Genomic DNA, 54,552 nt, shown 5'->3' with positions numbered 1-54,552 from the left:
CGAACTGAGCGACCGATGGCGATGGCGCGCATGGACGCGCCCACGGAGGCGTTCGTCACCCACCGCAATCTGCTGTTCACCCTCGCCTACGAGATCCTCGGCTCCGCCACCGACGCCGAGGACGTCCTGCAGGAGACCTGGCTGCTGTGGGTGGGCGTCGAGCACGGTACGGTGCTCGACCGGCGCGCCTACCTGATCCGGATCGCCACCAGGCAGGCCCTGAAACGCCTGCGCACACTGGACCGGCGCAAAGAGACATATGTCGGGCCGTGGCTACCTGAGCCGCTGCTGACGGCGCCGGACGTGGCCGAGGACGTCGAGCTGGCCGACAGCGTCTCGATGGCGATGCTGCTGGTGCTGGAGACGCTCCAGCCGACCGAGCGGGCGGTGTTCGTGCTGCGCGAGGTGTTCGATCTGGACTACGACGAGATCGCTCAAGCCGTCGGCAAGAGCCCGGCCGCGGTACGCCAGATCGCTCACCGGGCGCGGGCGCACGTCGCCGCGCGCCGGCCACGTGGCGCCAGCTCCCCCGCTGAGCACCGGGCCGCTCTCCAGGCCTTCCAGCGGGCGGTCGAAACCGGCGAGTTGCAGAGCCTGCTCGACATCCTCGCGCCGAACGTCGTCGCGCTGAGTGACGGCGGCGGGGTCAAGCACGCTCTGCTGCGGCCCATCGTGGGGGCCGGCAATGTCGCTCGCCTGCTGGCCGTCGGATGGTGGAAGCGCGACGCGGAAAGGTCGGTGGAGCCGGTGCAGATCAACGGTGGCCCGGGGCTGCTCGTCCGGGTCAACGGCGAAGTCGACGGCGTGCTGGCGGTGCGCGTGGAGAACGGCTACGTCACCGGCGCCTACCACGTCCGCAATCCGGAGAAGCTGTCACGCGTTGAACGGGAGACCGCGGTGAGCCGCTGAGGTCGGAACGACCTACCCCCACCGCAACCTCACCCGACTGGAGACCTACGGCGACACCGCGACCGAGTGGCTGCGGGTGACCGCCGATCCGAAGGCGCCCCAGGTCTTCTCCTGGGAGCCGCAGACGGTGACCGCCGGATAGCCGATCGGCCCGCCACCACGACACCCTGTCTTCGTTTCTAGTGCTGATGACGATCTTGAGGTCGGAGTCGCCGTCGGTCAGCACGTCGCAGTCCACCGTGACCGGTCCCACCGAGGGGTGTTCGATCGTCTTGTGGTCCTCGCGGTGCGCGGCCACCGTGCCGGTCGCCCACAGGTCGGCGAACCCCCGGTTGCCTGTGCTCAGGTCGTGGATCAGCTCCGCCAGGCGGGCGTCCTGTGGGAAGCGGCCGGTGGCGCGGCGCAGGTCGGACACGACGGCGGCGTCGACGGCCTCCCGGTCCTGTTCGATCACGGGCCAGAGGGCGAGGCGGGCGGGGTCCGTACCGAATCTGTCGCGGGCGAAATTGCGCAGCCGCGGTGGCGTCGGCGAGGGCCGTCACCGAGGGCACGGACGCCATCGTCGCCCTGGCAACCGAGCCGCCCGGCGCGGGCTCCGGCCGCTTCGTCAGCCGAACCGGCGAGATCGCCTGGTCCTGAACCGGCGTCGTGCCAGGCGACCGTTTCGCCGAGACCCACAGCCGGCTTCACCAGGTGACGGGTAGCTCGTGGACGCCGTAGATGCTGGCTCTGGTACGCATCCGCACCTGCTCTGGCGGCCCGGCCAGCTTCAGCCCCCGGCAGGCGGCGCAGCAGCGCCGGGAAGGCGACGCGCATCTCGATGCGGGCCAGTTGCTGGCCGATGCACTGGTGGATGCCGTGCCCGAAGGCCAGGTGGCTCTCGGCCGGGTGGGCGAGGTCCAGCCGGTCGGGGTCGGGGAAGCGGCCGGGGTCGCGGTTGGCGACCGGCAGTGAGACCGTCACCGTCTCGCCCGCCCGCGCCACCCAGATCGCCGTGTACGGCGTGGCCGCACTCAGCCGGCCGGGGCTTCCCAGGACGCCACCGGGAGATGACCCGCGCCGGCGCGTCCCCTGGACTTATCTTCTCCACCTGCAACCCCTGCTTCACCCGGCCGCTGACCTGCCGGAGGACGGCCTGGTCAGCGGCGAGGCCGGCTTGTACGGAGCGGACGAGGTGGAGAAGTTGTCCACCGAGCTGGTCCGGGTTCGCAAGGGCCGCTTCGTCCTCGACGTGAGCGCCAGGCACGCCGACGGCCTCGAACGGATCGTGGCCGGGGCGCTGCGGGCGCTGGGCTGACGGGTCAGCGTCCTGAAGCGAGCGGACTGGCTCGTGCATTGTGTCGGGGGCTGGCCCGCCTGCGGTGTGCTGGGACGTTCACGCGATGGCTCGTCGGCAGCCAGGCCGTAGCGTGTTGTTCGGAAAATACCAGCACTCCGTACGCGACGGAGGTAGGGTTTTTCCCGAACGCCAAGGGGCTGGAGGTTCGATGGAGGCCAGGCCACAGCCTCAGAACGAGGCTGAAGTCTTGACGGCTGGGATGGCTGTGCTGGGCGACCGGTTGCCGACGGGCTGGCGCGTCCGATCAGTGCGCCCCGGACATCGAGATGCTCACCTCGATGCACTGTGGGAGGTGACCGCACCAGATGGAACCTCGGTCGTGCTGGTAGCGGAAGCCAAGCGCGTGGTGGAAAGACGCGACACCGCTACGCTGCTTCAGCAACTGGATGCATACGTCCAACAGATTCCAGGCAGCCGTGGCGTTGTCGTCGCCAGATACCTTTCACCTCCCGTACGTAAGCGGCTCTCCGATGCCGGCCTGTCCTACATAGACGCGACGGGAAACATACACCTGAACGTGCCTCAGCCCGGTCTGTACATAGTGGACCGAGGGGCTGACCGCGACCCGTGGCGCGGTCCCGGGAGACCGCGCGGAACGTTGAAGGGCGCTCCCGCGGCCAAGGTCGTACGTGCGCTTTTGGACCACAAAAGATCGTGGGCGATCCGCGACCTGGTCAATGTCGCCGGCGTTTCTACTGGGTCGACCTATCGGGTGATCGAGTTCCTCGAAGGCGAGGATCTGGCAACGCGAAACAGTTCGGGCGCAGTCGTAGTGCCCAACTGGGTCGCGCTGCTGAGGCGTTGGAGCGAGGACTACGGGTTCGTGCGCAGCAGCCGCATCACACGCTGGATAGCACCGAGAGGTCTATCGAACCTCGTGCGGAGGGCGTCAGAAAGTCCCGCTCAATACGCCGTAACCGGGACCTTGGCCGCCGCCACGTGGGCCCCCTATGCTCCCGCTCGCTCCGCAATGATCTACACCGAGAACGCCGAGCGATCCGCGCAGCTCTGGGACCTTCGCTCTGCCGATGCCGGAGTCAATGTGATGCTGGCCGAGCCGGAAACCGACGTCGTCTTCACTCGCACTCTTGCCGATGCGTCCGGTCTCACGATCGCAGCACCATCCCAGGTCGCCGTCGACTTGATGACAGGCCCTGGGCGCAGTCCTTCCGAAGCCGAAGAACTCATCGAATGGATGACGCGACATGAATCCACCTGGCGTATCTAGTGGCGACATCCTCGTCCGATCTCGATCGGCTCTTCTTGATGCTCTGGCAGCGCTCGATGCCCATCGCGATGCTGTGATCGTCATCGGGGCACAGGCGATTTACCTGCGTACTGCAGGAAGCCCTGTCGCGCTCGCTGAGACAACGAAGGACAGCGATCTCGCACTTGACCCAAGAGTATTGGAGGACGAACCACTCCTAGAGAAGTCCATGAACAGCGCGGGCTTCTACCGCGATTCCCTCGACGGGCAGCCTGGCGCATGGCTGAACTCCGAAGGCATTCCCGTTGACCTCATGGTGCCCGAGGCCCTCGCAGGACCAGGTACGAAGAACACAAGGGGGGCTCGAATCCCACCGCATGATCGTCGTGCTACCAGGCGTGCCCGAGGTCTCGAAGCCGCTGTCGTCGACAACACGTTCATGGCTGTCACCGCCCTCGATGCTGACGACGCCCGTGAGTATCGAGTTCGAGTCGCTGGGTCCGCAGCCTTGTTGGTGGCCAAGCATCACAAGATCGCCGAACGAGTTTCTGTTCCCCATCGGCTGAACGACAAGGACGCGCATGACGCGTACCGCGTGCTGATCGACGCTGACACCGCCGAACTGGCCGCCGCCTTCCGAATTCTGCGCCGGGAACCCATCAGCAGCGAGGTCACGAGCGAAGCCGTTGAATACCTGACCACACTCTTCGCGGCGGGGCCGGACGCGCTCGGCTCGACGATGGCTGGACGCGCTGAAGAGGGAATCGGGGAACCTGAAACGGTCGCCTTGGCGACATCCCTCCTCGCCGCTGATCTCGTACAAGCCTTGGAGCACGGCTGAGCTATCCCGTCGCCAAAGAGCGCAGGCCGATCGCCACTCCGATCGAAATCCTCGGCATCGGCGACAGATCAGAGACCGCCACGGCCAAGGTCATCGTGGTCGGCTGGAAGATCACGACACCGGTTCTGATGCCGTTTGAACCGATCTGTGCGGCCACCGGTCTCGAACCAGAGCAGTTGCCCGGTACGTGGCTCGTGGCCGACGTCAACTGCTACGCCAGAAACCCCGCCGACCTGTATTTTCGGAACAGCACGCTAGCCCCCTCGCCGGACGAGGAATGGTTCCCAGAGTGATCGACGACGAGCTTGGGGTGACCATCCTGACGCGGGCCATGGCAACTCCGCCCACGCGGACCGGGATATCAGCAGGTGCTGATTGATGGTATGCCTGTGCTCTGGCTCAGTGGTGAGCCTTCCTCGAACCTGATGTCCCCTCACTGCGGCCTGGAACTCACCCCTCGGCGCCCTCAGTGCTGTCTGACGGAGAGACGTACGTGCCGCGCTGGGGCATGACGAAGAGCACTCCCTCGGCGACGAGCTCTGCGATGCCGCGGCGAACGGTCGAACGCGCCAGGCCGTACTCCTGAACGAGCCGAGCCTCGGATGGGATCGGGCGATTCGGCCGCCAGTCGCCTCTGGCGATGCGGGCCTTCAGGATCGCGGCGAGCTGTCGGTACGGCGTGATGGGACCGTCGTGATCGATCAAATCGTCAGGGCCAAACATCATGGTCACGAAGCTATAAGTATCGCCCCAAGCCTGCCCTCGCCTGGCCTGGTGCCGCGCCCATCATGCTGGGGATTCGGCTGTTCGAGAACATCTCGGTGAGTTGCTCGACCTGTCCGATCGCGGGCACCGGCTGACCTTGGTCTGCTGGCAGTTGTCTGTACGGCGACATCAGTAGCGCTGCTGACCCAGTGGAGGTTCGGTCCCGGTAGCGATCGTGCCGCGTTCCGCGCCGGACCCGCTGAGCACTCGGCATGACCGTCTACGCTGGCAGGCGTGATGTCCCAATACTTCACTCTGGGCTGATGGCGATGTTCGAGTACGCACCCGCGCCAGAGTCGCGCGACATCGTCGATCTCAAGCCGTCCTACGGGTTGTTCATCAACGGAGAGTTCGTGGACGGCTCAGGGCCGTCCTTCAAGACCGTCAACCCGGCGACCGAGGAGACGCTCGCGGAGGTGGCCACCGCCTCTTCCGATGACGTCGACCGCGCCGTACAAGCTGCTCGTAAGGCCTTTGACGGCTGGAGCGGGCTGCCGGGGGCCGAGCGGGCCAAGTATCTGTTCCGCGTCGCCCGGATCATCCAGGAGCGGGCCAGGGAGCTGGCCGTGCTGGAGTCGCTCGACAACGGCAAGCCGATCCGTGAGTCGCGTGACGTGGACGTGCCGCTGGTCGCGGCGCACTTCTTCTACTACGCGGGCTGGGCCGACAAGCTGGGGTACGCCGGGTTCGGGGCCGATCCTCGGCCGCTCGGCGTCGCCGGGCAGGTCATTCCGTGGAACTTCCCGCTGCTCATGCTGGCGTGGAAGATCGCGCCGGCGCTGGCCTGCGGCAACACGGTGGTGCTCAAGCCGGCCGAGACGACGCCGCTGACCGCGCTGCTGTTCGCGGAGATCTGCCGGCAGGCCGAGCTGCCGCCCGGGGTGGTCAACATCGTCACCGGGGCGGGCGAGACCGGCGCGGCCGTGGTCGCGCACCCCGACGTGAACAAGGTGGCCTTCACCGGCTCGACCGAGGTCGGCCGGGTCATCGCGCGCACCGTCGCGGGCACCGGCAAGAAGCTCACGCTGGAGCTGGGCGGCAAGGCCGCGAACATCGTGTTCGAGGACGCCGCCCTGGACCAGGCCGTCGAGGGCATCGTCAACGGCATCTTCTTCAACCAGGGGCACGTCTGCTGCGCGGGCTCGCGGCTGCTGGTGCAGGAGTCGATCCAGGACGAGCTGCTGTCGGCGCTCAAGCGCAGGCTGGGGACGCTGCGGCTGGGCGACCCGCTCGACAAGAACACCGACATCGGCGCCATCAACTCCGCCGAGCAGCTCGCCAAGATCCGGCAGCTGTCGGACCTCGGCGAGTCGGAGGGGGCCGAGCGCTGGTCACCCGCCTGCGAGCTGCCCGACAGGGGCTACTGGTTCCCGCCCACGATCTTCACCGGCGTGGCCCAGTCGCACCGCATCGCCCGCGAGGAGATCTTCGGGCCGGTGCTGTCGGTCCTGACCTTCCGCACCCCGGCCGAGGCCGTCGAGAAGGCGAACAACACGCCGTACGGCCTCTCGGCGGGCATCTGGACCGAGAAGGGCTCGCGCATCCTGTGGATGGCCGACCAGCTCAGGGCGGGAGTGATCTGGGCCAACACCTTCAACCGGTTCGACCCGGCCTCGCCCTTCGGCGGCTACAAGGAGTCCGGCTACGGGCGCGAGGGCGGACTGCTCGGACTGGAGGCCTACCTTGACGTGTGACCACGGCCGTCGCCGGGCCCGCCGCACGCAGGCCACCCGCGGCCACGCCTTCGCCCGCGCCGGACGCCCCGTACGCACCGGCTGGTACGCCCACCGCTGCGGCGTGAGCCGGTGCGGCCAGGTGTTCGTGCCGGTCCAGACGACTCAGGAGATCATGTGGAGGGGGCGCGGCGATGAGTAGGTTGTCCGTTCGCAAGACCTACAAGCTGTTCATCGGCGGGAAGTTCCCGCGCTCCGAGAGCGGGAGGTCCTACACCGTGACCTCGCCCAAGGGTGACTTCCTCGCCAACGCGTCCAGGGCGTCGCGCAAGGACGCCAGGGACGCGGTGACGGCCGCGCGCAAGGCCTTCCCTGGCTGGTCGGGCGCCACCGCCTACAACCGCGGCCAGATCCTCTACCGGATCGCGGAGATGCTGGAGGGCCGCCGCGGGCAGTTCGCCGAGGAGCTCGGCACGGGGAAGAAGGCCGCGCTGGAGGCGGTGGACGCGACGATCGACCGGCTCGTCTGGTACGCGGGCTGGTCCGACAAGATCGCCTCGGTGCACGGCACCGCCAATCCCGTCGCGGGCCCGTACTTCAACCTGTCCTCGCCGGAGCCCACCGGGGTGGTCGCGGTCGTGGCGCCCGCCGATCCGCTGCTGGGGCTGATCTCGGTCGTCGCGCCGGTGATCGTCACCGGCAACACGTGCGTGGTGGTGGCCGCGGAGCGGACCCCGCTGCCGTCGATCACGCTGGCCGAGGTGCTGGCCACCTCCGACCTGCCGGGCGGCGTCGTCAACATCCTCACCGGTCACCAGGCGGAGCTGGCGCCCTGGCTGGCGGCCCACATGGACGTCAACGGCCTGGACCTGACAGGCGTGGCGGACGCCGACCTGGCGCTGCGCTGCGAGCAGGAGGCGGCCGTCAACCTCAAGCGGGTGCTGCCCGCCTCGACGGACGACTGGGCGGCCGACCCCGGCCTGAAGCGAATGACCCGCTTCCTGGAGACCAAGACCGTCTGGCACCCGCTCGGCGTCTAGCCGCGTCTAGACGGAGAAGCCCGGGGGGCGGATCGGTGGGTGGGCCGTCTGCAGTTGGGCGGCGAGGCCGAGCAGGTGGGGTTCGCCGCCCGGCGGGGCGATGAGCTGCACGCCGATGGGCAGGCCGCTGGAGTGGGTGGCGATCGGGACCGTCATGGCGGGCCAGCCGCACATGTTCCACGGGCCGGTCACCGGGGCGTAGCGGACGTTGCCCAGCACCGTGCGGAGCAGGCCGCGCTCGCCCCAGCCTTCGGCCCTGGGCGGGATCGCCGCCAGCGCCGGGGTGATGAGCACGTCGGCGTCGCCGAACCACTGGTCGGCGCCGTAGCCGCTCCACCGGTCCCGGCCCCGCACGCCGTCCAGGCCGAGCCGGGTGAGCACCCGCCCACCACGGGCCAGCGCGCGGCTGCGGCGTTCCAGCCGCCACCGGTCCAGGCCGTCCGCCGCCTCGCCGGCCCGGGTGAGCCAGGTGGCGATCGTCGCGGGGCCGAGCCAGGTGGGCAGGCGCGTGTCACGCTCGACGATGGTGTGCCCGGCGACGCGGAGCGTCTCGGCCGCCCCGCGTACCGCCGCCTGAAACTCCTTGTCCATCGGCAGGCCGGTGGGCAGGGGCTGCGGGGTGTAGGCGATGCGCAGGTCGAACGGCTCGGGGCTGTCCTGTGGCGGCGGCGGCTCCCAGACCTCGTCGTCGTCCGCCCAGACCGAGCGGAGCATCGGCCGCCGGGGCTCCAGCCGGCAGCCGCCCCGCCACGCCTCGGCCAGCGACGGGTCCGCGGCCAGCACGGACAGCATCAGCGACAGATCCGCGGCGACGGTGGCGATCGGGCCGTTCTCCGACAGGCCCTGCCAGGCGTCCGACGGGGGCGGGACCAGGCCGGTGCCCGGTTTGACGGCGAGCACCCCGCAGCACGCCGCCGGGATCCTGAGCGAGCCCATGCCGTCGTTGCCGAGCGCGATCGGCACCATCCCGGCCGCGACCGCCGCGGCGCTGCCCGAGGACGAGCCGCCCGCCGTACGGCTTCTGTCCCAGGGATTGCGTACGGTGCCGTACGCGCTGTCGCCGAAGGCCACCAGGCCGAGCTCGGGCAGGTTCGTCAGCCCGATCACCACCGCGCCCGCCGCGCGCAGGCGGGCGACCGTGGCGTGGTCCTCGGCGGCGGGGGCGTCGCCGGTGACGGCGGAGCCGATCCGGGTGGCCTCCCCGGCGACCTCCACGTTGTCCTTGACCGCGACGGGCACCCCGGCCAGCGGCAGATCCGCCAGGTCACGGCGTCGCTGCACGGCCCGCGCCTCCTCCAGCGCCTCCCGCCTGACCAGGCGGAAGGCGCCCACGCGCGGGTCACGTTCGGCGATCACCCGCAGGTGCTCCTCGATGACCGCCGTGGCCGTGACCTTGCCCTGTCGTACGGCCGCCGCGATCTCCGTGGCGGACTTGCCTGCCCACAACATGCCTAGAGTGTGCAGGTTTCTCCTCCTGGTTGCGAGGATCCTTGCCCGTCTTCTGCTCCCTTTCAGGGCGAGCCGCCCCGCTGAGAATCGGTCTTCCACAGTCCGCGAAAAAGTGATATCACTTTGATAGTACGGTGAAGTCACAGAGAAGGGACGGACGATGGTGGACACATCGGGCGGGGCCACACTTGAGGCCGCCGTCGTGGACATGCCCGCACCGCGCACGAGCGAGCACCCCGTGCGGGCGGCCAACGGGTTCGTGATGCTGGGGGTGGCGACGGCGCTGACCCTGGGCGGGATCGCGCTGCTCGTCGTGGGAATCGCCATGCTCGCCTCGGGGGCCGGGTAGGGCGGCCTGTGGGTGCTCATCGTGAGCATCCTGACGATCGTGCTCGGGTTCTTCACCTACTTCGGCCTCACCGCGGTGGCGCCGGGCGAGGCCAGGGTGGTGCAGCTGCTCGGCCGGTACGTCGGCACCCTGCGCACCCCCGGCTTCCACTGGGTCAACCCGATCACGGCACGCCGGCGGGTGTCCACGCGGATCCGCAACCACGAGACGGGCGTGACGAAGGTCAACGACGCGGACGGCAATCCGATCCAGATCGCGACCGTGGTGGTCTGGCAGGTGGAGGACACCGCGCAGGCGGTCTTCGAGGTGGACGACTTCCTGGAGTTCGTGGCCATCCAGGCGGAAACGGCCGTGCGGCACATCGCGGGCAGCTATCCGTACGACGCGCACGGCGACCCGAGGCTGTCCCTGCGGGACAACGCCGACGAGATCAACGAGCGGCTGTCCACGGAGATCGCGGCCAGGGTGTCGTCCGCCGGGGTGAAGGTCATCGAGTCCCGCATCATCCACCTGGCGTACGCGCCCGAGATCGCCCACGCCATGCTGCGCCGCCAGCAGGCGGGCGCGGTGGTCGCGGCCCGGCAGCGGATCGTCGAGGGCGCGGTCGGCATGGTGGAGATGGCCCTGGCCCGGCTCGCCGAGCACGACGTGGTCGAGCTGGACGAGGAGCGCAAGGCGGCCATGGTGAGCAACCTGCTCGTGGTGCTGGTGGGTGACCGCGACACCCAGCCCGTGGTCAACACGGGCACGCTCTACCACTAGTCACCGTGGAGCGGAAGAAGATCCTGCTGCGCCTTGACCCGGTGGTGCATGACGCGCTGACCAGGTGGGCGGCCGACGAGCTGCGCAGCACGAACTCTCAGATCGAGTTCCTGCTGCGCAGGGCCCTGTCCGAGGCCGGACGCCTGCCTGATGGGGTGGGGCGGATGCGCCCACGCGGACGGCCGAAGAAGGCACCAGAGGACGGCACAACGGACGACGCGGATCACGGAGAAGAGGAGCGGGCGGATGGAGACGCAAGTGAAGCAGGGTGAGTCACTGACCCGATCAACCTTCCTACTGGCCTTCGACCTGCGGAAGGAAAAGCTGACCCAGCGGGACGTGCTGGGCTATCTGCTGCGCGCGGCAGCCCTCACCGAGCTGCTGCTGGCGGGCAACCTGGTGGACGAGTCGGGCAAGGCGCGAGCTCGCACCGCCCCGGCCGCCGAGCCGGGTTCCCTGCCGGCCGTGGTCTGGGAGCAGATCTCGAGCTCGCCGCCCCGCTCGTGGCGGCGGTGGGTGCAGAAGGACCACGGCAAGGCGGTCCACGTGGTACGCGACGAGCTGGCGGCCGCCCGGCTGATCAGCGTGGAGCGGCGCCGCATCCTGCTGTTCCCGGTCGAACGGATCACGCCACGCAAGGCGTACCTGTCGCGCAGGCTGGCCGAGCGCGTCGGCCGGGCCATCCGCGGCGGCCAGCCGGTCGGGCACCTGGACGAGGACGTCCGCGTCATGGCGGCGCTGGCCACGGCTGCCGGGCTCAAGACGGTGGTGCCCTCCTGGCGGGAGACGCGTCAGCTCCGGGACCGGATCCAGCAACTGTCCGCGCCCGTCGAGCCGGTCGCGACCGCATTGCGCAAGAGCGTCGAGGCGGCCAAGGCGGCGAGCTCAAGCGGCTGACGAGTGTCGTGCCCGCCGACGTGGACAGGCTTGGCGGACGGTGAACGCGCGCGGAGACCATCACGCGGAGGCGCGGGGGTGGTTCTGTTCGCGCCAGGCCCGCGGTGAGATTCCGTACGTCTGTTTGAACATCTTGCTGAAGTGGGTCGCGTCCGCGAAGCCCCAACTCCGCCCTATCGCCGCGATGGTCCGCAGCCGCCCGTTCTGGCCGGCCAGCTCCCGCCTGCATTCGGCCAGACGGCGCGTACGGATCCAGTCTCCGAGGCTGATTCCCGAGCGGGACAGCACAGCGTAGAGATGGCGTACGGAGATGTCGTGCGCGGCGGCTATCCGCGCCGCCGACAGATCCCGATCAGCCAGATGCTCACGGATGTATTGAGTGACCCGCAGGCTGAGCGTCGCCTCCAATGGCGCCCTGGCCAGGCCGGAGTTGTCGTGCTGGGACGTCAGGACGGCACGGAGGAGTTCGACGCTGGGTTGCACGGCGGCGTCAGCGTGCACACCCTGGTGCAATTCGTCGGTGGCGGTCAGTTGGGAGAAGTAGGTGAAGGCGAGACGCGCGATGGGGTTGTCGGATCCCAGGGGGACCGCGGTGATGTCTCGCAGTAACCGGTCGGGGAGCGCGAGTGCCGCGCGGGGGAAACGGATGAAGCGGTGGTCGACTTGCTCGTCGAAGAGGAGGGTGTAGGGAGCGATCGACTCGAAGACGGCGCAGTCTCCCGGCCCCAGCAGGCACTCGCGACCGTTCTGCACCACCATGCTGCTGCCCGTCATCTGAACACCCAGGGTGACGGCCGGCTCATCATCTTCCCGGGCGAGCCGCTCCGTCCGACGGATCGTGACCGCGGTCGCCCGCGCCGAACAGACCTTGAGGGGCCCGACGGCGCCGAGTCCGATGCGAACGGCGATGTCCTCAGCCGGCGGACCGTGGTCGATGTCGACTGCCACCATGGATTCCCAAACCGCGTTCCGGACCACTTCCTCCCGGTCCTGCGGCGGTATGAACGCGGTGTCCAGGACCGGGCTCATGAGGCGGACCTTCGTCCGCGTCGGTCACAGAGCAGGCCTGGTAGGACCTCGGCCCGTTCCCCCACAAGACCCCCTCGACACGGCCGGTTCGCGACATCAGTTTGTCGGGATCGCCGCTCGCTGTACGACTGCTTCGACAGGCACCCGCAGGGCTCTCGCCTGATACAGCGCCTGAAGCCGTGCACCACTGACAAAGTTTCCAGCATGAATGACAAAGTCCGAAGCCCACGATAGCCCTAAGGTCCTTGGACGAAGCCAGGGAGGGGAGAGGTGCGTGGCGGCCGTGGCCGAGCGTCATCACAGTGTCTGGGCCGACAACGGCTACAAGAACAAAGCCGTCGAGCACGCAGCCACCTGCGGTATCGATCTTGAAGTCGTCCGACGCAACTCCAACGCCCCAGCCCCAGCAGCTGTAGTGCTTGATCGTTGAGCCTTCGCACCGCTTATGCGCGGAACCGATTCAGTCGATTGCGCATCCTGCTCTTTTCTCATCACTCACAAATTGGGGGACATCATGTGGTATAAGGGGCGTAACAAGAGGATCGCGGCCGCGACGGCGCTGGGCGCACTGACGGTGCTTCTCGCCACCGGATGCTCCTTCAGTCTTGGCAACGTGGACAAGAAGAATGAGGCGACGGCCAGCGAGGAAGCAGCCGCCGTCGAGGAGGGCCCGGCCGAGAAGCAGCCGACGGCCGAGGAGAAGCCGGCCGAGGAGAAGCCAGTCGGTGACGACCCCGCAGAGCCCGAGAACACGGGCGTCAGCGAGGGCGGGGCCGTCCACAAGGCCCGAGTCGCGCAGACGATCTCCGACAAGCTCACCGCGGACGCCGGCAAGCGTCCCGACAGGGTCACCTGTCCTGAGCACCTCCCGGCCCGGGTCGGCGCCACGATCCGCTGCGAGCTCATTGCCGGCAGCGACACCCTCGGTGTCACCGTCACTGCCGCCTCGGTCAACGGCAAGCAGGTCAATTACAACTTCAAGGTCGACGACAACGTCGGGTGAACATTGAGCCCGCGCGACCCGTTCGGGAAACGAAAGGCCCAGGTCGGAGATCCGGTCCTTTCGGGGGACCGGATCCAGCAGATGTCCACGCCCATCGAGCCGGTCGCGACCGCATTGCGCAAGAGCGTCGAAACGGCCACGGCGGCGAGCGCAGGCGGCTGACTCCCGCGTTGACCGCGTGCGGTCGTCAGCGGGGCTTCAGCCAGATGCGCAGCGGGCCCGCCGGGGTGAAGCCGTGCTCGGCGGCCGGGGCCGGGTCGGACTCGTAGCCGACCAGCGGGCGGCCGGGGAAGAGGGCTGCGGCCTGCGTGATCGTGCCCGCCCAGGCGGTGTCCAGGTGGCCTGGGCGGGCGAAGACGTTCGATACGCCGACCGTGTCGCCGGCGCGGGTGGCGTTGAGCACGGAGCCACAGACGATGCCGCCCAAGTTGTCCGTCCTGGCTGTGCCGAAGTCGGCCACGTCGCGTACATCGCCGCTCAGGACACCGGCCAGGATGGCGATTCCCTGCTCGGCGAGCAGCGGCGCCGTGAACAGGCCCTGCGGGTCGCCCTCGAAGCAGGCGAGCTCCCAGGCGCGCAGCGTCTCCACGTCCGTCACGACCTGCCAGGTGACATCGCCGCCCGCCGCCGCGGGTCCGGCGGGGCGGTGGAGCCAGGTGGCCTCGATCAGCACCTCGAAGCCCGCGGGCCGCAGATCCAGCGTGGCGAAGCTGTCCTTGACCGACGCGCCGGGGCCGGTGTCGATCGCGGACAGGACGTCGTCAGGCGTGGCGTCGGGGGACAGGGTGACGGCGTCCGGATATAACGGCGGGGTTCTGGCCGGGTTCGTCCAGGCTCGGAGGGTGAACAGGCCGGGGAGGCCGTGGGCGCGGCACATGGCGTCACACCACTCGGCGTTGTTCAGGGCCGCCTGGGACATCGTGTCCTCCGTTTCAACCGGCGTTGTGCGGGGCGGTCTGCGGCATCGCCCGGCGTTGTGCAAGGTGGCCTGTGGCATCGCCCGGCGTTGTGCGAAGCATCAGGTCTTTCGTTTCGCCCGGCGGGTCGGGGTCGCGGTGAGTGGGTCTTCGGGCCAGGGGTGTCTGGGGTAGCGGCCGCGCAGCTCCGCCCGGACCGCACGGTAGCCCTCCCGCCAGAACGACGCCAGATCCGCCGTCACCGCGACCGGCCGTCCGGCCGGGGACAGCAGGTGGATCAGCAGCGGGACGCCCGCGATGCGCGGTGTGTCCTCCCAGCCGAACAGCTCCTGCAGCTTCACCGCGAGCACCGGCTGCTCGCCCGAATAGTCCAGGCGCACCCGGGACCCGGTCGGCACCTCGACCCGCTCCGGCGCCACCGCGTCCAGGCGCTGGCTCCACGGCACCAGCCGGTGCAGCGCCGCCGCCACGTCGATGCGCTCCAGGTCGGCCCGCCTGCGCGCCCTGGACAGCTCCGGCTCCAGCCACTGGTCGGCCAGGTCGGCGAGGCGGTCCATGTCCGGCCACGGCGCCCCGACGGCCCGATGACAGAACGCCAGCCGGTCGCGTACCGCCTGCGCCTGTTTCGTCCAGGTCAGTACGTTCTCCGTACGCAGCCCGTACAGCAAGGCTTCCCGCACGTCGGCGCCGGGCAGCGGCGTGGAGGACAGCTCGATCGCGCCGAGTCGCTCGACCACCCGGGCGGCCACGTCCCCGCGCCGGCCACCGGGTGGCACCTTCCAGGCGACCTCCTCCTCGGTCGTCACCTGGTGTGCCTGCCGGGCGATTTCTTCGTCGATGGCCACCGCCTGGCGGATGCGCGCCGAGGCCGAGCCGGTGGGCCGGTCGGCGACCGCGACGGCCAGCCACTGCGCGGTGGCGAGCTTCGAGCTCTCCTTGAGCTGCGCCTCGGTGCCGGAGGCCATCAAATAGCCGCCGCCCCGCCGCCGGGCCACCCGCTCGGGGAAGGCGAGCGCGACCGCGACCCCGGCCACCTCGTCGTCACTGAGTCTCGTGCTCGTACGCGGGCCGTCCCCGGAGCGCGTCAGCCGTCTGGCCTCCCTGCGCCAGCGGGCGGTGAAGGCGTCGTCGCCGCGGCGGGCCGCGCGCCAGACCTCCACCAGGTCGTCGCCCATCTCGCGGGGCAGTTGCTCCGACAGCAGGGCGATCACCTCGGCGGCGCGCGGGCCGAGGTCGATCAGCGCTCTGGCCAGCCGGGGCTCGACGCCTGCCACGGCCATCCGGCGCCCGCGCGAGGTCACCCGGCCCGCGTCGAACGCGTTGAGCGTCTGGAGGGTGCTGAGCGCCGCGGACATGGCGGCAGGCGGGGGCGGGTCGAGCAGGGCCAGGCCGGTGGCGTCCGGGGAGCCCCAGCAGGCCGTCTGGAGGGCGAAGGCGGTCAGGTCGGCCAGCGCGATCTCCGGGCGGGGATGGTCGGCCAGTCGCTCGTGCTCGGCGGCCGTCCAGCAGCGGTAGACGGCGCCGGGGGCCTCGCGGCCGGCCCGTCCGGCCCGCTGGTCGGCGGAGGATCTGGACACCCTGACGGTGGTCAGCGAGCCGAGGCCGCGCGCGTGGTCGGTGCGCGGCTCCCTGGCCAGGCCCGCGTCCACCACCACGCGTACGCCAGGAACGGTCAGGCTCGACTCGGCCACCGACGTGGCCAGCACCACCCTGCGGACCGCCCCCGGCGCCAGCACGGCGTCCTGGACGCGAGCCGGGGCCTGCCCGTGGACCTGCAGCACCTCGATGCCCTGGCCGCTCGGGACGTCCTGAGGGCCGTGGCCACCTTGAGGGCGGTGGACATCCGGTGAGCCGTGCGCGTTCTGAGGGCCGGCAGCAGGTCGGGGGTTGGGGACGCCGTTGAGCATGGCGGCGACCCTGGAGATCTCGGCCACGCCCGGCAGGAAGCAGAGCACGTCGCCGTCTCGTTCTACCAGCGCTCGCCGTACCACGTGGGCGACGTGCGACAGCAGGGCGGGGTCGACGCGCAGGCCGTGCGGTGGGGCGACGGGGCGCGGTGGCGGGGCCCACACGATCTCGACCGGATGGGTGGTGCCGGTGGCCCGGACGATCGGCGCGTCCTGGGCGTCGCGGCCGAGCAGGCGGGCCCAGGGGGCGGCGTCGGCGGTGGCGGAGGTGGCGATGAGGCGCAGGTCGGGGCGGAGGGTGTCGCGGACGTCCAGGAGGAACGCGAGCGCCGTGTCGGCGTCCAGGTGGCGTTCGTGGCACTCGTCGAGCATGACGACGTCCACTCCCGGCAACTCCTGGTCCCGCTGAAGGCGCTGCAGGAGCACGCCGGTGGTGACGACCTCGACCATCGGGTTCGCGCCGACGTGGCGCTCGCCGCGGATGGTGTAGCTGACGCCCATGCGCCGGGCGGCGGCGCGCACCGCGAGGCGTCGCGGCTCGGCGACCAGGACGCGCAGGCCGGTCTCCGCCAGCGCGAGCGGGACGACGGTGGTCTTGCCGGTGCCGGGCGGGGCCGTCAGCACGGCGCTGCCCGCCCGCTTCAGCACGTCCAGCAACTCGGGCAGAACGTGGCGGATCGGCAGCACGCCAGGCAGCGCCCCAGGCCGGTCCGGCGGCACGCCAGGCTGGTCAGGCGGCATGCCAGGTCGGTCAGAACGGTCAGGCGGCATGTGTAGCCGAGACCACGGAGCCGAGCAGGCCGGGGAAGCGGGCGTCGAGGTCGTCGTGGCGCACGCTCAGGAGCTTGAGCCGCCCTCTCGGCGTCGTGCGGACGACGCCCGCCTCCCGCAGGATGCGGAAGTGGTGCGAGGCAGTGGACTTGTGCACGCTCAGCCGGACACTCGCGTCGCCACAGGTCAGCTCTCCGGCCGTGGTCAGCAGGGCGACGATCTCCAGGCGTATGGGGTCCGACAGGGCCCGCAGGACCTCCGTGAGCTGGATGTCCTCGGTGGCCGGATGGAAAAGCATGCCCGAACCCTACCCGGATCCATTGTTTGACAAGCATCCAACTATGCGTCAGTTTGATACCCATCCAACTTTCGGAGGAACCGTGAATCGCCGGCTCTACCCACTGGCGGTGGGCAACTTCGCCGTCGGCACCGGGATGTTCGTCACCGCCGGGCTGCTGCCCCCCGTCTCCAGCGACCTGAACGTCTCCACGGCGGCCGCCGGGCAGCTGATGACCGTCTTCGCCCTGGCCTACGCCCTGCTGTCGCCGGTGCTCGCCGCCGTGACCGCCAAGCTGTCGCGCAGGAGGCTGCTGCTCGTCGCCCTGGGCGTCTTCATGCTCGGCAACGTGCTGACCGCGCTCGCGCCGACCTACCCGCTCGTCCTGGCCGCCCGGGTGATCTCCGCGGCGGGCGCGGCCATGTTCACCCCGACCGCCTCGGGCGTGGCCACGGCCCTGGTCGGCCCGGAGCGTCGCGGACGGGCGCTGGCGCTGGTCCTGGGCGGGATGAGCGTGTCGTCGGCCCTCGGCGTGCCACTCGGCACCTGGCTGGGCGGCGTGTCCGGCTGGCGGGCCACGATGTGGCTGGTGGCCGGGCTGGGCGCGCTCGGCTTCGCCGGGATCATGGCCCTGGTGCCCGAGGTCAGGGTCGCCGCGACCACGGGCCGGCTGGCGGAGAGGTTCGCGCCGCTGGGCGACCGGCGGGTGCTCGCGGTGCTGGGGACCCAGTTGCTCATGTTCGGCTCCGCGTTCGCCGCGTACGTCTACATCGGCTCGCTGTTCGATCTGCCGCTGGCGGCCCTGTTGTGGGCGTGGGGAGTGGGCGCCATCGTCGGCAACCAGGTCGGCGGCCGGCTCACCGACGCCTACGGGCCACGCCGGATGGTGCTGCTCGCGCTGGTCGCCTCCACCGTGTTCGTGGCGATCATCCCGCTGGTCGGCATCGCGCTGCCCGTGGCGCTGGTGTGGGCGTTCCTCTGGGGCGCGGTGGGCTGGCTGGTCGCGCCCGCGCAGCAGTACCGGCTCGTCGCCGTGCTGCCGGACAACGTGCCCATCGGACTCGGGCTGCTGTCCTCCGCCCAGTACACCGGGATCGTGGTCGCCGGCCTCATGGGCGGGCTGGCCTTCGGCGGGTGGGGGCGGGTGGGCGTGATCGTGCTCGCCACCGGGATCGGCGTGGTGGCGGTGCTGTTCACCCTGGTCACCTACCGGTCGGAGGTGTCAGGCCTGGGCGGGGATCCAGCCGAGGGTCACGGCCAGGATGACGAACAGCCCCAGAAGGACGCGGTAGATCACGAAGCCGGTGAAGCGGTGACTGCTGATGTAGCGCAGGAACCACGCCACCGCCGCGTAGCCGACGACGAAGGAGATCACCGTGGCCAGGATCGTCGGTCCCCAGGCGGGCGCCGCTTTTCCGCCGATCTCGGTGAGCTCCAGGAACCCCGAGGCCAGCACGGCCGGGATGGCCAGCAGGAAGGAGTACTTGGCCGCGTCCTCGCGCCGGTAGTCCAGCAGCAGGCCGGCGGTGATGGTGCCGCCCGAGCGCGAGACGCCCGGGATGAGGGCGAGTGACTGGGCGAAGCCGTACACCAGGGCGTGCGGCAGGCTCAGGTGCTTGACCAGCGTGAGCTTGTTGCGGGCGGTGTGGTCGGCGAACCAGAGGATGAGCCCGAAGACGATCAGCGTGGTCCCCACCAGGCGCAGGTCCCGGAAGGGTGACTCGATCTGGTCCTTCAGCACCAAGCCGAGCACCCCGATGGGAATGCTGCCGACGATGACGTACCAGCCCATCCGCGCGGCGTGCAGGGAGCGCAGGGCGGGGGTGTAAAGGGAGCGGGTCCAGGTGGAGACGATCTCCCAGATCTCCCGCCTGAAGTAGATCAGGACGGCCGTCTCGGTGCCGAGCTGGATGACGGCGGTGAAGGCGGCGCCCGGATCCTCCCAGCCGAGGAATGCCGAGACCACGCGGATGTGGGCGCTTGAAGAGATCGGCAGGAACTCCGTGAGCCCCTGCAGCAGCCCCAGCACCACCGCTTCCATCCAGCCGATCACGTGCGTACCTTCCCAGGAACCAGCGGAGTGAACGAGGTGAGGCTAGCGGAAGCTGAGCCTCCTGGTGACCCGCCTGCGAGCCGTCACTGGGCAGGTCAGGGGATGTTCACCCGTTAGATCATGAAAATTCATCTCATGAGGATCGTGGCCATCCGGGGGCTACGACCACGCGGCGGCGTTGGCCCGGGCGTAGTCGGCGAAGTCCCGCGCCGGCCTGCCCAGGGCCCGCTGGACGCCGTCGGCCGCGTAGGCGTTGCGGCCGTCGAGCACCTCGGCGAACAGCGTGGTCAGCATGTCGATGTCCGCCTCGGGCAGCCCGAGCTCGGCCGCCCCCGCGGCGTACTCCTCGATGCTGAGCGGAACGTAGACGATCTCCCGGCCGGTCGCTTCGGACAGCTCGGCCGCCACCTCGGCGAACGTCAGCAGCCTCGGGCCGGTGAGCTCGTAGATCCGGCCGGTGTGGCCGTCCTCGGTGAGTGCGGCCACCGCCACGTCGGCGATGTCGTCCACGTCGACGAACGGCTCGGCCACGTCCCGGGCCGGCAGCGCGATGACCCCCTCCCGGACCGGGTCGAGGAGATAGCCCTCGGTGAAGTTCTGCATGAACCAGGAGCAGGTGACGACCGTCCACTCCACGCCGGACTCCCGCACGACCCGCTCGGCGGCCTGCGCCTGCGCCTCGTTCCTGCCGGAGAGCAGGACCAGCCGGCGGACACCCGCGGCCACGGCCTGCTCGGTGAAGGCCCGGATGTCGTCGAGCGCGCCGTCGACCACGATGTCGGGATAGTAGGAGATATAGACGGACTGTACGTCGCGGAGTGCGGCCGCCCAGGTGGCCCGGTCCTTCCAGTCGAAGGACGGGGTGCCCGAGCGAGAGCCGGCCCGGACGGGCAGGCCGAGAGCGGTCAGTCTGTCCACGATGCGGCGGCCGGTCTTGCCGGTGGCGCCCACTACCAGGATGGTCATGCCTCCATTAAGCGGCCGCTGCCCTGAGACGATCCATGGTTGAGAAGCGCAAAGGCATATGCGATCGTCTAAAGGCATGGACCACTTGGCGGCGTTACTGGACGGGCCGCGAGCCCGTGGCGCGTTCCTCCTCCGCATCCTCCTCGATCCGCCCTGGTCGCTGAGCATCCAGGACGAGGCCCCGCTCACCGCGATGACCCTGGTGCGCGGCTCGGCCTGGATCGTCCGGCAGAACGGCGACGAGGTGTCCCTGAGCCCCGGCGAGGTGGCCATCATTCGCGGGCCGGAGCCGTACAAGGTGGCGGATCACCCCGCCACCCCGCCGCAGGTGATCATCCACCCCGACCAGCACTGCACCACCCTGGACGGGCGGTCTCTCTATGAGGAGATGAGCCTGGGGGTGCGCACCTGGGGCAACGCTCCCGACGGTGGCACGATACTGATCACCGGCGTCTACCAGATGGAAGGGGAGATCAGCAAGCGGCTGCTGGGGGCGCTGCCGCCGCTGCTGGTGCAGCCCGGCGGGACGCCCGCCGAGCTGCTCGGCGCCGAGGTGGTCAAGGACGAGCCGGGCCAGGAGGCGGTGCTGGACCGGCTGCTCGACCTGCTGCTCATCTCGACGCTGCGCTCGTGGTTCGCCACCCACGAGGCGCCCGCCTGGTATCGGGCGCGCAGCGATCCCGTCGTGGGCAAGGCCATGCGGCTCATGCACAACAACCCCGCCCACCCGTGGACCGTCGCCTCGCTCGCCGCCCAGGTCGGGGTCTCGCGTGCGTCGCTGGCCCGGCGGTTCACCGAGCTGGTGGGGGAGCCGCCGATGGCCTTCCTGACCGACTGGCGACTTGCCCTGGCCGCCGACCTTCTGCGCGAACCGGACGAGACGATAGGCTCGGTCGCCAGGAAGGTCGGCTACGGCAGCCCGTTCGCGCTGAGCGCCGCCTTCAAGCGCGTGCGCGGTGTGAGCCCGCACAAACACCGGGTCGGAGCGGTGCGGTGAAACCCCTGGTGCTACTGGACGTCGACGGGGTGCTCAACCCCACTGGCCACCCCACCCCGGACTTCAGGCGCTACCAGTGCACCGTGGACGGCCACGCCTACACCGTGCACCTCAACCCCCGGCACGGGCCCCGGCTGATGGAGCTCGCCCTGCGCACCGGGGCCGAGCTGGTCTGGGCGACCACCTGGGAGGAGCACGCCAACGAGTGGATCGCGCCCCGGCTCGGCCTGCCGAGCCTGCCGGTGGTCGCCCTGGGGCGGGACCGGGGCAGCGAGCACGGCGAGATGTTCAAGACCCGCTATGTGGCCGACCACGTGGGCCGCAGGCCGTTCGTGTGGTTCGACGACCAGGTCTACCAAGAGGACGATGACTATCTCAGGGCCCATCAGGGTTTGACGGACTTCCTGCTCGTTCACGTACCGGCCGCACGGGGGCTGACCAGCGAACATCTGGCGCGGGCGAGTGAGTGGCTGACCCTTACAGGGTTTTCTCAGGGCTTCTAGCGGGATACCGGCTGTGAGGTCGTCCGTTGGACAGGTAGAAGGCAGCAACCACACGGAGGAAACGATATGTACCGCTCACGGAAGCACAGGATGCTCGCCGGCGTCTGCGGCGGGATCGCCGACAAGACGGGCATGCCGCCGACCCTCGTCCGCATCCTCTGGCTGATCCTCTCGCTCTTCCCCGGTCCGATGTGGGTCGTGTACGCCGTCATGTGGATCCTCGTCCCCGAGGAGCCGCAGAAATACTGAGCGGTTTATCCTCTTAGTCATGAGGGCAAGGCCGCTGACACTCATCCAGGACGAGCTCGTCGACTACGACAAGGCGATGGAGCGCATGGCCGACCTCGTCGGCGAGCGCCAGCGCGACGAGCGGCCGGACACGCTCTGGCTGCTCAGCCATCCGTCGGTCTACACGGTGGGCCGCCGCACGCCGATGGAGCACCTGCCCGATCCGTCGCGCGGCATCCCGGTGATCGAGACCGGCCGTGGTGGCCAGCTCACCTACCACGGCCCCGGCCAGCTCGTCGGCTACCTCATCGTCAAACTGGGCGAGGACCAGGGCATCGTCGACTACGTCCGTGAGGTGGAGCTCCGGCTGGTGGCCGCGCTCGGCAAGCTCGGCCTGCCCGCCGAGCGCCGCGACACCCCGCCGGGCTCCGAACTGCTCACCGGCGTCTGGACGACCGGGACCGGCCGCAAGATCATCTCCATCGGCATGCGGCAGAGCCGCGGCGTCACCAGCCACGGCTTCGCCCTCAACGTCGACGGCGAGCTGGAGCCCTGGCACTGGGCGGTCGCCTGCGGCATGCCGGACGTGGACATGACCTCACTCCAGCGCGAGCTGGGCACCACCTCGATGGACGAGGTCCGCACCGCCGTCGCAGCCTCCTTCGAGGCGTCCTGACCTGAGCGGGTACGGCCAGGGGAGCCGTACCCGCCGATGGCTGTCAGTCGTCGTCGACGGTGCGGCGGGGGCCGGTGAACCAGTGTCTGGCCGACAGGACCCACCACAGGGTGATGCCGATGAGCACGACGCCGACCGCGATCGGCGCGTAGTTGACGAAGGTCCAGTCGAAGTCCTCGTTGCCGGGGACGCCGGCGGGGGAGAACGGCATGACGAAGTAGACGCAGACGATGGCGATCTCGATGCAGGCGATCCAGCCCAGCACCTTGTAGCGAGGGCCGAGCGTCCAGGGGCCGGGCTCGAAGCGGTCGCCCATCCGTAGCCGGAGCCAGATGGGGATCAGGAAGGCCAGGTAGAGGCCGATGACCGCGATGGAGACGACGGCGTAGAAGGCGATCGGGGTGGCCAGGCCGGGGGGAGCGTAGAGGGCGGGCAGGGTGATCAGGGCGGCCACCGCGCAGCCCGCGAGGATGGCGTTGACCGGGGTGCGGTTGCGGTCCACCTTGGACCACAGCCGCCAGCCGGGCACCGCGCCGTCGCGGGAGAAGGCGTACGTCATCCGGGACATGGAGGTCACGCAGCTCATGCCGCAGAAGAACTGGCCGATCGTGGAGATGGCGAAGATGGCGGTGGCCAGCGGCGAGGAGAGCGCCGTGGTGAAGATGGCGCCGACGAAGCCGCCCTGGTTGTTGATCTCCTCGACGTTGGTGGCCGCGAACAGGAACGCCAGCAGCAGGATCCAGCCGCCGATCGCCGAGTAGAAGATCGACTGCCACAGGCCCCGGGCGGCGGCCGTGGACGCGCCCTGGGTCTCCTCCGACACGTGCGCGCAGGCGTCGAAGCCGGTGATCGTGTACTGGGTGAGCAGGAAGCCGAGCGGCAGCACGTACAGCCAGAAGGGCAGGCCGCCGTCGCCGTTGCCGAAGCCGGAGTTGTTGATGGTCTCGGTGAAGACGAAGCCGAGCGACTGGTGCTCGGTGGGGGCGAAGATCAGGATGCCGACGATGACCGCCGCACCGGCCACGTGCCACCAGACCGAGACGTTCTGCAGCAGTGAGATGAGCCGGTGGCTGAAGATGTTGATCAGCGCGTGCAGGACGAGCACGATGACGAACAGCAGGAACGCCTGGGAGAGCGTGCCTTCCCAGGCCCCGCTGGTCAGCCGGGACAGGGTGATGTTGAGGAAGGTCGCGCAGCCGTAGTCGACGGAGGCGGTGACCGCGATGAGGCCGATGAGGTTGAGCCAGCCGGTGAACCAGCCGTGGATCGGCTTGCCCATCTTGGCGGCCCACCAGTAGATGCCGCCGGCGGTCGGGTAGGCGGAGACCAGCTCCGACATGCAGAAACCGATGATCAGGATGAACGCCGAGATCAGCGGCCAGCCCCAGGAGATGGCGATGGGGCCGCCGTTGTTCCAGGCCTGTCCGAAGGTGGTGAAGCAGCCGGCGAGGATCGAGATGATGGAGAAGGAGATCGCGAAGTTGGAGAAACCGCTCCAGGTCCTGGCTAATTCCTGCTTGTAGCCGAGCTCGGCGAGCCGCCTGGAATCCTCTTCAGTTGTGCTCATACGACGTACTCCCTGGGGGGCGTGGAGGACGCTCTTTGGTCTACATCTAGACCATTTCGTCCGCGCGAGCAAGGAGTTACGGACGAGTTTCGCCAGGTGCCGATCTGTACGCCCCTGCCAGCCGGTGCAGCCCGAGCAGAAAATAGCCCAGCACCGCGCACGTCACCAGCAGCGCCCCGCCCATCAGCGCGAAGCCGTCCCAGCCGATCCTGTCCACGTTCAGGTACGGATAGACGTACCGTCTGGGCATGCCCTCCGGCAGGAAGGGGGCGCGGAGCAGAACGAAGATCCCGTACGCGAGCGGGAAGGCGATCCAGGCCAGCGGGGCTGCCCAAGGGGCGCGGTGTTCGCGGTCACAGGTGACCCAGTCGGCCAGCGCCATCACCGGGGTCACGTAGTGCAGCAGCAGGTTGCCGAGCTGGGCGGGGGAGCCGCCGAGCAGCGCCAGCGGGTTCTCGCCGCCCTTGGAGACGACGTGGGTGACCCCGGTCAGGAGCAGGGCGACCGTGACCGCGCCCTTGAGGCTCCCGGAGTCCCGCCACCCGAGCAGCCGCCAGGAGAAATAGAGCGCCGCGGCCATGTTGCTCTGCACGGTGAAGTACGCCCACGGATGGCGGATGGACACCATCAGGCAGGTGACGCCCGTGAGGGCGGCCAGCACCGATCCGGCCCTCCACAGCTCGCGCATGCGAGCACCCTACCGGCGGGATCGGGCCTGCCAGATCGTGTGCGCGACCCACGAGGCGGCGGCGCCGACGGCGTACCAGAAGAGGTCGGGCGGGTTGAACGTGCTGCCCAGCAGCGGGCGCAGGACGGCGGGGATGTCGCCGAGCTGGGCGAACTCGATCGCCCAGCTCAGCCCGGCCGAGGTCAGCGCCGCCACCCAGGGGCGGATCGCCGGCCAGGCCAGCACGAGCAGCAGGTAGATCAGGACCGTGTAGAGCGCGTCGCCGGCGTACTTCGCGAACGGGCCGTCCCAGAGCAGCCGGATCCCGAGACCGGCCGCGATGGTGAGGACGGCGGCCAGCGCAACAGGCAAACGGGACATCTCGCTCACCCTAGTAGCATCGGCGAACATGAGCGCGACCATGGTGGTACGGGACCTCGCGGCCGGGCACGGGGAGCGGGTGCTGTTCTCCGGACTGGATCTGGTGGTGAGCCCCGGCGACGTCATCGGGCTCGTCGGAGCCAACGGCGCGGGCAAGTCCACGCTGCTGCGCCTGCTGGCCGGCCTCGACCGGCCCGAGCACGGCTCGATCCAGCTCAGCCCGCCCACGGCCACCGTCGGCCACCTGCCGCAGGAGCCCGACCGCAGGCCGGGTGAGACGGTGGCGGAGTTCCTGGCCCGGCGCACCGGCGTGGCGCAGGCACAGCTCGACCTCGACGCCGCCACGCAGGGGCTGGTCGAGGAGGCGCCGGGGGCCGACGACGTCTACAGCGTGGCGCTGGAGCGATGGCTGTCGCTGGGCGGCGCGGACCTGGAGGAGCGGGCGGCCGCGATCGGGCTGTCGGTCAGCCTGGAGCAGCCGATGACCTCGCTGTCCGGCGGCCAGGCCGCGCGGGCCGGGCTGGCCTCGCTGCTGCTCAGCCGCTATGACCTGTTCCTGCTCGACGAGCCCACCAACGACCTGGACCTCGACGGGCTGGAGCGGCTGGAGGGCTTCGTCAAGGGCCTGCGGGCCGGCACCGTGCTGGTCAGCCACGACCGGGAGTTCCTGGCCAGGACCGTCACCAAGGTGCTGGAGCTGGACCTGGCGCAGCAGCAGATCAGTCTGTACGGCGGCGGCTACCAGGCCTACCTGGACGAGCGGGAGGTGGCCAGGAGGCATGCCAGGGAGCAGTACGAAGAGTACGCCGGCACCCGCGCCCAGTTGGAGACCCGGGCCAGGACCCAGCGGGCGTGGATGGAGAAGGGTGTCAAGAACGCCCGGCGCAAGGCCCCCGACAACGACAAGATCGGCCGCAACGCCCGCGTAGAGACCACGGAGAAGCAGGCGGCCAAGGCCCGTCAGACGGAGAAGATGATCGAGCGGCTGGAGACGGTCGAGGAGCCGCGCAAGGAGTGGGAGCTGCGGATGGAGATCGCCGCCGCGCCCCGATCCGGCGCGGTGACGGCCACGGCGCGCGGCGCGGTGGTCAGGCGGGGCTCGTTCACGCTCGGCCCGGTCGACCTGGAGATCGGCTGGGCGGAGCGGGTGGCGATCACCGGGGCAAACGGCTCGGGCAAGACGACGCTGCTGGCCGCCCTGCTGGGGCGCACGCCGCTCGACGAGGGCCACGCCGCGCTCGGCCCCGGCGTGGTGGTGGGTGAGGTGGACCAGGCCCGCCGGCTGTTCGAGGGCGAGGAGGGGCTGCTCGACGCGTTCGCCCCGCACGTGCCCGACCTGCCGCCGGCCGAGGCGCGGACGCTGCTGGCCAAGTTCGGCCTTAAGGCCGCGCACGTGCTGCGCTCGGCCGCCACCCTCTCGCCCGGCGAGCGCACCCGGGCCGCGCTGGCGTTGCTGCAGGCCAGGGGCGTCAATCTGCTGGTGCTCGACGAGCCGACGAACCATCTGGACCTGCCCGCCATCGAGCAGTTGGAGTCGGCGCTGGCGAACTATCCGGGCACCTTGCTGCTCGTCACGCACGACCGCCGGATGCTCGACGCGGTGCGGGTGGACCGCCGGCTCCGGGTGGATCAGGGCAAGGTGTACGAGAGCCGCTGAAAATTTACACCGCACAAAGATACGAAGATGAAACAATTCTCCGTCACTCGTTGACATGCGGTGTTCCTATGGTGTGCCGTGCTCTACACAGATACCCCCGCCTGAAGTGAGGCATCATGAGGAAATGGCTCGTACGTCTGGCTGCGCTGGGCGTCGCGCTTTTAGTGGCAGGTCAGGGGCAGTTGGCCCTCGCGCAGAGTCCCTCGGCGGGGAAGAAGATCGTCCGGGTCGGGGCGACCCAGGCCGTCGACTCGATGAACCCGTTCCTCGCCGTCCGCCTGGTCTCGACCTCGATCCACCGCTGGATGTACGGCTTCCTCACGGTCCCCGACTCCAAGACGCTCCAGCCCAGTCCCGACCTCGCCGAGTCGTGGACCACGTCCGACGACGGGCTCACCTGGACGTTCAAGATCCGCGAGACCAAGTGGTCCGACGGCCGGCCGGTCACGGCCGAGGACGCCGCGTGGACGTTCAACAAGATCATGACGGACGACGCGGCCAAGACCGCGAACGGCCCGGCCGTCGAGAACTTCGAGACCGTCACGGCCAGCGGCCAGGAGCTGACCATCAAGCTCAAGGCCCCGCAGGCGTCCATGCTGGACAACCCGATCCCGATCATGCCCAAGCATGTCTGGGAGAAGGTCACCAACCTGGCCGACTTCACCGGTGACGAGTACCCGGCCGTGACCAGCGGCCCGTACATCGCGGTGGAGCACCAGAAGGACCAGTTCGTGAAGCTGAAGGCGAACCCCGGCTACTGGCGGGGCGCGCCCAAGATCGACGAGCTGCAGGTCGTCTTCTACGACAACCCGGCCGCCTCGATCATCGGCCTGAAGAACGGCGAGATCGACCTGATCGGCCGGCTCAACCCGCCGGACTTCCAGGCGCTCCAGGGCGACGCGAACATCGTCCAGTGGAACAAGCAGGGCCGCCGCGCCGCCTACCTGCAGATCAACCACGGCGCCACCACCACCGACGACAAGCCCGTCGGCGACGGCCACCCGGCGCTGAAGGACCAGAAGGTGCGCCAGGCGCTGCACTACGCCATCGACAAGCAGAAGCTGGTCGACGAGGTGCAGAACGGCCTGGCCAAGCCGGCCGACGGCTCGATCGTGCCGCCGATGTACACCGACTTCTTCTGGGAGGCGAGCGGCGACACCAAGGTCACCTACGACGTGGCCAAGGCCAACAAGATCCTTGACGACGCCGGCTACAAGAAGGGCGCCGACGGCGTCCGTACGATGCCCGACGGGGGCAAGAAGCTGGAGTTCCGCTTCAGCATCCACACCGACACCCCCATCGAGGACAAGCTGGGCGAGTACCTCGCCGGGTTCTTCAAGGAGATCGGCATCACGCTGACCACCAAGAAGGTCGAACCCAGCAAGTTCTCCGAGGAGACCGGCGTCACCGGTCTGTTCGACATCGCCATCAGCGGCTGGTCGGTCAACCCCGACCCGGAGGAGGTCCTCGCGACGCACCTGTGCAGCCGCAGGCCCACCCCGGCAGGCGAGGGCGGCGGCACCGAGTCCTTCTACTGCGACGACACCTTCGAGAAGCTCTACAAGGAGCAGCTCAAGGAGCTCGACCGGCCCAAGCGCGCCGAGCTCATCAAGCAGATGCAGGAGAGGCTCTACACCGACGCCCCGGTGATCGCCATCTACTACCCGAACGACCTCGAGGGCTACCGCAAGGACCGGATCAAGTCCATCACCTCGATCCCGGAGGCCGACGGCATCCTCTACGGCGGCAGCAGCTTCTGGCCGTTCTACTCCCTGGAGGCCGTGGAGCAGCCCGCGTCCGCGTCGGCCGAGGGCGGCTCCAACACCGGCCTCATCGCCGGCGTGGTCGGCGGCGTGGTGGTCCTCGGCCTGGCCGGATTCTTCCTGATGAGGCGGCGTAAGAGCGTCGCGGACGACCGCGAATGACAGCACCGCTCGAAACGGCTGAGCCCGCCGCCGCCCAGGCGGCGGCGGGCCCTGCCCGGCTCGGCACGCTGCGCTACGCGCTGTCGAAGGCCGGCGGGGCGCTGCTCAGCATCGGCATGGTGATCGTCGGGACGTTCTTCCTGTTCCGGCTGCTGCCCGGCGATCCGGTGCGCAACCTGGCCCAGGGCCGCAACATGACGCCCGAGCAGCTCGACCTGGAGCGGCACCGGCTCGGCCTGGACCTGCCGCTGTTCGACCAGTTCCTGAACTTCATCGGCCAGACGCTCCGGTTCGACCTCGGCGCCTCCTACGAGTACAAGCGGCCGGTCCTCGACCTCATCGGCGATCGGGTCGGCGCGACCCTGCTGCTCGCCGGGACGAGCCTGGTCATCGCGGTCAGCCTGGGCCTGTGGCAGGGCATGCGGGCCGGCTGGCGGCACGGGAGCAGGTTCGACCGGTTCTCCACCGGCACCTCGCTGGTCCTCTGGTCGGTGCCGACGTTCTGGCTCGGCCTGCTGCTGCTCCTGGTGTTCAGCTCCTGGTTCCAGTGGTTCCCGTCGCGGGGCATCCAGGATGTGGACGCCCCCGACGGCTTCGGCTACGTCCTCGACGTGGCCCACCACATGGTGCTGCCCTGCATCGCCATGGTGGGCGTGCTTTACGCCCAATACCTGCTGGTGATGCGCTCGTCGCTGCTGGACGAGGTGGGGCAGGACTACATCACCACCGCGCGCGCCAAGGGCCTGCGTGACGACGAGGTACGCAAGCGCCACGCCGTGCCCAACGCGCTGCTGCCCACGGTGACGCTGGTCTTCATGCGCATCGGCTTCGTCGTCGGCGGCGCGGTCACTGTGGAGGCCGTCTTCAGCTGGCCCGGACTCGGCGAGCTGTTCTACGCGGCGATCAGAGTGCCGGACTTCACCCTCATGCAGGGCACGTTCATGCTGATCGCGGTGTCGGTGATCCTGATGAACACGCTGGCCGACGTGGTTTACCACATCCTCGACCCGCGAGTGAGGTCGGCATGAGCGTCACCTGGACCCGCAGACGCATGGCGTTCGGGCGCTTCTGGGACACCTTCCGCGGTCAGCGCCCCGGCGTGATCGGCCTGGCCATCCTCGTGGTCGCCGTCGCGGCGGCCCTGGCCGCACCGCTGTTCATCGACGAGAGCGTCACCGGCGTGGTGCGCGGCACCGGACCCAAGATGGCGCCGCCGAGCTGGGACTACCCGTTCGGCACCGACGAGTCGGGGCGGTCCATCCTGCTGATGGTCTGGTGGGGGTCACGCACCTCGCTGCTCATCGGCTTCCTCGCCGCACTGGTCAGCATGCTGATCGGCACCGTGCTCGGCATCGCCGCCGGGCACTTCAGAGGCTGGATCGGCGCCGTCATCCTGCGCGTCACCGACTGGTTCCTGGTGCTGCCCTCGCTCATCACGGCGCTGGTGCTGGCGGCCATCCTGGGCGGCAGCACGTACACCATCATCATGGCCATCGGCATCACCACCTGGCCGACGACCGCCCGGCTGATCAGGGCACAGACCCTCGCGGTGGAGGCCAGGCCGTACATCGAACGGTCGAAGGCGCTCGGCGCCGGCCACTGGCACGTCACCACCCGGCACGTGCTGCCGAACGTGGCGCCGCTGCTGCTGGCCAGCACCACGCTGGAGGTCGCCAGCGCCATGGTCACCGAGTCCACGCTGGCCTTCCTCGGCGTGAGCGCGAACAAGACCTCCTGGGGCACCATGCTGCGCGGCTCGTACGACTGGGGCGCGGCCAACAACGGCGCCTGGTGGTACATCCTGATCCCGGGTCTGTGCATCGTCGCGGTCGTGATGGCGTTCACGCTGTTCGGCCGGGCGCTGGAGGCCGTGCTCAACCCGCGACTGCGGAAGGCGGGAGCATGACTCTGCTCGAACTGGACGACGTCTCGGTGACGTACCGGATCGCGGCGGGCGAGGTGCCCGCCGTGCGAGGCGTGTCGCTCTCGCTGGACAGCGGGGCGGCGCTCGGGGTCGCCGGCGAGTCGGGGTCCGGCAAGTCGACGCTGGCCATGGCGCTGCTGCGGCTGCTGCCGCGCGACGCGCGCGTCGGCGGCCGGATCCTGCTCGACGGCGAGGACGTCCTGACCATGAAGTGGGGCCGGCTGCGGGCCGTCCGCTGGGCCGAGGCCTCGATCGTGTTCCAGGGCGCCCAGCACGGGCTCAACGCGGTGCGGCGGATCGGCGACCAGATCGCCGAGCCGATCCTGGTGCACGGCCTGGCCAAGCCCGACGAGGCGGCCAAGCGCGTGGCCGAGCTGCTGGAGCAGGTGGGCCTGCCCGCCTGGCGGGCCCGCAGCTATCCGCACGAGCTGTCCGGCGGGCAGCGCCAGCGCGTGATGATCGCGATGGCGCTGGCCTGCTCGCCCAAGCTCATCATCGCCGACGAGCCGACCACCGCGCTCGACGTGATGGTCCAGGCCCAGGTGCTGACGCTGATCAAGGACCTGGTCGCCGAGCACGGCATCTCGCTGATCATGATCTCGCACGACCTGTCCGTGCTGGCCGACGTCTGCGACCGGCTCGCCGTCATGTACGCCGGACGGCTGGTCGAGCACGGCCCGTCGCTGGAGGTGTTCCACGACGCCAGGCACCCCTACAGCAAGGCGCTGGCGGCGGCCTTCCCCACCGTGGGCGACCCGGTCTCGCGGCTGGCGCCCAAGGGGCTCGGCGGCGATCCGCCCGACCCCATGCACCTGCCGGCCGGGTGCCCGTTCCACCCGCGCTGCCCGGTCGCGCTGGAGGAGTGCTCGACGCTGGACGTCGAACTGTGGCCCGCCGGTGACCGCCGCGCCGCCGCATGCGTACACGTACGGTCGAAAGAGGAGGCGTCATGACCGAGACGACCGAGACGCGGACGGCGGACCCCGTGGCGACGGTGAGCAGCACCCTGCTGGAGGCGCGCGACCTGCACGTCGAGTTCACCTCGCGCGGGCGTCGCGCCCGCGCGGTCGACGGCGTCAACCTCTCGCTCGGCGCGGGCGAGATCGTGGCGCTGGTCGGCGAGTCAGGCTGCGGCAAGACGACGCTGGCGCGCACGCTGCTCGGCCTGGAACGCCCCACCTCAGGCGAGGTCCGGTACGGCGGGCAGCCGCTCAAGTACGGCTCCAAGGCGCTCAAGGCCTACCGCAGGCAGGTGCAGCTCGTCCTCCAGGACCCGACGGGCTCGCTCAACCCCCGCCAGACCGTCTACGAGGCGGTGGCCGAAGGCCCGCGCATCCACCGCATGCCCGATGAGGCTGAGGTGGTCAACTCGGCGCTGGCCAGGGCGGGGCTGCGGCCGCCCGAGCGGTTCCTGCTGCGCTACCCGCACGAGCTGTCCGGCGGTCAGCGGCAGCGCGTGGTGATCGCCGGCGCGCTCGCGCTGAACCCGAAGGTGCTGGTCGCCGACGAGCCGGTGGCCTCACTGGACGCCTCGGTGCGGGGCGAGATCCTGGCCCTGATGCTCAAGCTGCGCGACGACCTCGGCCTGTCCGCCCTGGTCGTCACCCACGACCTGGGCCTGGCCTGGAACATCGCCGACCGGGTGGCGGTCATGTATCTGGGCCGGATCGTCGAGTCGGGGCCCGTGGAGCAGGTGCTCACCGCGCCCCGGCACCCGTACACGCAGGCCCTGCTGTCGGTGCTGCCCGAGTCGCCCGAACGGGTGGTGCTGACCGGTGAGCCGCCGGACCCGACCCGGATCCCGGGCGGCTGCCGCTTCCACGCCCGCTGCCAGATCCTCGCCTCGGGCAAGGCCGCCGAGGCGGGCGTGGACGCCAGATGCAGGGGAGAGCTGCTCGACATCCTGCCCGCCTCCGCCCTGTCCCAGGCGGCCTGCCACTACGCGGACGCCACCGGCTGAAACGCCTCGGCGTGCTCGGCGGCCCACTGGGCGAAGCCGCGCGGTGCCCGGCCGGTGACCTGCTCGACGGTCGGGACCACCGTGTAGCCCTCCTTGGGCGTGTTGCCGAGCGCCTCGAAGAGGAACTCGATGGTCTCCGGGCCCATGCCGGCCATCTGCCACTGGGCCCGCGCCTCTTCCCGGGTGAGCTCCACGAACCGGATCTCCGCGCCGACAGCCGCACCGAGCATGCGCACCTTGTCGCGGGTGGCCACCGCCTCCGGCCCGGTCAGCGTCAGCGACTCGCCGTGGTGACCGCCCTGGACCAGTACCGTGGCGGCCACGGCGGCGATGTCCCGCTCGTGCACCATGGCGCTCAGCCGGTCGCCGAACGGCTCCTTGACGACCCCTTCGGCCCTGACGGAGTAGGTCCACCACTGCAGCGTGTTGGCCATGAACTCGACCGGGTGCAGCAGCGTCCACTCCATGCCGGTGGCGGCCAGCGCCTGCTCCAGCGGCCCGTCGGCCCGCCCGCCGAGCACGGTCACCCGCCGCACGCCGGCCCCCGCCGCCAGCTCAGCGATCCGGTCGCCGTACTGGAGGGGCGCGTAGTCGTCGCCGGCGAAGTTGATGAGGTGCGCGGCGTCGACGCCGTCGAAGGCGGCCGAGAGCGTCTCGGGCCGAGCCAGATCCCCCTCCACGACCTCGACGCCTTCGGGCAGGTCGGCCTTGGCGGGGTTCCTGGTCATGGCACGCACCCGCTGTCCCGCCTGGACAAGCTCCTCGACGATGAGCCGGCCGACGGTCCCGGTGGCTCCGGTGACGAGAATGGTCATGAGAACTCCTTCAAAAGCACGGAACGGAACGTTCTGCTCTTATCCTACCAGAACAGAACGCTTCATTCCGCACAAAATCCCCAAGGAATTTGGTGACTGCTAGTATCCGAACAGATTCACAGAGTAATATCTCGCTCATGGTTACCGCCCTGCACGAGGGGCTTATCGGGATCACTACGCTCGATACCGAAGAGACGGCGCGGATGCTGCGCACGTTGTTCGGACTCCCTCTTACACACACCTCCGACGCGAGGATCATCTCCCCAGACCTGTCAGAATGCAGCCCTTCGGTCTACCGGGCCGACGCCGCGGTGCTCTACGGCGCACGAGGCGAAAAATTCGCGGTCATCACCGAAGTTCAGCTCCAGCCGGACGACGACAAGCATTTGACGTGGCCGGCCTACCTCGCCAACCTGCGTGTACGGGACCGCTGCCAGACCTGCCTGGTAGTCATCTGCCCCGACCGGGCGACCGCCCGCTGGGCTGCGCAGGCCATCGAGACGGGTCATCCCGGGTACACGTTGTACCCGCTGGTGATCGGGCCCGACAACACCCCGGTCATCATGGAGGTCGCCGAGGCGATCGGCAACATCGGGCTGGCCGCCGTCGCGGCCATCACGCACAGCAAGGATCCGCAGATCAAGGCCATCCTCGCCACGCTGGTCGAGGCACTGGACAGCATCGATCCGGAGAAAGCCCACAGGTACGCTGAGTATGTCACCGTGGCGTTGACCGGAGATGCGCAGGAAGAAATGGAGCGTCTTATGGCCACCGATACCTATCTCTACCAGGGAAAGTACGCTCAGAGCCTGATTGCCGAGGGCGAAGCGAAGGGCGTGCTCCTGGTGCTGGAGTCTCGAGGGCTGACCCTGTCGGAGTCCGACCGCGAGCGCATCCTCGGGTGCACCGACACCGCCACGCTGGAGAGATGGTTGCAGCGGGCCGCCTTGGTGGACTCCGTCGACAAGCTTTTCAGCTGAGTCGCCGCCGCCCCGGCGACGGATCTTCGCCGGGGCGTGCCGGACGCTAGAAGGCGCTTATGGTGGCCGGCGCACGCTCGGCGCGGCTCAGGGCGCGGACGACCGCCGTCGCCCCATGACGCTGTACGGCCAGCCGCGCCAGCATCTCCACGACCGGGTCGACGACCTCGGCGGGCAGCTCGGGCGTTCCCACGCCGACGCTGGCGGCCAGGTCGTCGGAGTGCACGACCAGCTCGATCAGCCGGGTGAGCAGGAAGTCGTCCAGCCGCAGCGACCAGCTCGCCCAGGGCAGGTCGACGACCCTGTCCGCGGGCTCGGCGGGCAGCATGGCCCGCAGGTTCGCCAGCAGGTCGTCGGCCGTGGCGACCAGGGTGGCGGGGCCCTCGGCGGCGGCCGCCTCGCCGCCTCGCCTGACGTTCACGTTGCTCTCGTGGTCGAGGCCCGACTGCACCCAGGCGGACCGGGAGAAGTGCTCGATCAGCTCGATCGGCTCCCGAATCTCCTCGGCCGCCGACTCCAGCGCCTGGCGCACCCTGGCGAGCTGCAGCGACAGGTGCCCGGCCAGGCCCGCGACACTGAACTCGGTCAGCGCACTCGGCTTGTTCCAGGCCGCGGCCACGGCGGGATCGCGCAGCAGTGCCACCGCCGACGCCGCGGCGACCAGGTACGACTCCCTGATTTCCCCCATGTGCGACCTTCCCCCAGATTGGGTGATATTTCGCATCAAAGACTAGTGCGGGGCCAGGACACTCCGGATCGTGGTCCTGACGAAGGCCCGAGCCAGCTTCCCCCGCCGGAACCTGCTCAGCACCGGCCCACGCTGCCCGTAGCGCCGGGCCCGGATGTCGGCCACCACGACCTCGGGCGCACCCAGCTCGCCCAGCACGTCCAGCGCCTCCCGCTTGCTGATCAGCCGCCCGTCCCGCAACGTCACCGTCGCCCGCGCGACCGTCACCATGCCCAGATCCACCCACACCTCCCGCAGCCACCGTTTGCGCCCTTCCGTCTTCACCAGCCAGAAGTCACGCAGGTCGGCCCGGACGAAGTCGGCCAGCTCCTGATCCGAGACCGGCGGGATCAGCTCGCCGGGCGGCTCGCCGTACAGCTCCAGGGCGCCCGTCAGCAGCTCGCGGCGGGTCACGGCCGTGACGGGCCGCTCGAACAGCTCCTCCATGGCCCACGTCACATGCGTCGTCCCGTGCTCGGCCAGCTGCCCCAGGGGCAGGTAGGAGCAGTGCAGGTGCGCGGCGAGCGGTGGATCGAGATCCTGGTGCAGCCGCTCGAGCCCGTCCCGCTGCGCGTCCGTGAGCGGCGCGTCGACCACCGCGATCAGATCGAGGTCGCTGCGGCCGGGCTGGTAGTCGCCCTTGGCCAGCGACCCGTGCGCCCACAGCGCCACCAGCGGCACGACCGGCCTGACCTGTGTGAGGAACTGCGTCAACAGGAGCTCAGTGGCGGTGTGCATGACTATCACTATGATCCAGCCCCGGCCCCGAGAAAAGATCGCGCGATATGCGGTTGCCGGATCGCCGCCGTTCCCCGACGATCTCAGACGTGACAGACACCACATCTCGCCCCGTCGCGCTGATCACCGGCGTGGGACGCACCGTCGGCATCGGCGCCGGGATCGCCAGGCGGCTCGCGGCGTCGGGCTGGGACATCGCCTTCACCTACTGGAGCCCGTACGACGAGCGCATGGACTGGGGCGTCGAGGCCGGGGCGAGTGAGGCGATCGACGCGGCGCTGCGCGGCGACGGCGCGGCCACCGTGGCGATCGAGGCGGACCTGGCCGACGTGTCCGTCCCCGCGCAGGTCTTCGACCAGGCGGAGCGGGCGCTGGGCCAGGTCACCGCCCTGGTGATGTGCCACTGCGAGTCCGTCGCCTCCGGCCTGCTGGACACCACCGTGGCGAGCTTCGACCGGCACTTCGCGGTGAACGCGCGGGCCAGCTGGCTGCTGATCCGCGAGTACGGGCTGCGGTTCCGGGGCACGCCGGGCACCGGCCGGATCATCGCCCTCACCAGCGATCACACGGTCGGCAACCTGCCCTACGGCGCCAGCAAGGGCGCGCTGGACCGCATCACCCTGGCCGCCGCGCACGAGCTCGCCCACCTCCGGATCACCGCCAACGTCATCAATCCCGGCCCGGTGGACACCGGCTGGATGTCGGACGAGGTGCGGGAGACCTGCCTGCGCCAGACACCGCTCGACCGCCTCGGCACGCCGCGCGACACCGCGCACCTCGTCGACTTCCTCTGCTCGCCGCAGGGCCAGTGGATCAACGGCCAGCTGCTCATGAGCAACGGCGGTTCCGCCTAGGGGGCCGCTCATGAGCAACGGCGGCCCCGCCTAGGGGGTGGCGAACAGCGCGCTCACCGACTCGCCGTAGTGGATCCGCCGCATGGCCTCCGCCAGGGCCGGGGCGATCGACAGGACCGTGAGCTTGTCGCTCGGCTTGGGCGACGGCACCGTGTTGGTGCAGACGATCTCCTCGACCTCCGGCAGCGCGCCGAGCCGCTCCACCGCGCCGTCGGCGAACAGGCCGTGCGTGCAGGCGATCCGCACCGAGCGCACCCCCAGCTCGCGCAGCCGGTCCAGCAGCTCGATGACCGTGCTGCCCTTGGCGATCTCGTCGTCCAGGATGATCACGTCCTTGCCCGCGACGTCGCCGATCACCGAGCTGATCACCACCCGGTCGTCGGCGAAGCGCTGCTTGGCCCCCATCGCGACCCCGGTGCCGAGCAGCCGGGCGAAGTGCGCGGCCTCCTTGGCGTTGCCGAGGTCGGGGGAGACCACGACCGTGTTCGACAGGTCGTAGCGGTTGAAGTGCGCGGCGAGTTCGCGCAGCGCGTGCAGGTGGTCGACGGGGACGCTGAAGAAGCCGTGCACCTGCGGCGAGTGCAGCGTCATCGCCAGCACCCTGCTGGCGCCCGCCGCCACCATCAGGTCGGCCACCAGTCGCCCGCCGATCGAGATGCGTGGCGCGTCCTTCTTGTCCGAACGGGCGTAGGCATAGTGCGGCAGCACCACGGTGGTCCTGGCCGCCGAGGCTCCCCGGGCGGCGTCGAGCATGAGCAGCAGCTCGACCAGGTTCTCCTGGGTGGGTGGCACGAGGGGCTGGATGAGGAAGACGTCACGCTCGCGGCAGTTGGCCTGGAGCTGGACCTCGATGACGTCGTTGGCGAAGCGGTCGACTTTGACGGGATGAAGGGGAGTGCCCAGGTGAGCGCAGATCTCCTCGGCCAGACCGGGATGGGCGCTGCCACTGAAAACCGTGATGTCTCGCACGGTTCACCAACAATAGCCTCAGCGGCTGAGGTAGTGGTGGAGCAGGGCGGGTTCACCGGCGGAGTTCAGCCACCGGGCCCGGGTGCTGGCGAACCTGCGCCAGCCGTGCCGCTCGTAGAAGGCGATGGCGGCCGTGGCCTCGTCCGACACCTCCAGGGCCAGTGGGCCGCCGGCGGCGACCCGTACCTCGTCGAGCAGGCGGGCGGCGAGCCCGCCACGGCGGGCCGGCGGGGTGACGAACAGGCGGGTCACGGCCCCGCCCAGGGGGATCCCGAGTGACTGCGCCGGCTCCGGCCCGGTCCTGGCCAGCCCCACGTGCCCGGTCACGGCGCCGTCCGCCACGGCCACCCAGGCGGCGGCGAGGTCGTTCGGGGTCAGCCAGCCCCGGGGGTCGTCCGGCCAGTCCACCGGATAGCGGTCAGCGGCCTGTACGTCGGCGAGAGCCTTGACGCAGGCGTTCAGGTCGGCGTCGGTTCTGGGGCGGATCATCGTTCGAGGAGCTCGGGGGTGAGTGAGGTGAGGTCGGGGACGACCTGCCAGGCCAGGGCGAGGGCGTCGGGGGCGGGCGGGTAGCGGGGGTGGGGGACGGCGATGACGCGCATGCCGGCCGCGTCGGCCGAGCGCAGGCCGTTGCTGGAGTCCTCCACGGCGACGCAGCCCTCGGGGGCGACGCCGAGCCGCCGGGCCGCCTCCAGGTAGCCGTCGGGTGCGGGCTTGCCGCGCGCGACCTCCTCGGTGGAGACCGTGGCGGTGAAGCACGCGCGCAACTCGCTCGCGTCGAGTGCCACGTCTATCAGCGCCCGGGGCGACGAGCTGGCCAGGCCCAGGGTGAATCGGCCGGCGAGCCGGCGCACCGTCTCGGGGGCGCCTTTCATGAGCGGCACACCCTCCCGGTAGTGGGCCGTCATCTGGTCGATCACGCCGCGGGCGATCTCGTCGGGAGGCAGCTCGACGCCGAGCTCGTGCAGGTACGCGGCCCACTCGCCGGTGCTCATGCCCATGAGCCGCGACTGCGTGTCGGGCTGCCAGGTGCCGCCGTGGGCGGCGACGAAGGCGCGCCGCACCTCTTCCCACACCGGCTCGGAGTCGACGAGCACCCCGTCGAGGTCGAACACACAGGCTTCCACGCCGAACCCTCCAGACCGATCAGGACAGCTCAAGCCAATCACACCGCCGACGCCACCCCGCCGCAGCCTCTATGTCTTGATATTTCGGGATATTCGAACTCAACGGAGGTTCATGGTATTTCGTACGTTCATTGACCGTGCCTGTGCCGGTTTCCGGGCATCCCCCTGCCATGGCCGACCTGCCTTTCCACGACCGTGCCGACTTCGACGACGCGGACCGCGGCTTCGTCGCGCCCCTTACCCCCGCAGTGATCAAAAACGCTGACGGCAAGGTCGTCTGGGACGGCGACGCCTACGCCTTCCTGGACCAGGAGTGCCCCGACAGCGCCCACCCCAGTCTCTGGCGGCACGGCCGGCTCTGCGCCAAACAGGGCCTGTACGAGGTCGCCGACGGCATCTACCAGGTCCGCGGCCTCGACCTGTCCAACATGACCCTCGTCGAGGGCGACACCGGCGTCATCGTCGTCGACCCGCTCATCTCCACCGAGTGCGCGGCCGCCGCGCTCACCCTCTACCGCCGCCACCGCGGCCACCGCCCGGTCACCGGCGTCGTCTACACCCACGCCCACGTCGACCACTTCGGCGGCGTACGCGGCGTCACCGGCGGCGGCATCCCCATCCTGGCCCCCGCCGGCTTCCTGGAGCACACCGCCGCGGACACCGTCTACGCCGGCCCGGCCAGGACCCGCCGCTCGCTCTATGTGTACGGCCCCGCCCTGGACAGGTCGCCGGCCGGTCAGCTCGGCGCCGGTCCCGGCCTGGCCGCCTCCATCGGCAGGATCTCCCTCATCCCGCCCACCACGCACATCGAGCGCACCGGCCAGGAGGAGACGGTCGACGGGGTCCGCTTCGCCTTCCAGCTCGGCCCCGGCCCCCCGCCGGGGCTGGTCTTCCTGCTCCCCGACCGCCGCGCCCTCTGCCTGGCCGAGAACGCGGCCCACAGCCAGCACGACCTCCTGGACCTGCGCGGCGCGCACGTCCGTGATCCCCGCCTGTGGACGCGCTGCCTGGCCGAGACCAGCACCCTCTTCGCCGGCCGGGCCGACGTGGCCTTCGCCTCCCACCACTGGCCCACCTGGGGCGCCGAGAACATCGACCGCCTGCTGGCGCAGCAGCGCGACCTGTACGCCTACCTGCACGACCAGACACTGCGCCTGATGAGCAAGGGCCTGACCGGCGCGGAGATCGCCGAGCACATGCAGCTGCCGCCGGCCCTGGAGCAGGTCTGGCACACCCACGGCTACCACGGCTCGACCGGCCACAACGTCAAGGCGATCTACCAGCACTACCTGGGCTGGTACGACGGCAACCCGGCCCACCTGTGGGAGCACCCGCCGAGGCAGAGCGCCCTGCGCTACGTCGAGTGCCTGGGCGGCGGCGCGGCCGTGGTGGCCCTGGCCAAGGGCTACCTCGCGGAGAACGACCTGCGCTTCGCCGCCCAGTTGCTCAACCACGCGGTCTTCGCCGACGAGGGCAACAAGGAGGCCCGCGACCTGCTCGCCGAGGTCTACACCCGGCTGGGGCACGGCGCGGAGAACGCCGCCTGGCGGAACTCGTACCTGATGGGGGCGCTGGAGCTGGACGACGGCATCGTGCCCGCGACCGGCGGGAGCGTGTCGCCGGACCTGGTCGCCGCGCTGAGCGTGAGCCAGATCTTCGACACGATCGCCGTCCGCGTCGACGGGCCCCGGGCCTGGAACGAGAGCCTGTCGATCGACTGGCACCTCACCGACCTGGGGCAGCGCTTCCGTACGACGCTGTCCAACGGCGCGCTCATCCAGCAGGTGGACCCGCCGCCGCGGCCCGTCGACCTGACGCTCAGGCTGACCAAGGCCCAGCTCCTGGCCATGATCATGGGCAGGGAAGTGGACGGGGTGGATCGGGAGGGGGACACGCGGGTGCTCAAACGCCTGGTGGCCGTGCTGGACGCCCCCGTACGCGACTTCGCGATCGTGACCCCGTGACCGGTCCGGCCCACATCACCGTGGCCGCCACCGCCTGCGCCGCCGGCCCGGCCACCAGCGCCGCCGACACCCCGCCCGCGTGCCAGCTCGCCGCCGCGGCGCTCACACAGGTGAGTACGGCCACGCCGTACATCGCCGCCCACAGCGGAAGCACGTACAGCGCGGCCAGCAAGATCGGGAACGCGAGCCAGGTGAACAGCGGCGAGAGCGCGCTGAGGACCGTCCAGAGCAGCGTGACCACCACCAGCCAGGCCCGCTCCCGCGCCCGCCCCCTCAGCCGGCCGGTGAAGGCGGGACCGGCGGCGTAGAGCGCGCCCAGCAGCAGGCCCGCGACGGCCACGGCGGCGCGGCCGTCACGGGCGGCGCCGATCACGGCCACCAGCAGCAGCGCTCCTGACCCGCCGTGGACAGCCCACCACAGCAGCCGGAGCACATCCGGAGAACGAGACATCTCCTACGAAGAGTAACCTCCGGTGACCGTCAGCCACGGGAGCGGCGCGACGCCAAGCCGGAGATCGCGAAGTAGAGCACCCCGGCCAGCACCAGGGCCACGACCACGCCGATGTTGGCCGAGGCGAACGTGCCGGCCTTCAGGTCCTCGCTCATCAGGAACCCGACGACGCGGGCGATGTTCGGGTCGGCGGAGGCGATCAGGCCGACGCCCACGACCGACGCGGTGACCAGCGAGATCAGTCCCGGCACGTTGAGGGCGGGGGCGCCGGGCCGCAGCAGCCGCTCGTCGTAATCGCGGCCGCCGTCGCGCCAGCGCCACATGTCCACCAGGAAGATGGCGACCCACGCGGCCATGACCACGCCGATGATCGCCAGGAACGCCTGGAAGGTGGCCAGGAAGCTGTCCGAGACGAACAGCACGTAATAGCCGGCGAGCACCATGAGCGCGCCGTCGATGAGCACCGCGTAGTGCCGCCTGACCGGCACGCCCAGCGCCAGCATGGACAGCCCCGAGGAGTAGATGTCCATGATGGCCCCGGCCAGGAACCCGCCGATGGCGGTCAGCAGGTAGGGCAGCAGGAACCAGGTCGGCAACGCCCCCGCCAGCGCCCCGACCGGGTCGGCCGCGGCGGCGTCGGCCAACTGGGGGTCGCCGCCCGCGAGCAGCACGCCGAAGACCAGCAGCAGCATGGGCGGCACCGCGCCGCCGAGCATGGTCCACGTGGCCACCCTGGAGGGCCGGGAGCTCGTGGGCAGATAGCGGGAGTAGTCGGCGCCGCAGTTGACCCAGCCGAGGCCGAGCAGCGTCATCGCGAAGATCACCCCGCCCACCCAGCCGCCGAAGCCCGCGGTCGTCTCCAGCGACGTGCCGAGCCTGGGCGCCATCAGCACCATGTAGACGACGGTCAGCACGATGAAGGCGTACGTCAGATACTTCTGCACCGCCATGATCATCGCGTGCCCGTACACCCCGACCACGATCGTGACCAGCGCGGCGACGACGAAGCAGCCGGCCGTGGCGGTCGCGGTCGGAATGCCGGGCGCGACGCGCCCCAGAATGGCCGCCCCACCCTGCGCCGACAGCGTGACGAGCACCGTCTCCCAGCCCACATTGGAGATGTACGACAACGCGGCCGGCAGCTTGTTGCCCTGATAGCCGAACGGCGCCCGGCCCAGCGTCATCGTCGGCACCCCGGACCGCGCGCCCGCGATCGCGACCAGCCCCACCAGCCCGAACGAGAGCGCGTAGCCGATCGCCCCGGTGATGATCGCCGGGAAGACGCCCAGGCCCAGGCCCACGATGTAGACCCCGAACGCCACCCCGAACAGCGACAGGTTGGACCCGGCCCAGGGCCAGAAAAGGCCGGACGGCCTGCCGCGCCGCTCCGACTCGGGGACCTTGTTGATGCCGTTCTGCTCGACCGTCATCGTGCCCATGATCGGACGCTACACCGCGAGTGCGCGCCGGTTAATCCCCACCGGCCTACAGCAAAGACATCATTGTCAGCGAACGACGATAATTCGTGATGCCTGGGGAATCATGCTCGGGCTGTGGTCGCCCGTACGGCCCCAACTTCCGTGGGGGTTGGTAACCGCTGTGGTTCGTATCAGTGTTCGTCAGTCCTCATCTGGTTTCTCTAGCGCGATCGCGGTCTGTCACGTGGTGATCGGGGGGTGGCTCGGTGGCCTGCGCGCTGGTGGACGGCATGATGAAGCGCTGTAGGGGCCTGCGGCTTCGCGCCGCGTCTGCCCGGCGCAGTCCGCCCCACCTCTCGCCGTCACGATGAGCATGCAAATAATTACTCAACGTACGGTCATGCTGGTAGAGTCGTTCGCACAAGCTCTCGAATATGTGAGAGAGGATGGCGTCGTGCGGGTCGTGCAGGCCTACCGTTTCGCGTTGGATCCCACGCCACGTCAAGTTGCTGTGCTGGCGTCGCATTGCGGGGCGGTGCGGGTGGCGTTCAACTGGGGTCTGGCGCAGGTGAAGGCGAATCTGGCGCAGCGGGAGGCCGAGCGCTCCTACGGCATCCCCGAGGATCAGCTCACCCCGGCCCTGTCCTGGTCGATGTACGGCCTGCGCAAGCGCTGGAATCAGGTCAAGGACGAGGTGGCGCCGTGGTGGGCGGGCAACTCTAAGGAGGCTTACGCCTGCGGCCTCGCTCGCCTCACCGACGCGCTGTCCAACTGGCGCGACTCCAAGAGCGGTAAGCGTAAGGGCCCGAAGGTGGGGTTTCCCCGGTTCAAGACCAAACGCCGCGCGGCCCGGTCGGTGCGCTTCACCACCGGCACGATCCGGCTGGACGGCCACAGCCATGTGGTGCTGCCGGTGCTGGGCCGGATCAAAACGCACGAACCGGTCACTGAACTCGCCCGCCTCCTCACCGACGGCGGGGCGCGGATCGCGTCGGCGACCGTCCGCTGGCAGGAGGGCCGCTGGCACGTCAGCTTCACCGTGCACACCGAACGGGCTGTGGCAACGCCTGCGCGGCCGGACGCGGTGCTCGGCGTGGACCTCGGCATCAAAACCCTGGCGGTCTTCTCCGACGGACGCCCGCCGGTCCCCAACCCCCGCCACCTCAATAACGCCATGCGTAAGCTGCGCCGCCTGTCGCGGGCGGTCTCCCGCAAGCGCGGCCCGGACCGCCGCACCCGGCAACAACCCTCGCAGCGATGGCAGCGCGCCAACGCCGCCCGCAACCGGGCGGAGTATCGGGTGGCGGCGCTGCGCCGCGACGGCATCCACCAGTTGACCACCAGCCTGGCCCGCACCTACGGCACCATCGTGGTCGAAGACCTCAACGTGGCCGGGATGATCCGCAACCGGCGACTGGCCCGCGCCCTCTCCGACGCCGGCTTCGGGGAGATCCGCCGCCAGCTCACCTACAAGACCGGCTGGAACGGCGGCCGACTGCTGGTGGCGAGCCGCTGGTTCCCCTCCTCCAAGACCTGCTCATCCTGCCAGGCGGTGAAAACCAAACTGCCGCTGCGGGTGCGCACCTACGTCTGCGACGGGTGCGGCCTGTCGATGGATCGTGACGAGAACGCCGCGCCCAACCTCGCCGCTTTGGTGGAGCGTACGGTCGCCGGGAGTGGCCCGGAGACCCGAAACGGACGTGGAGCCGACCATAAGACCCCGCCCGGCGGGGCAGGTGGCCATGAAACGTCAACCCCGCACCGGACACCCACTGCCCGGATCAGACGAGGACCTTCGCCCACACCGGGCGAATCACTGAAAATCCTTGAAACTCAGTGAACGGTAGGTGTGATCGTTCGTGGTACGTGACGCCCGCCGGCAAGCGCTGGCCGTCTGCCTGGTGGCGGCGTTCATGTCGGGCCTGGACGTGAGCATCGTGAACGTGGCCCTGCCCTCGATCAAGGAGGGTTTGAACGCCTCCGAGGCCGGCCTGCAGTGGACCGTGTCCGGCTACGCGCTGACGTTCGGCCTGCTGCTGGTGCCCGCGGGGCGACTGGGTGACGCGCGCAGCCGCCGGACGGTCTTCATCTGGGGAGCCGGTCTCTTCACCCTGGCCAGCGCGGCGTGCGGCCTCGCGCACAGCATGCCCATGCTGATCGCCTCCCGGCTGGTGCAGGGGCTGGCGGCGGGGGTGCTCAATCCGCAGGTGTCGGGGCTGATCCAGCAGATGTTCCGCGGCGCCGAGCGGGGCCGGGCCTTCGGCGCCCTCGGCGCCACCATCGGGGTGTCCACCGCGGCGGGCCCCCTGATCGGCGGCGCACTGGTCACGGCGTTCGGCAGCGATCACGGATGGCGATGGGTCTTCCTGGTGAACGTCCCCATCGGCCTCATCATGCTCCCCCTGGCCCACCGCCTCCTACCACCCCCCGAGCGCCCCCTTCCCGACCCGCCCCTTCCCGACCGGTCTCCTCCCGACCCGCCCCCTCCCGACCGGTCTCCTTCCGGGCGGCGCTCGGGCGGGCGGCGCGAGAGCGTGGATCCCGTCGGGGTGCTGCTGCTCGGCCTTGGAGTAGCCCTGCTGCTCCTGCCCGTCATCCAGCAACACCAGTGGAAGGGCGAGGCCAAGTGGCTGCTCATCCCGGCCGCCCTGCTCGTCCTGGCCGGCTTCATCGTCTGGGAGCGGCGCTATCCCAGGGAGCCGCTGATCGACCTGGCCCTGTTCGCCAAGCGCTCCTACAGCGTCGGCCTGACCATCGCGCTGTTCTACTTCGCCGGCTTCACCGGCATCTTCTTCATCTTCACCCTGTACCTGCAGAGCGGCCTGAGCTACACCCCGCTGATGGCCGGGCTGGCGATCACCCCGTTCGCGCTCGGCTCAGCCTCGGCAGCCGTGGTCGGTGGCCGGCTGGTGACCCGGGCGGGACGGCGTGTGGTGGCCACCGGCCTGACCGCGGTGATCGTCGGCCTGGCCGCGACCATGGCCGCCACCCTCTTGGTGCCCGGCCCGGCCGTGGCCCTGGCGACCGCGCTGCCGCTGCTGGTGGCGGGCCTGGGCAGCGGCCTGGTCATCTCACCCAACCAGGCGATCACCCTGTCCGAGGTCCCACCCGAGGGCGGCGGCAGCGCGGCGGGGGTGCTGCAGACCGGCCAGCGCCTCGGCTCCGCCATCGGCATCGCCGCCGCCGGCTCGGTCTTCTTCGGCTCCCTGCCCGAGGGCTGGCCGACCGCCTTCAGACACGGCCTCCTGGTGGTGGTCCTGTGCGTCACCATCGCCCTCACCGCCGCCCTGTACGACCTGATCCGCACCCGCACCACCACCGACCAGCCCTGAAGCAACCCGCCGACGGTGGCGTCGGTCAGCGCCGAGCGGTCCTGAACCAGACTCCAGCGGTGGCGTTGGTCAGTGCCGAGCGGTCCTGAACCAGACTCCAGCGGTGGCGTTGGTCAGTGCCGAGCGGTCCTGCACCGATCCGCCGTCAGTCGGTGTCGAACAGTGTTTCCCGGCGGTGGATTCGGTCCATGCCGAGCAGCTCTGCCTCCACGGCGGGATCCAATCCCACAGCAGGGCGGTCGGCGCGCATGGGAGCCTGGCCGCCGATGCCGCGCAGCCATTCCCAGGTGTCCGCCACCGTCTCCTCGACCGGACGGCACCGCAGCCCGGCCGCCACGACCTTGGACGTGTCGCCGCCGTGCATGAAGCCATGGTCCTCGCCCACCAGCCAGATCGGCAAGTCGGTCCACGGCCGTACCCCTGCGGCGAGGATCGCCTCGAAGTCCGTCCACCGCAACTCGGCGTCCGAGCCGGTCACCTTGACGCAGGCCTCCAGCAGCCGTCCCATCGTGGTGAACCCAGGCGGGCTCACCACGTCGTAGGCCCCGCCCAGCCCACGCCCCGCCGCGTCCAGACACCACAGGGCCAGGTCGCGCGCGTCGACGTACTGCAGCCCGAGCTCCGCGGGCTCGGGCGCCAGCACCGGCCCGCCCCGCGCGATCCTGGACAGCCACCACGGCAGCCGCCCGATGTTCTCGTAAGGTCCGAGGATCAGCCCGGCCCGCGCGAGCAGCGCCCGATCCCCGAACGCCGCCGTGGCGGCCAGCTCCGCGCCGGCCTTCATCTCGGCGTAGCCGCCCTCACCGTCATCGGCCGACGCCGCCACGACCGGGGCGCTCTCGTCCGCCCCGTAAGAGACCGGCTGGGCGTAGACCGAGCGGCTGGACACGTACACGTAGTGCCCCGCCCGCCCGGCCAGCAGCGAGGCGGCGTCCCGGACCGCGGACGGCGCCCATGACCAGGTGTCGATCACCACGTCCCACTCGCCCCGCTCCAGCGCCACCAGCCCGCCGGCCGCCGACCGGTCTCCCCGCAGCCCGGTCACCCCGGCGGGGGGCTGGTGCGTGCCCCGGTTGAACACCGTCACGTCATGCCCGCCGGCCAGCGCCTCCTCGACGAAGGCTCGCCCGACGAACTCGGTCCCACCCAGCACCAATACCTTCATCCGTCCACTGTGCCCGCAGGCCCCAAGCCCCGGAACCCGTCCAAGCCGACAGCGGAATCGCCCACAGCGGAACCCTCAACCGGGTGACGGCCGCCGGCCCTGTGGCGGCCAGAGGCGTCCCCCCTGGAGGCCATCAGCCCTGTGCGGCGGGTGGGTATCACTCGGCTTAGCCGTACAAGTCCCCTTTTTCGGAAAAAAGGGGACTGATGGGCTGATCGGGGGGCAGTGGCGGGAGTGGATGCGGTGGTGGGACGGACGTCATGGCGGAAAGGGGCCGTTAGGACGAGCGCTCTCAGCAGCGTCGGTAGGGGACAGAAGAGGCCCGCTTCTCAGGTGCGTGAGAAGCGGGCCTTTTCGATGTGAGCGGTCAGCCGGTCACGGTGATGCGGCCGGTGGCGGGCGGGGCGATCGGGTTGGCCCTGCCGAGGTGCTCGACGAAGGCGTCGATGTCGAGGGGGCCGCTCCACAGCTCCGTGCCCTCGGTGAAGGCCTGGAAGGCGTCGCCGCCGCCGACCAGGAAGTTGTTCGCGGCGACCCGGATGGTCTGGGTGTCCGTCACGGGCGCGCCGTCGATCTGGATGGCGGAGACCTTGCCGCCCCAGGCGGCGCTCTGGCTGTAGGTGTAGGTCAGGTTCGCCGAGGGCTGGAGGATCTTGGTGAACGCCTGGTTGTTGGGCCCGCCGGTGAACTGCTGCTCCAGCACCGTCTTCAACTGGGCGCCGGTCAGCGTGACGACCTGCATAAGATTGTTGAACGGCTGGACGGCGAACGCCTCTCCATAGGTGACCACGCCGTCGCCCTCACCGGCCGGGGAGCCGGCGTAGGTGAGTGGGGCGCGGACGCCGCCGGGGTTCATCAGCGCGATCTGCGCGTTGCCGCCGGTCTGGGTGGCCGCGAGCTGGGCGTCGGCGATGAGGTTGCCGAGCGGCGACTCACCGGACGGGACGGCCGTGTTGGTGATGTCGGCGGTGATCGTACCGACGGCCCGGTTGGCGACCGGGGCGACGCGGTCCTTCCACGTCTGCACGAAAGTGGAAATCTGGGGATCCGGGGTGATGGTGCGGGTCACGAGGTGGTTGTCCGCCACGACCGAGGCGCGGTCGATGTCCAGGGTCCTGCGGTCCACCTTGAGGTCCACCGAGGTGATGACGCGGCCGAACGAGCCGCCCTGCGAGTAGAGGCGGTTGCGGCCGGCGGGGTCCTTGACCGTGCACAGGTACGCCTGGTGCGAGTGCCCGCTGAGCACCATGTCGACCTCGGCGTCTACCTGCGTGGCGATCCGGCTGCCGGCGCCGGGGACGACGCTGCAGGCGTCGGGGGACTGCCCCGCGGCTACCTGGTCGCCCTCGTGCACCAGGACCACCTGAGCCCGTACGCCCAGCAGCTTGAGCAGCTTGGACGCCACGTTCGTGGCCTTGACCTCGTCGACGAACTTGAGATCCTTGATGCCCTCGGCGGTGACGATGTTCGGCGTGGTCTGGGTGACGATGCCGATGAAGCCGATCGGCACGCCGTTCATCCACTTGACGCTCACCGGCGGCAGCGCGGGCACGCCCCAGTCGGCCAGCAGCTTCTTGACCTGGCCGGGGTGGCCGAGCCCGGCGAGCGCGTCGCTCTTCGCGTGGCGGCTCTTGAACAGGACGTTGGCGCCCACGTAGTCGAACGCCGCCCCCTTCCACCGGCCGGCGGGCGAGCAGCCGTCCACCGGGTGGCAGCCGCCGTTCATGATCCGCTTGAGCTCGGTGTATCCCTCGTCGAACTCGTGGTTGCCGACCGCCGCCACCTTCAGCCCGAGCTTGCCCATGAACTCGACGGACGGCTCGTCGTGGTAGGCGGCGGAGACGAGGGGGGTGGCGCCGATGAGGTCGCCCTGAGCCACCGCGATCGTGTTCCGGTCGGCCAGCGCCTTCATGTGGGCGGCGAGGTAGACCGCGCCGCCGGCGTCGACGGTCTGGCCGTTCTCGTCGATCACCCGGCCGGAGGACCCGGTCGGTGGTTCGAGGTGGCCGTGGAAGTCATTGAGAGCCAGCAGCCGGACGGGCACGGTCCGGGGAGCCTTGCTCGCGTCCGCCGGGAGACCGGCGAGCAGGAGTGCGCCAGTGGCGACGGCGCCGGCCAGCGTGAACCGGAGGAGGGAACGGGACGTCATGGCCCAAGACGTTACGACGGGAACCCGTGCAGCCCATGTCGCAAAGGTAACGATTCAGGAGGCCACCGCATGGCGCTATTTGCCAGTGGTACGCCTAGAGTTCGATCTGTGAGTGCGCACGTGAAGATCACAGAGAAGCTGGACGACCAGGAGAAGGACGGCGTGCTGGCCGTCGTCGAAGCGGCGACGGAGGCCGACGGTGTCCGGCCGCTCAGCGAGCACGCGCTGCTGCATCTGCGCTACGGCGGCGACCCGCGCGCCCGCTCCCTGCTGGTCCTGGAGCAGGACACCCCGGTCGGCTACGCCCACCTGGACCCCCCGGACGACGCCGAGGGCCCCAGCGGCGAGCTGGTCATCCACCCGGCACACCGCCGCAGCGGCCACGGCACGCGACTCCTGCGCTCGACGCTCGACCTGGCGGGCGGCCGCCTGCGGGTGTGGGCGCACGGCGACCACCCCGCCGCCGCCGCGCTGGCCGCCTCGTTCGACTTCGAGCGGGCGCGCTCCCTCTGGCAGATGCGCCGCTCACTGTCCGACCCCCTGCCCGCCTACCACCTGCCGGAAGGGGTACGCCTGCGTACGTTCGTGCCCGGTCAGGACGAGGAGGCGTGGCTCACGGTCAACGCCGCGGCCTTCGCCCACCATCCCGAGCAGGGCGCCTGGACGAGGGACGACCTGATGGTGCGTGAGCGGGAGTCGTGGTTCGACCCGGAGGGCTTCTTCCTGGCCGTCCGGGACGACAGGCTCGCCGGCTTCCACTGGACGAAGGTCGACGACTCCGGCTTGGGCGAGGTCTACGTCGTCGGCGTCGACCCCGCCGAGCAGGGCACCGGCCTCGGCCGGGCGCTCACCGTCGCCGGCCTGACCCACCTGCGCTCGCGCGGCCTCGCCCAGGTGATGCTCTACGTGGACGAGGCGAATCCGGCGGCGATCAGACTGTACGAGTCCCTCGGCTTCACCCGGTGGGACGTCGACGTCATGTACGCCGCTACTCCACGATCCAGTGCAGGACGTAGTACGACACCGCCGCCACCAGAGCGGCAGCCGGGATCGTAAGGACCCAGGCGGTCACGATGTTGCCGGCCACGCCCCACCGCACCGCGGACAGCCGCTTGGTGGAGCCCACGCCCATGATCGCCGAGGTGATCGTGTGCGTGGTGGAGATCGGGGCCCCGAATCCGATGGCCGCGCCGTACAGGACCGTCGCCGCGGCGGCTTCGGCCGCGAAGCCCTGCGGCGGGTCCAGCGCGATGATGCGGCGGCCCAGCGTCCGCATGATGCGCCAGCCACCGGCGTAGGTGCCGAGGGAGATGGCGCCCGCGGCGGCCAGGATCACCCACTGCGGGATCGGATCGGTCGGCGACGCGTAGCCGCCCACCAGCAGCGCCAGGAAGATCACACCCATGGTCTTCTGCGCGTCCTGCAGGCCGTGGCCGAGCGCCATCGCGGCGGCCGAGACCGTCTGTGCGTAGCGGAAGCCCCGGTTGGTCTTACCGGGCTGCGCGTGCCGGAAGATCCAGTAGATGGCGATCATGATCGAGGCCGCCAGGGTGAAGCCCACCAGCGGAGAAATGATCATGGGGATGACCACCTTCTCCACCACGCCGTCCCAGTGCACGAGGCTGGCCGAGGCCAGCGCCGAGCCGATGAGACCGCCGATCAGCGCGTGGCTGGAGGACGAGGGCAGGCCGAAGTACCAGGTGATGAGGTTCCAGACGATGGCGCCGATGAGCGCCGACGCCACGATCACCAGGCCGTGGGAGCCTTTGGGCGCGTCGATGATCCCGCTGCCCACGGTCTGCGCGACCTGGGTGCCCAGGTGGGCGCCGATGAAGTTCATCGCCGCCGCCATGAACAGGGCGGCCCGGGGCGTGAGAGCGCGAGTGGAGACGGAGGTCGCGATGGCGTTCGCCGCGTCGTGAAAGCCATTGGTGTAGTCGAAGACCAGTGCCACGACGACCACGCCGATGACAAGGGCGAGCGTGAGGTCCACTGAGTTAGCTTTCCTTGACCGCGATTGACTCGACGGTGTTCGCCACATGCTCGAAGGCGTCGGCGGCCTCTTCGAGGGCGTCGATGACTTCCTTCATCTTCATGACCGTGAGCGCGTCGTACTCACCGCTGAACAGCTTGGCCAGCAGCCGCCGGTAGACCTGGTCGCCCTGGTTCTCCAGGCGGTTGACCTCGATCCAGTACTCGTTGAGGTTCTTCATCGAGCGCAGCCGGGGCATGGCCTCCGCGGTCAGCTCAGCGGCCCGCTCCAGCACCTCGACCTGCCGGACGACATCTTTGGGGAGATGGTCGATCTGGTAGAGCACGATGAGATCCGACGCCGCTTCCATGGCGTCCATCACGTCGTCGAGGTTCGAAGCGAGGCGGTAGATGTCCTCGCGGTCGAAGGGGGTGATGAAGCTCTCGTTGAGCCGGTTCATGATCGCATGAGTGCGTTCGTCCCCGGCGTGCTCACAGGCGCGCATCTTCTCGGCCAGGGCCTCACGGTCCGAGCCGTCGCTGATGATCTCCACGAGCAGTCGTGATGCGGTGACCAGGTTGTTCGCCGAATCGGCGAACAGGTCATAGTAACTGTCCTCACGCGGCGTGAGACGCAGGCGCACGTCGTTCTCCAGATGTGCGGGGATGGTCCGTGGAAGAGAGTACGGGTTACCAGGCGAAATGCGAACTTCATGTCCTCATCTCCTGGTCGCTACCCCCCGGTATGCCTTACGACACCGTCGTCAGGTTACTCGGGGCTGCACCTCACAACGCAGGCGGGGGACTTCTACCCCATCTTGATGACATCCCCCCTCGACCACCACCCCTTTCGGCCGCCTACACTTCAGATTTTGGTCCGATGGAAGTTACGAAACGATCGCGAAGGCGTGGGCCCACGCTGTCCCTGGTAGCGGGACCCGTACTTCTCCGACCCGTACGGGAACTCCGACGGCGAACTGAGCCGGAACACGCACAACTGCCCGATCTTCATCCCCGGCCAGAGCTTGATCGGCAACGTCGCGACGTTGGACAACTCAAGCGTCACGTGACCACTGAACCCGGGATCGATGAAACCGGCCGTCGAATGCGTCAGCAGACCGAGCCGGCCCAGCGAGCTCTTGCCCTCCAGCCTGGAGGCCAGATCGTCCGGCAGCGAGACGACCTCGTACGTGGAAGCCAGCACGAACTCACCCGGATGCAGGATGAACGGCTCGTCCCCGTCAGGCTCGACCAGCCGGGTCAGATCAGGCTGCTCCACGGCCGGGTCGATGTGTGGGTACCTGTGGTTCTCGAACACACGGAAGAACCTGTCGAGGCGGACATCGATGCTGGACGGCTGGATCATCTCCCTGTCGAACGGGTCCAGCGCCAGCCGGCCGGAGTCGATCTCGGCGACGATGTCGCGGTCAGATAGCAGCACGATGAGCAACTTACCGTGTGACCGGTTCGGCGGGCGTGGGCGCTTTGGCTTGGTGAAGTGGTGGTGGTTTCCGCTACAGTAGAGGCGCGGCTCTGGTCGCATGCGGGTGTAGTTCAATGGCAGAACTTCAGCTTCCCAAGCTGATAGCGCGGGTTCGATTCCCGTCGCCCGCTCTGATAGCGAAAAGCCAGGTCAGGGATGGTTTCCCGACCTGGCTTTGATCGTTTACGGACCTGTTGTCGATCTTCCGTGCAATTAGCGTGCAATTAGCCCACGGGAGCCAGCGCGCCCGCCGGGCCGTCGTCGTCGCCCTCGTCGCGCTTCTTGAGCTGCTGATCGATAGCGTCCGTGATCAGCTTGTCGGCCCCTCTTACGGCGTGCTGGTAGATCATGGCTGCTCTGACGTTGTCGTGACCCATGTGCGCCATTAGATCCTTGAGGCCGGCTCCCGACGCTGCGGCCAGCATGTTCCCTGTGTGACGGAGGTCATGGAAATGCAGCCCGGACAGCCCCATGTCCTTGACCACGTCCACCCAGCGCGTACGGGTGTTGAAGCCGCTCCGGCGGATAGGGCGGGTTTCCAGATGTAGCGGTGTGGGTCGGTGGGCTGGTCGCTCTGGCCGAGGGCTTCCATGACCCAGGTACGGCGGTCCTGCTTGTGTTCGGCCAGGGTCTTGTTCGACCACTTGCGGGAGACCAGGACGCGGCGACCGGCGTAGCCGAGGTGGTCGGGTTTGTGTGCCTTGCCGTGGCAGTGGCCGGGAGTCATGCCCGGCTTGGCGCCCTTGGGCTGGACGCCGTAGCGCAGCCAGTTCGGGCAGCCGGGTGAGCAGGGTTCGAAGCGGAGTGATTTTACGCCGCTTGCGAACCTGCCCAAGCTCCGCACAGTATTCGGTCGTCGTGATCTGCATAGTTCACCGACTGCTTCACAAGCATAAGAATTCAGGCGACACGATCTCCAGAGTCACCGATACAGCAGTCGCGGGCACTGCCGAATAGTTCTTGTAGGTATTCAAGGCGGCGGCTGCGCCGCCGCAGCCCGCGCGGCCCTCCCCGCGCGAGCTGCGGCCTGGGGGCCGGTCTCGCGCGGGGAACCGCGCGGGCCAGGTCAGCCAGACCATTGAATAATCTAGTAGCCGGCACCCCTGGACTTTATTAGCGTGACTAGGTGCTCAGCTATAACGATCTTGTCGAACAAGCCCTGCACGCATCCCTGCGCGGATGGGACTTTAGCTGGCTACGTGACCGAACGAGTGGCGGGAACCCATCATGGCGATACACCGAGCGGGCCTCAGCGCTTCTCTCAGCGGCACCGCGACTGCTCGACCTAGACACCGGCGGCGGCGAAGTTCTGGCCTCCCTTGCTCCACTGCCTCGTCACACTGTCGCAATGGAAGCGTGGCACCCAAACATCCCCATCGCCGCCAAGCGGCTTCGACCACTTAATGCCACTGTGCTGGGCGGTACGGCGGATGCCATCCCCGTGAGCGAAGCCACTTTCGATCTCGTGCTCAACAGGCACGGCGCGTTGAACGCTGCCGAGATCGCCCGAGTTCTCACCCCCGGCGGCCGACTGCTCACCCAGCAGGTCGGCACCCGCAATGATTCGGAGCTGAACATCGCCCTTGGCGCACCTGTCCCCGATCCAGAGGCATGGACGCTGGCGGCCGCGGTGGATCGCCTTCGCCGCTGCGGGTTTCGTGTCCTGGATGCTCGCGAAGAGATGATCGACTATGTCTTCCATGACATTGAGGTGCCACGGTGATTCCGGACAGCCGTCTTATGGGCGTAGCCTATGCGGCTGCTTGGGAC

At 69.6% G+C, this 54,552-nt stretch carries 56 protein-coding genes, 1 tRNA gene and 3 pseudogenes; 31 read left to right on the top strand and 29 right to left on the bottom strand.

The features are described from left to right. Positions 1-15: 15 nt before the first annotated feature. Positions 16-909, top strand: a complete 894-nt coding sequence (locus IEY87_RS41355; protein WP_225278166.1) for an RNA polymerase sigma-70 factor — start codon at positions 16-18, stop codon at positions 907-909. Here the strand turns inward: IEY87_RS41355 and IEY87_RS47365 are convergent. Further along, complete coding sequence (locus IEY87_RS47365; protein ID WP_225278179.1) at positions 836-1,423, bottom strand: MmyB family transcriptional regulator; 588 nt, start codon at positions 1,421-1,423, stop codon at positions 836-838. The two genes, IEY87_RS41355 and IEY87_RS47365, sit on opposite strands and share 74 nt — an antisense overlap. A gap of 329 nt (positions 1,424-1,752) precedes the next feature. Then, positions 1,753-1,872, bottom strand: a pseudogene (locus tag IEY87_RS47425) (cytochrome P450); the annotation flags it as partial. Here IEY87_RS47425 and IEY87_RS41335 point away from each other — a divergent pair. The 3 genes from IEY87_RS41335 (at position 1,847) to IEY87_RS41325 (ending at position 4,296) form a co-directional block, all read left to right on the top strand. Beyond that, positions 1,847-2,206 carry a hypothetical protein gene (locus IEY87_RS41335; RefSeq protein ID WP_189144344.1) on the top strand — a complete coding sequence of 120 codons (360 nt, stop codon included), beginning with the start codon at positions 1,847-1,849 and terminating at the stop codon, positions 2,204-2,206. The pseudogene IEY87_RS47425 and the gene IEY87_RS41335 overlap by 26 nt on opposite strands. 334 nt (positions 2,207-2,540) lie before the next feature. Next, complete coding sequence (locus IEY87_RS41330; protein ID WP_225278167.1) at positions 2,541-3,476, top strand: hypothetical protein; 936 nt, start codon at positions 2,541-2,543, stop codon at positions 3,474-3,476. Beyond that, the gene (locus IEY87_RS41325; protein WP_189144342.1) at positions 3,454-4,296 is read left to right on the top strand and encodes a hypothetical protein; all 843 of its coding nucleotides are present in this window, start codon (positions 3,454-3,456) and stop codon (positions 4,294-4,296) included. The genes IEY87_RS41330 and IEY87_RS41325 overlap by 23 nt, the downstream gene beginning before the upstream one ends. Position 4,297: 1 nt before the next feature. Here IEY87_RS41325 and IEY87_RS41320 read toward each other — a convergent pair whose 3' ends face one another. Next, positions 4,298-4,453, bottom strand: coding sequence for a hypothetical protein (locus IEY87_RS41320; RefSeq protein ID WP_189144341.1), 156 nt, complete (start codon positions 4,451-4,453; stop codon positions 4,298-4,300). A gap of 293 nt (positions 4,454-4,746) precedes the next feature. Continuing rightward, positions 4,747-5,022, bottom strand: coding sequence for a GntR family transcriptional regulator (locus IEY87_RS41315; RefSeq protein WP_189144340.1), 276 nt, complete (start codon positions 5,020-5,022; stop codon positions 4,747-4,749). 308 nt (positions 5,023-5,330) lie between these two features. On the opposite strand from IEY87_RS41315, the gene IEY87_RS41310 reads away from it, so the two are divergent. Genes IEY87_RS41310 through IEY87_RS41300 form a run of 3 tightly spaced genes read left to right on the top strand, consistent with a single transcriptional unit; the run spans position 5,331 to position 7,774 of the window. Continuing rightward, positions 5,331-6,755 (top strand): aldehyde dehydrogenase family protein, encoded by a 1,425-nt coding sequence (locus tag IEY87_RS41310; RefSeq protein WP_189144442.1) that lies wholly within the window; start codon positions 5,331-5,333, stop codon positions 6,753-6,755. After that, the gene (locus IEY87_RS41305; protein ID WP_189144339.1) at positions 6,745-6,936 is read left to right on the top strand and encodes a hypothetical protein; all 192 of its coding nucleotides are present in this window, start codon (positions 6,745-6,747) and stop codon (positions 6,934-6,936) included. The genes IEY87_RS41310 and IEY87_RS41305 overlap by 11 nt, the downstream gene beginning before the upstream one ends. Next, the gene (locus IEY87_RS41300) at positions 6,929-7,774 is read left to right on the top strand and encodes an aldehyde dehydrogenase family protein (protein WP_189144338.1); all 846 of its coding nucleotides are present in this window, start codon (positions 6,929-6,931) and stop codon (positions 7,772-7,774) included. The genes IEY87_RS41305 and IEY87_RS41300 overlap by 8 nt, the downstream gene beginning before the upstream one ends. A gap of 6 nt (positions 7,775-7,780) precedes the next feature. Here IEY87_RS41300 and IEY87_RS41295 read toward each other — a convergent pair whose 3' ends face one another. Then, on the bottom strand, positions 7,781-9,223 hold the full coding sequence (locus IEY87_RS41295) for an amidase (RefSeq protein WP_189144337.1): 1,443 nt from the start codon (positions 9,221-9,223) through the stop codon (positions 7,781-7,783). A 160-nt stretch (positions 9,224-9,383) separates the two neighbouring features. Between IEY87_RS41295 and IEY87_RS46405 the strand changes: the two genes are divergently transcribed. The 4 genes from IEY87_RS46405 to IEY87_RS41280 are packed head-to-tail and all read left to right on the top strand — an operon-like array spanning position 9,384 to position 11,231. Beyond that, positions 9,384-9,572, top strand: a complete 189-nt coding sequence (locus IEY87_RS46405) for a hypothetical protein (RefSeq protein WP_225278169.1) — start codon at positions 9,384-9,386, stop codon at positions 9,570-9,572. Between the two features lie 21 nt (positions 9,573-9,593). Beyond that, positions 9,594-10,334 carry an SPFH domain-containing protein gene (locus IEY87_RS41290; RefSeq protein ID WP_372462294.1) on the top strand — a complete coding sequence of 247 codons (741 nt, stop codon included), beginning with the start codon at positions 9,594-9,596 and terminating at the stop codon, positions 10,332-10,334. Between the two features lie 5 nt (positions 10,335-10,339). Then, positions 10,340-10,606: a type II toxin-antitoxin system antitoxin gene (locus IEY87_RS41285; protein ID WP_189144336.1), complete on the top strand. Its 267-nt coding sequence runs from the start codon at positions 10,340-10,342 to the stop codon at positions 10,604-10,606. Next, entirely contained in the window at positions 10,581-11,231 is a 651-nt protein-coding gene (locus tag IEY87_RS41280; RefSeq protein ID WP_189144335.1) for a GOLPH3/VPS74 family protein, read from the top strand. Before IEY87_RS41285 ends, IEY87_RS41280 begins: the two co-directional genes overlap by 26 nt. Before the next feature lie 60 nt (positions 11,232-11,291). Here the strand turns inward: IEY87_RS41280 and IEY87_RS41275 are convergent, their stop codons facing one another. Further along, complete coding sequence (locus tag IEY87_RS41275) at positions 11,292-12,260, bottom strand: AraC-like ligand-binding domain-containing protein (RefSeq protein ID WP_189144334.1); 969 nt, start codon at positions 12,258-12,260, stop codon at positions 11,292-11,294. Between the two features lie 613 nt (positions 12,261-12,873). Between IEY87_RS41275 and IEY87_RS41270 the strand changes: the two genes are divergently transcribed. Then, positions 12,874-13,263 (top strand): DUF4333 domain-containing protein, encoded by a 390-nt coding sequence (locus IEY87_RS41270; protein WP_225278170.1) that lies wholly within the window; start codon positions 12,874-12,876, stop codon positions 13,261-13,263. A 187-nt stretch (positions 13,264-13,450) separates the two neighbouring features. On the opposite strand, the gene IEY87_RS41265 is transcribed toward IEY87_RS41270, so the two are convergent. The 3 genes from IEY87_RS41265 to IEY87_RS41255 form a co-directional block, all read right to left on the bottom strand. Then, positions 13,451-14,182 (bottom strand): hypothetical protein, encoded by a 732-nt coding sequence (locus IEY87_RS41265; RefSeq protein WP_189144333.1) that lies wholly within the window; start codon positions 14,180-14,182, stop codon positions 13,451-13,453. Positions 14,183-14,281: 99 nt separating this feature from the next. Further along, complete coding sequence (locus IEY87_RS41260; protein WP_189144332.1) at positions 14,282-16,828, bottom strand: ATP-dependent RNA helicase; 2,547 nt, start codon at positions 16,826-16,828, stop codon at positions 14,282-14,284. A 19-nt stretch (positions 16,829-16,847) separates the two neighbouring features. Beyond that, a complete protein-coding gene (locus IEY87_RS41255) occupies positions 16,848-17,156 on the bottom strand; it encodes an ArsR/SmtB family transcription factor (RefSeq protein ID WP_189144331.1) in 309 nt (102 codons plus the stop codon). Here IEY87_RS41255 and IEY87_RS46400 point away from each other — a divergent pair. After that, positions 17,089-17,961: pseudogene (locus tag IEY87_RS46400) on the top strand (MFS transporter); the annotation flags it as partial. The gene IEY87_RS41255 and the pseudogene IEY87_RS46400 overlap by 68 nt on opposite strands. Before the next feature lie 396 nt (positions 17,962-18,357). Here the strand turns inward: IEY87_RS46400 and IEY87_RS41250 are convergent. Beyond that, the gene (locus IEY87_RS41250) at positions 18,358-19,188 is read right to left on the bottom strand and encodes an undecaprenyl-diphosphate phosphatase (RefSeq protein WP_225278171.1); all 831 of its coding nucleotides are present in this window, start codon (positions 19,186-19,188) and stop codon (positions 18,358-18,360) included. A gap of 159 nt (positions 19,189-19,347) precedes the next feature. Continuing rightward, complete coding sequence (locus IEY87_RS41245; RefSeq protein ID WP_189144330.1) at positions 19,348-20,154, bottom strand: NmrA family NAD(P)-binding protein; 807 nt, start codon at positions 20,152-20,154, stop codon at positions 19,348-19,350. Positions 20,155-20,230: 76 nt separating this feature from the next. Here IEY87_RS41245 and IEY87_RS41240 point away from each other — a divergent pair, with 76 nt between their 5' ends. From IEY87_RS41240 to lipB, 4 genes are all read left to right on the top strand, one after another. Beyond that, entirely contained in the window at positions 20,231-21,151 is a 921-nt protein-coding gene (locus IEY87_RS41240) for an AraC family transcriptional regulator (RefSeq protein ID WP_189144329.1), read from the top strand. Then, complete coding sequence (locus tag IEY87_RS41235; protein WP_189144328.1) at positions 21,148-21,654, top strand: HAD domain-containing protein; 507 nt, start codon at positions 21,148-21,150, stop codon at positions 21,652-21,654. The genes IEY87_RS41240 and IEY87_RS41235 overlap by 4 nt, the downstream gene beginning before the upstream one ends. A 66-nt stretch (positions 21,655-21,720) precedes the next feature. Then, complete coding sequence (locus tag IEY87_RS41230; protein ID WP_189144327.1) at positions 21,721-21,903, top strand: PspC domain-containing protein; 183 nt, start codon at positions 21,721-21,723, stop codon at positions 21,901-21,903. A 19-nt stretch (positions 21,904-21,922) separates the two neighbouring features. Beyond that, positions 21,923-22,558 (top strand): lipoyl(octanoyl) transferase LipB, encoded by a 636-nt coding sequence (gene lipB / locus IEY87_RS41225; protein WP_189144326.1) that lies wholly within the window; start codon positions 21,923-21,925, stop codon positions 22,556-22,558. Positions 22,559-22,601: 43 nt separating this feature from the next. On the opposite strand, the gene IEY87_RS41220 is transcribed toward lipB, so the two are convergent. The 3 genes from IEY87_RS41220 to IEY87_RS41210 all read right to left on the bottom strand — a co-directional run bounded on the left by IEY87_RS41220 (position 22,602) and on the right by IEY87_RS41210 (position 25,173). Then, entirely contained in the window at positions 22,602-24,125 is a 1,524-nt protein-coding gene (locus tag IEY87_RS41220; protein ID WP_189144325.1) for an amino acid permease, read from the bottom strand. 76 nt (positions 24,126-24,201) lie between these two features. Beyond that, entirely contained in the window at positions 24,202-24,813 is a 612-nt protein-coding gene (locus tag IEY87_RS41215) for a Pr6Pr family membrane protein (RefSeq protein ID WP_189144324.1), read from the bottom strand. A gap of 9 nt (positions 24,814-24,822) precedes the next feature. Further along, on the bottom strand, positions 24,823-25,173 hold the full coding sequence (locus IEY87_RS41210; protein WP_225278172.1) for a ribosomal maturation YjgA family protein: 351 nt from the start codon (positions 25,171-25,173) through the stop codon (positions 24,823-24,825). A 28-nt stretch (positions 25,174-25,201) separates the two neighbouring features. On the opposite strand from IEY87_RS41210, the gene IEY87_RS41205 reads away from it, so the two are divergent. The 6 genes from IEY87_RS41205 to IEY87_RS41180 all read left to right on the top strand — a co-directional run bounded on the left by IEY87_RS41205 (position 25,202) and on the right by IEY87_RS41180 (position 32,639). Next, on the top strand, positions 25,202-26,830 hold the full coding sequence (locus IEY87_RS41205; RefSeq protein ID WP_189144322.1) for an ABC-F family ATP-binding cassette domain-containing protein: 1,629 nt from the start codon (positions 25,202-25,204) through the stop codon (positions 26,828-26,830). A 116-nt stretch (positions 26,831-26,946) separates the two neighbouring features. After that, positions 26,947-28,755 carry an ABC transporter substrate-binding protein gene (locus IEY87_RS41200; RefSeq protein WP_189144321.1) on the top strand — a complete coding sequence of 603 codons (1,809 nt, stop codon included), beginning with the start codon at positions 26,947-26,949 and terminating at the stop codon, positions 28,753-28,755. After that, complete coding sequence (locus IEY87_RS41195; protein ID WP_189144320.1) at positions 28,752-29,783, top strand: ABC transporter permease; 1,032 nt, start codon at positions 28,752-28,754, stop codon at positions 29,781-29,783. The genes IEY87_RS41200 and IEY87_RS41195 overlap by 4 nt, the downstream gene beginning before the upstream one ends. Beyond that, positions 29,780-30,661, top strand: a complete 882-nt coding sequence (locus tag IEY87_RS41190; RefSeq protein WP_189144319.1) for an ABC transporter permease — start codon at positions 29,780-29,782, stop codon at positions 30,659-30,661. Before IEY87_RS41195 ends, IEY87_RS41190 begins: the two co-directional genes overlap by 4 nt. Further along, positions 30,658-31,632 carry an ABC transporter ATP-binding protein gene (locus IEY87_RS41185; protein ID WP_189144318.1) on the top strand — a complete coding sequence of 325 codons (975 nt, stop codon included), beginning with the start codon at positions 30,658-30,660 and terminating at the stop codon, positions 31,630-31,632. Before IEY87_RS41190 ends, IEY87_RS41185 begins: the two co-directional genes overlap by 4 nt. Continuing rightward, on the top strand, positions 31,629-32,639 hold the full coding sequence (locus IEY87_RS41180) for an ABC transporter ATP-binding protein (protein ID WP_189144317.1): 1,011 nt from the start codon (positions 31,629-31,631) through the stop codon (positions 32,637-32,639). The genes IEY87_RS41185 and IEY87_RS41180 overlap by 4 nt, the downstream gene beginning before the upstream one ends. On the opposite strand, the gene IEY87_RS41175 is transcribed toward IEY87_RS41180, so the two are convergent. After that, positions 32,618-33,454 (bottom strand): NAD(P)H-binding protein, encoded by an 837-nt coding sequence (locus IEY87_RS41175; protein WP_189144316.1) that lies wholly within the window; start codon positions 33,452-33,454, stop codon positions 32,618-32,620. The genes IEY87_RS41180 and IEY87_RS41175 overlap by 22 nt on opposite strands. 137 nt (positions 33,455-33,591) lie before the next feature. Here IEY87_RS41175 and IEY87_RS41170 point away from each other — a divergent pair, with 137 nt between their 5' ends. Continuing rightward, positions 33,592-34,434: a hypothetical protein gene (locus tag IEY87_RS41170; protein ID WP_189144315.1), complete on the top strand. Its 843-nt coding sequence runs from the start codon at positions 33,592-33,594 to the stop codon at positions 34,432-34,434. A gap of 46 nt (positions 34,435-34,480) precedes the next feature. Here IEY87_RS41170 and IEY87_RS41165 read toward each other — a convergent pair whose 3' ends face one another. Both IEY87_RS41165 and IEY87_RS41160 read right to left on the bottom strand, forming a co-directional pair. Further along, complete coding sequence (locus tag IEY87_RS41165) at positions 34,481-35,122, bottom strand: maleylpyruvate isomerase N-terminal domain-containing protein (RefSeq protein WP_189144314.1); 642 nt, start codon at positions 35,120-35,122, stop codon at positions 34,481-34,483. Positions 35,123-35,164: 42 nt separating this feature from the next. After that, positions 35,165-35,899 (bottom strand): nucleotidyltransferase domain-containing protein, encoded by a 735-nt coding sequence (locus IEY87_RS41160; protein ID WP_189144313.1) that lies wholly within the window; start codon positions 35,897-35,899, stop codon positions 35,165-35,167. A 47-nt stretch (positions 35,900-35,946) separates the two neighbouring features. Here IEY87_RS41160 and IEY87_RS41155 point away from each other — a divergent pair, with 47 nt between their 5' ends. After that, positions 35,947-36,753 carry an SDR family oxidoreductase gene (locus IEY87_RS41155; protein WP_189144312.1) on the top strand — a complete coding sequence of 269 codons (807 nt, stop codon included), beginning with the start codon at positions 35,947-35,949 and terminating at the stop codon, positions 36,751-36,753. A gap of 30 nt (positions 36,754-36,783) precedes the next feature. Here IEY87_RS41155 and IEY87_RS41150 read toward each other — a convergent pair whose 3' ends face one another. The 3 genes from IEY87_RS41150 to IEY87_RS41140 are packed head-to-tail and all read right to left on the bottom strand — an operon-like array spanning position 36,784 to position 38,849. Then, complete coding sequence (locus IEY87_RS41150) at positions 36,784-37,722, bottom strand: ribose-phosphate diphosphokinase (protein WP_189144311.1); 939 nt, start codon at positions 37,720-37,722, stop codon at positions 36,784-36,786. 18 nt (positions 37,723-37,740) lie between these two features. Continuing rightward, positions 37,741-38,211, bottom strand: a complete 471-nt coding sequence (locus tag IEY87_RS41145; protein WP_189144310.1) for a GNAT family N-acetyltransferase — start codon at positions 38,209-38,211, stop codon at positions 37,741-37,743. Continuing rightward, positions 38,208-38,849, bottom strand: a complete 642-nt coding sequence (locus IEY87_RS41140; protein ID WP_225278174.1) for an HAD family hydrolase — start codon at positions 38,847-38,849, stop codon at positions 38,208-38,210. The genes IEY87_RS41145 and IEY87_RS41140 overlap by 4 nt, the downstream gene beginning before the upstream one ends. A 170-nt stretch (positions 38,850-39,019) precedes the next feature. On the opposite strand from IEY87_RS41140, the gene IEY87_RS41135 reads away from it, so the two are divergent. Next, positions 39,020-40,813 carry an alkyl/aryl-sulfatase gene (locus IEY87_RS41135; RefSeq protein ID WP_189144309.1) on the top strand — a complete coding sequence of 598 codons (1,794 nt, stop codon included), beginning with the start codon at positions 39,020-39,022 and terminating at the stop codon, positions 40,811-40,813. Here the strand turns inward: IEY87_RS41135 and IEY87_RS41130 are convergent. Next, the gene (locus IEY87_RS41130) at positions 40,752-41,264 is read right to left on the bottom strand and encodes a hypothetical protein (RefSeq protein ID WP_189144308.1); all 513 of its coding nucleotides are present in this window, start codon (positions 41,262-41,264) and stop codon (positions 40,752-40,754) included. The two genes, IEY87_RS41135 and IEY87_RS41130, sit on opposite strands and share 62 nt — an antisense overlap. A gap of 29 nt (positions 41,265-41,293) precedes the next feature. Continuing rightward, positions 41,294-42,703, bottom strand: coding sequence for a purine-cytosine permease family protein (locus IEY87_RS41125; RefSeq protein WP_189144307.1), 1,410 nt, complete (start codon positions 42,701-42,703; stop codon positions 41,294-41,296). Positions 42,704-43,136: 433 nt separating this feature from the next. Between IEY87_RS41125 and tnpB the strand changes: the two genes are divergently transcribed. Then, entirely contained in the window at positions 43,137-44,522 is a 1,386-nt protein-coding gene (gene tnpB, locus IEY87_RS41120; RefSeq protein WP_189144306.1) for an IS607 family element RNA-guided endonuclease TnpB, read from the top strand. Between the two features lie 19 nt (positions 44,523-44,541). Beyond that, positions 44,542-46,014, top strand: coding sequence for an MFS transporter (locus IEY87_RS41115; protein WP_225278175.1), 1,473 nt, complete (start codon positions 44,542-44,544; stop codon positions 46,012-46,014). 145 nt (positions 46,015-46,159) lie between these two features. Here IEY87_RS41115 and IEY87_RS41110 read toward each other — a convergent pair whose 3' ends face one another. Next, entirely contained in the window at positions 46,160-47,179 is a 1,020-nt protein-coding gene (locus IEY87_RS41110; RefSeq protein WP_189144305.1) for an NAD-dependent epimerase/dehydratase family protein, read from the bottom strand. A 367-nt stretch (positions 47,180-47,546) separates the two neighbouring features. Then, entirely contained in the window at positions 47,547-49,328 is a 1,782-nt protein-coding gene (locus IEY87_RS41105; protein ID WP_189144304.1) for a bifunctional metallophosphatase/5'-nucleotidase, read from the bottom strand. A 108-nt stretch (positions 49,329-49,436) separates the two neighbouring features. Between IEY87_RS41105 and mshD the strand changes: the two genes are divergently transcribed. Further along, the gene (gene mshD / locus IEY87_RS41100; RefSeq protein ID WP_225278176.1) at positions 49,437-50,384 is read left to right on the top strand and encodes a mycothiol synthase; all 948 of its coding nucleotides are present in this window, start codon (positions 49,437-49,439) and stop codon (positions 50,382-50,384) included. On the opposite strand, the gene IEY87_RS41095 is transcribed toward mshD, so the two are convergent. The 3 genes from IEY87_RS41095 to dcd all read right to left on the bottom strand — a co-directional run bounded on the left by IEY87_RS41095 (position 50,317) and on the right by dcd (position 52,740). Then, complete coding sequence (locus IEY87_RS41095) at positions 50,317-51,321, bottom strand: inorganic phosphate transporter (RefSeq protein ID WP_189144302.1); 1,005 nt, start codon at positions 51,319-51,321, stop codon at positions 50,317-50,319. The two genes, mshD and IEY87_RS41095, sit on opposite strands and share 68 nt — an antisense overlap. A 4-nt stretch (positions 51,322-51,325) precedes the next feature. Then, a complete protein-coding gene (locus IEY87_RS41090; RefSeq protein ID WP_049567507.1) occupies positions 51,326-51,943 on the bottom strand; it encodes a DUF47 domain-containing protein in 618 nt (205 codons plus the stop codon). A 221-nt stretch (positions 51,944-52,164) separates the two neighbouring features. Further along, a complete protein-coding gene (gene dcd / locus IEY87_RS41085) occupies positions 52,165-52,740 on the bottom strand; it encodes a dCTP deaminase (RefSeq protein WP_189144301.1) in 576 nt (191 codons plus the stop codon). Between the two features lie 102 nt (positions 52,741-52,842). On the opposite strand from dcd, the gene IEY87_RS41080 reads away from it, so the two are divergent. Then, positions 52,843-52,913: transfer RNA gene (locus IEY87_RS41080), tRNA-Gly, on the top strand. 93 nt (positions 52,914-53,006) lie between these two features. Here the strand turns inward: IEY87_RS41080 and IEY87_RS47450 are convergent. Both IEY87_RS47450 and IEY87_RS46390 read right to left on the bottom strand, forming a co-directional pair. After that, positions 53,007-53,267, bottom strand: a complete 261-nt coding sequence (locus IEY87_RS47450; RefSeq protein ID WP_506333379.1) for a tyrosine-type recombinase/integrase — start codon at positions 53,265-53,267, stop codon at positions 53,007-53,009. 50 nt (positions 53,268-53,317) lie between these two features. Continuing rightward, positions 53,318-53,596 (bottom strand): annotated as a pseudogene (locus tag IEY87_RS46390) (replication initiator); the annotation flags it as partial. 312 nt (positions 53,597-53,908) lie between these two features. On the opposite strand from IEY87_RS46390, the gene IEY87_RS41070 reads away from it, so the two are divergent. After that, positions 53,909-54,505: a class I SAM-dependent methyltransferase gene (locus IEY87_RS41070; protein WP_189144299.1), complete on the top strand. Its 597-nt coding sequence runs from the start codon at positions 53,909-53,911 to the stop codon at positions 54,503-54,505. Positions 54,506-54,552: the final 47 nt, after the last annotated feature.

It is taken from the genome of Nonomuraea glycinis, assembly GCF_014646515.1.
GTDB lineage: Bacteria > Actinomycetota > Actinomycetes > Streptosporangiales > Streptosporangiaceae > Nonomuraea > Nonomuraea glycinis.
This window is presented reverse-complemented; position numbering and strand designations above follow the sequence as displayed.

Excerpts from the sequence above, each read along its gene's own strand:
- IEY87_RS41355 (WP_225278166.1), top strand. The coding sequence starts at position 16 with ATGGCGATGGCGCGCATGGACGCGCCCACGGAGGCGTTCGTCACCCAC.
- IEY87_RS41295 (WP_189144337.1), bottom strand. The coding sequence starts at position 9,223 with ATGTTGTGGGCAGGCAAGTCCGCCACGGAGATCGCGGCGGCCGTACGA.
- IEY87_RS41210 (WP_225278172.1), bottom strand. The coding sequence starts at position 25,173 with ATGTCCCGTTTGCCTGTTGCGCTGGCCGCCGTCCTCACCATCGCGGCC.
- IEY87_RS41135 (WP_189144309.1), top strand. The coding sequence starts at position 39,020 with ATGGCCGACCTGCCTTTCCACGACCGTGCCGACTTCGACGACGCGGAC.
- IEY87_RS41190 (WP_189144319.1), top strand. The coding sequence starts at position 29,780 with ATGAGCGTCACCTGGACCCGCAGACGCATGGCGTTCGGGCGCTTCTGG.
- IEY87_RS41240 (WP_189144329.1), top strand. The coding sequence starts at position 20,231 with ATGGACCACTTGGCGGCGTTACTGGACGGGCCGCGAGCCCGTGGCGCG.
- IEY87_RS41310 (WP_189144442.1), top strand. The coding sequence starts at position 5,331 with ATGTTCGAGTACGCACCCGCGCCAGAGTCGCGCGACATCGTCGATCTC.
- IEY87_RS41245 (WP_189144330.1), bottom strand. The coding sequence starts at position 20,154 with ATGACCATCCTGGTAGTGGGCGCCACCGGCAAGACCGGCCGCCGCATC.
- IEY87_RS41325 (WP_189144342.1), top strand. The coding sequence starts at position 3,454 with ATGAATCCACCTGGCGTATCTAGTGGCGACATCCTCGTCCGATCTCGA.
- IEY87_RS41275 (WP_189144334.1), bottom strand. The coding sequence starts at position 12,260 with ATGAGCCCGGTCCTGGACACCGCGTTCATACCGCCGCAGGACCGGGAG.
- IEY87_RS41105 (WP_189144304.1), bottom strand. The coding sequence starts at position 49,328 with ATGACGTCCCGTTCCCTCCTCCGGTTCACGCTGGCCGGCGCCGTCGCC.
- IEY87_RS41160 (WP_189144313.1), bottom strand. The coding sequence starts at position 35,899 with ATGCACACCGCCACTGAGCTCCTGTTGACGCAGTTCCTCACACAGGTC.
- IEY87_RS41155 (WP_189144312.1), top strand. The coding sequence starts at position 35,947 with ATGCGGTTGCCGGATCGCCGCCGTTCCCCGACGATCTCAGACGTGACA.
- IEY87_RS41220 (WP_189144325.1), bottom strand. The coding sequence starts at position 24,125 with ATGAGCACAACTGAAGAGGATTCCAGGCGGCTCGCCGAGCTCGGCTAC.
- IEY87_RS41265 (WP_189144333.1), bottom strand. The coding sequence starts at position 14,182 with ATGTCCCAGGCGGCCCTGAACAACGCCGAGTGGTGTGACGCCATGTGC.
- IEY87_RS41315 (WP_189144340.1), bottom strand. The coding sequence starts at position 5,022 with ATGATGTTTGGCCCTGACGATTTGATCGATCACGACGGTCCCATCACG.
- IEY87_RS41110 (WP_189144305.1), bottom strand. The coding sequence starts at position 47,179 with ATGAAGGTATTGGTGCTGGGTGGGACCGAGTTCGTCGGGCGAGCCTTC.
- IEY87_RS41215 (WP_189144324.1), bottom strand. The coding sequence starts at position 24,813 with ATGCGCGAGCTGTGGAGGGCCGGATCGGTGCTGGCCGCCCTCACGGGC.
- IEY87_RS41165 (WP_189144314.1), bottom strand. The coding sequence starts at position 35,122 with ATGGGGGAAATCAGGGAGTCGTACCTGGTCGCCGCGGCGTCGGCGGTG.
- IEY87_RS46405 (WP_225278169.1), top strand. The coding sequence starts at position 9,384 with ATGGTGGACACATCGGGCGGGGCCACACTTGAGGCCGCCGTCGTGGAC.
- IEY87_RS41255 (WP_189144331.1), bottom strand. The coding sequence starts at position 17,156 with ATGCTTTTCCATCCGGCCACCGAGGACATCCAGCTCACGGAGGTCCTG.
- IEY87_RS41195 (WP_189144320.1), top strand. The coding sequence starts at position 28,752 with ATGACAGCACCGCTCGAAACGGCTGAGCCCGCCGCCGCCCAGGCGGCG.
- IEY87_RS41300 (WP_189144338.1), top strand. The coding sequence starts at position 6,929 with ATGAGTAGGTTGTCCGTTCGCAAGACCTACAAGCTGTTCATCGGCGGG.
- IEY87_RS41205 (WP_189144322.1), top strand. The coding sequence starts at position 25,202 with ATGAGCGCGACCATGGTGGTACGGGACCTCGCGGCCGGGCACGGGGAG.
- IEY87_RS41230 (WP_189144327.1), top strand. The coding sequence starts at position 21,721 with ATGTACCGCTCACGGAAGCACAGGATGCTCGCCGGCGTCTGCGGCGGG.
- IEY87_RS41280 (WP_189144335.1), top strand. The coding sequence starts at position 10,581 with ATGGAGACGCAAGTGAAGCAGGGTGAGTCACTGACCCGATCAACCTTC.
- lipB (WP_189144326.1), top strand. The coding sequence starts at position 21,923 with ATGAGGGCAAGGCCGCTGACACTCATCCAGGACGAGCTCGTCGACTAC.
- IEY87_RS41130 (WP_189144308.1), bottom strand. The coding sequence starts at position 41,264 with ATGTCTCGTTCTCCGGATGTGCTCCGGCTGCTGTGGTGGGCTGTCCAC.
- IEY87_RS41145 (WP_189144310.1), bottom strand. The coding sequence starts at position 38,211 with ATGATCCGCCCCAGAACCGACGCCGACCTGAACGCCTGCGTCAAGGCT.
- IEY87_RS41260 (WP_189144332.1), bottom strand. The coding sequence starts at position 16,828 with ATGCCGCCTGACCAGCCTGGCGTGCCGCCGGACCGGCCTGGGGCGCTG.
- IEY87_RS41125 (WP_189144307.1), bottom strand. The coding sequence starts at position 42,703 with ATGGGCACGATGACGGTCGAGCAGAACGGCATCAACAAGGTCCCCGAG.
- IEY87_RS41175 (WP_189144316.1), bottom strand. The coding sequence starts at position 33,454 with ATGACCATTCTCGTCACCGGAGCCACCGGGACCGTCGGCCGGCTCATC.
- IEY87_RS41180 (WP_189144317.1), top strand. The coding sequence starts at position 31,629 with ATGACCGAGACGACCGAGACGCGGACGGCGGACCCCGTGGCGACGGTG.
- IEY87_RS41185 (WP_189144318.1), top strand. The coding sequence starts at position 30,658 with ATGACTCTGCTCGAACTGGACGACGTCTCGGTGACGTACCGGATCGCG.
- IEY87_RS41170 (WP_189144315.1), top strand. The coding sequence starts at position 33,592 with ATGGTTACCGCCCTGCACGAGGGGCTTATCGGGATCACTACGCTCGAT.
- IEY87_RS41200 (WP_189144321.1), top strand. The coding sequence starts at position 26,947 with ATGAGGAAATGGCTCGTACGTCTGGCTGCGCTGGGCGTCGCGCTTTTA.